At 65.6% G+C, this 56732-nt stretch carries 53 protein-coding genes and 1 tRNA gene (1 of these 54 cut by a window edge); 35 read left to right on the top strand and 19 right to left on the bottom strand.

Features of this window, described 5'->3' with window-relative positions:
- Positions 1 to 38 precede the first annotated feature (38 nt).
- Positions 39 to 365: a thioredoxin TrxA gene (gene trxA, locus F579_RS0109790; protein WP_012983830.1), complete on the top strand. Its 327-nt coding sequence runs from the start codon at positions 39 to 41 to the stop codon at positions 363 to 365.
- A gap of 210 nt (positions 366 to 575) precedes the next feature.
- On the top strand, positions 576 to 1835 hold the full coding sequence (gene rho / locus F579_RS0109785) for a transcription termination factor Rho (RefSeq protein ID WP_017926534.1): 1260 nt from the start codon (positions 576 to 578) through the stop codon (positions 1833 to 1835).
- Between the two features lie 40 nt (positions 1836 to 1875).
- Here the strand turns inward: rho and F579_RS0109780 are convergent, their stop codons facing one another.
- The 5 genes from F579_RS0109780 to rph form a co-directional block, all read right to left on the bottom strand.
- Positions 1876 to 2124: a transcriptional antiterminator, Rof gene (locus F579_RS0109780; RefSeq protein ID WP_018174972.1), complete on the bottom strand. Its 249-nt coding sequence runs from the start codon at positions 2122 to 2124 to the stop codon at positions 1876 to 1878.
- Complete coding sequence (locus F579_RS0109775) at positions 2121 to 2315, bottom strand: CPXCG motif-containing cysteine-rich protein (RefSeq protein ID WP_012983833.1); 195 nt, start codon at positions 2313 to 2315, stop codon at positions 2121 to 2123. Before F579_RS0109775 ends, F579_RS0109780 begins: the two co-directional genes overlap by 4 nt.
- A complete protein-coding gene (hemW, locus tag F579_RS0109770) occupies positions 2315 to 3517 on the bottom strand; it encodes a radical SAM family heme chaperone HemW (protein WP_019023379.1) in 1203 nt (400 codons plus the stop codon). The genes F579_RS0109775 and hemW overlap by 1 nt, the downstream gene beginning before the upstream one ends.
- 21 nt (positions 3518 to 3538) lie before the next feature.
- Positions 3539 to 4150, bottom strand: a complete 612-nt coding sequence (gene rdgB, locus F579_RS0109765) for an RdgB/HAM1 family non-canonical purine NTP pyrophosphatase (protein ID WP_019023380.1) — start codon at positions 4148 to 4150, stop codon at positions 3539 to 3541.
- Between the two features lie 278 nt (positions 4151 to 4428).
- Entirely contained in the window at positions 4429 to 5157 is a 729-nt protein-coding gene (rph, locus tag F579_RS0109760; protein WP_019023381.1) for a ribonuclease PH, read from the bottom strand.
- 164 nt (positions 5158 to 5321) lie between these two features.
- Between rph and F579_RS0109755 the strand changes: the two genes are divergently transcribed.
- The 5 genes from F579_RS0109755 (at position 5322) to F579_RS0109735 (ending at position 9502) form a co-directional block, all read left to right on the top strand.
- Positions 5322 to 6185 (top strand): YicC/YloC family endoribonuclease, encoded by an 864-nt coding sequence (locus tag F579_RS0109755; RefSeq protein ID WP_019023382.1) that lies wholly within the window; start codon positions 5322 to 5324, stop codon positions 6183 to 6185.
- 9 nt (positions 6186 to 6194) lie between these two features.
- The gene (locus F579_RS0109750) at positions 6195 to 6422 is read left to right on the top strand and encodes a DUF2835 family protein (RefSeq protein ID WP_019023383.1); all 228 of its coding nucleotides are present in this window, start codon (positions 6195 to 6197) and stop codon (positions 6420 to 6422) included.
- Positions 6423 to 6523: 101 nt separating this feature from the next.
- Positions 6524 to 6955, top strand: a complete 432-nt coding sequence (locus F579_RS0109745; RefSeq protein ID WP_019023384.1) for an Hsp20/alpha crystallin family protein — start codon at positions 6524 to 6526, stop codon at positions 6953 to 6955.
- Positions 6956 to 7197: 242 nt separating this feature from the next.
- On the top strand, positions 7198 to 8112 hold the full coding sequence (locus F579_RS0109740) for a DnaJ C-terminal domain-containing protein (RefSeq protein WP_019023385.1): 915 nt from the start codon (positions 7198 to 7200) through the stop codon (positions 8110 to 8112).
- A 37-nt stretch (positions 8113 to 8149) separates the two neighbouring features.
- Positions 8150 to 9502: a DegQ family serine endoprotease gene (locus F579_RS0109735; protein ID WP_019023386.1), complete on the top strand. Its 1353-nt coding sequence runs from the start codon at positions 8150 to 8152 to the stop codon at positions 9500 to 9502.
- Positions 9503 to 9592: 90 nt separating this feature from the next.
- Here the strand turns inward: F579_RS0109735 and F579_RS0109730 are convergent, their stop codons facing one another.
- The gene (locus tag F579_RS0109730) at positions 9593 to 10030 is read right to left on the bottom strand and encodes a molybdenum cofactor biosynthesis protein MoaE (protein ID WP_019023387.1); all 438 of its coding nucleotides are present in this window, start codon (positions 10028 to 10030) and stop codon (positions 9593 to 9595) included.
- Position 10031: 1 nt separating this feature from the next.
- Positions 10032 to 10265 carry a molybdopterin converting factor subunit 1 gene (gene moaD / locus F579_RS0109725; RefSeq protein ID WP_019023388.1) on the bottom strand — a complete coding sequence of 78 codons (234 nt, stop codon included), beginning with the start codon at positions 10263 to 10265 and terminating at the stop codon, positions 10032 to 10034.
- A 45-nt stretch (positions 10266 to 10310) separates the two neighbouring features.
- On the opposite strand from moaD, the gene moaC reads away from it, so the two are divergent.
- The 5 genes from moaC (at position 10311) to F579_RS0109700 (ending at position 14580) form a co-directional block, all read left to right on the top strand.
- Complete coding sequence (gene moaC, locus F579_RS0109720; RefSeq protein WP_018139471.1) at positions 10311 to 10802, top strand: cyclic pyranopterin monophosphate synthase MoaC; 492 nt, start codon at positions 10311 to 10313, stop codon at positions 10800 to 10802.
- The gene (locus F579_RS0109715) at positions 10799 to 13027 is read left to right on the top strand and encodes an AsmA family protein (RefSeq protein WP_019023389.1); all 2229 of its coding nucleotides are present in this window, start codon (positions 10799 to 10801) and stop codon (positions 13025 to 13027) included. The genes moaC and F579_RS0109715 overlap by 4 nt, the downstream gene beginning before the upstream one ends.
- Positions 13028 to 13097: 70 nt before the next feature.
- The gene (gene mutY / locus F579_RS0109710) at positions 13098 to 14153 is read left to right on the top strand and encodes an A/G-specific adenine glycosylase (RefSeq protein WP_019023390.1); all 1056 of its coding nucleotides are present in this window, start codon (positions 13098 to 13100) and stop codon (positions 14151 to 14153) included.
- Positions 14137 to 14412, top strand: coding sequence for an oxidative damage protection protein (locus tag F579_RS0109705; RefSeq protein WP_019023391.1), 276 nt, complete (start codon positions 14137 to 14139; stop codon positions 14410 to 14412). Before mutY ends, F579_RS0109705 begins: the two co-directional genes overlap by 17 nt.
- A 92-nt stretch (positions 14413 to 14504) precedes the next feature.
- Positions 14505 to 14580 (top strand) — tRNA-Phe (locus F579_RS0109700).
- Positions 14581 to 14707: 127 nt separating this feature from the next.
- Here F579_RS0109700 and F579_RS14665 read toward each other — a convergent pair.
- Positions 14708 to 14968: a helix-turn-helix domain-containing protein gene (locus tag F579_RS14665; RefSeq protein ID WP_019025616.1), complete on the bottom strand. Its 261-nt coding sequence runs from the start codon at positions 14966 to 14968 to the stop codon at positions 14708 to 14710.
- Between the two features lie 163 nt (positions 14969 to 15131).
- On the opposite strand from F579_RS14665, the gene def reads away from it, so the two are divergent.
- Positions 15132 to 15668, top strand: coding sequence for a peptide deformylase (def, locus tag F579_RS0109690; protein WP_019023393.1), 537 nt, complete (start codon positions 15132 to 15134; stop codon positions 15666 to 15668).
- Between the two features lie 3 nt (positions 15669 to 15671).
- On the opposite strand, the gene F579_RS0109685 is transcribed toward def, so the two are convergent.
- From F579_RS0109685 to F579_RS15130, 3 genes are all read right to left on the bottom strand, one after another.
- On the bottom strand, positions 15672 to 16091 hold the full coding sequence (locus tag F579_RS0109685; protein ID WP_018874185.1) for an SRPBCC family protein: 420 nt from the start codon (positions 16089 to 16091) through the stop codon (positions 15672 to 15674).
- Between the two features lie 57 nt (positions 16092 to 16148).
- Positions 16149 to 16469: a hypothetical protein gene (locus F579_RS0109680; protein WP_018874184.1), complete on the bottom strand. Its 321-nt coding sequence runs from the start codon at positions 16467 to 16469 to the stop codon at positions 16149 to 16151.
- 243 nt (positions 16470 to 16712) lie between these two features.
- On the bottom strand, positions 16713 to 18620 hold the full coding sequence (locus F579_RS15130) for an ATP-dependent endonuclease (protein ID WP_081616919.1): 1908 nt from the start codon (positions 18618 to 18620) through the stop codon (positions 16713 to 16715).
- A gap of 470 nt (positions 18621 to 19090) precedes the next feature.
- Between F579_RS15130 and F579_RS0109670 the strand changes: the two genes are divergently transcribed.
- Complete coding sequence (locus F579_RS0109670) at positions 19091 to 19504, top strand: (deoxy)nucleoside triphosphate pyrophosphohydrolase (protein ID WP_019023395.1); 414 nt, start codon at positions 19091 to 19093, stop codon at positions 19502 to 19504.
- Complete coding sequence (locus F579_RS0109665; RefSeq protein WP_026300972.1) at positions 19501 to 22701, top strand: DEAD/DEAH box helicase; 3201 nt, start codon at positions 19501 to 19503, stop codon at positions 22699 to 22701. Before F579_RS0109670 ends, F579_RS0109665 begins: the two co-directional genes overlap by 4 nt.
- 43 nt (positions 22702 to 22744) lie before the next feature.
- Here the strand turns inward: F579_RS0109665 and galE are convergent, their stop codons facing one another.
- Entirely contained in the window at positions 22745 to 23797 is a 1053-nt protein-coding gene (gene galE, locus F579_RS0109660; protein WP_019023397.1) for a UDP-glucose 4-epimerase GalE, read from the bottom strand.
- A gap of 59 nt (positions 23798 to 23856) precedes the next feature.
- A complete protein-coding gene (locus F579_RS0109655; RefSeq protein ID WP_196800378.1) occupies positions 23857 to 24393 on the bottom strand; it encodes a YdcF family protein in 537 nt (178 codons plus the stop codon).
- A 562-nt stretch (positions 24394 to 24955) separates the two neighbouring features.
- On the opposite strand from F579_RS0109655, the gene F579_RS0109650 reads away from it, so the two are divergent.
- From F579_RS0109650 to prsT, 5 genes are all read left to right on the top strand, one after another.
- On the top strand, positions 24956 to 25594 hold the full coding sequence (locus F579_RS0109650) for an XrtA/PEP-CTERM system exopolysaccharide export protein (protein WP_019023399.1): 639 nt from the start codon (positions 24956 to 24958) through the stop codon (positions 25592 to 25594).
- A 133-nt stretch (positions 25595 to 25727) separates the two neighbouring features.
- Positions 25728 to 27122: a TIGR03013 family XrtA/PEP-CTERM system glycosyltransferase gene (locus tag F579_RS0109645; RefSeq protein ID WP_019023400.1), complete on the top strand. Its 1395-nt coding sequence runs from the start codon at positions 25728 to 25730 to the stop codon at positions 27120 to 27122.
- 3 nt (positions 27123 to 27125) lie between these two features.
- Positions 27126 to 29192: an XrtA/PEP-CTERM system histidine kinase PrsK gene (prsK, locus tag F579_RS0109640; RefSeq protein ID WP_019023401.1), complete on the top strand. Its 2067-nt coding sequence runs from the start codon at positions 27126 to 27128 to the stop codon at positions 29190 to 29192.
- Positions 29193 to 29218: 26 nt separating this feature from the next.
- Entirely contained in the window at positions 29219 to 30556 is a 1338-nt protein-coding gene (gene prsR / locus F579_RS0109635) for a PEP-CTERM-box response regulator transcription factor (RefSeq protein ID WP_019023402.1), read from the top strand.
- A 34-nt stretch (positions 30557 to 30590) separates the two neighbouring features.
- A complete protein-coding gene (gene prsT / locus F579_RS0109630) occupies positions 30591 to 33371 on the top strand; it encodes an XrtA/PEP-CTERM system TPR-repeat protein PrsT (protein WP_026300974.1) in 2781 nt (926 codons plus the stop codon).
- A 74-nt stretch (positions 33372 to 33445) separates the two neighbouring features.
- Here prsT and F579_RS0109625 read toward each other — a convergent pair whose 3' ends face one another.
- A complete protein-coding gene (locus tag F579_RS0109625) occupies positions 33446 to 34111 on the bottom strand; it encodes a class I SAM-dependent methyltransferase (protein WP_018139492.1) in 666 nt (221 codons plus the stop codon).
- A 237-nt stretch (positions 34112 to 34348) separates the two neighbouring features.
- Here F579_RS0109625 and pepA point away from each other — a divergent pair, with 237 nt between their 5' ends.
- Complete coding sequence (gene pepA, locus F579_RS0109620) at positions 34349 to 35185, top strand: flocculation-associated PEP-CTERM protein PepA (protein ID WP_019025614.1); 837 nt, start codon at positions 34349 to 34351, stop codon at positions 35183 to 35185.
- A 114-nt stretch (positions 35186 to 35299) separates the two neighbouring features.
- On the opposite strand, the gene F579_RS0109615 is transcribed toward pepA, so the two are convergent.
- From F579_RS0109615 to F579_RS0109600, 4 genes are read right to left on the bottom strand one after another with little or no spacing between them, the layout of a single operon-like run.
- Entirely contained in the window at positions 35300 to 36178 is an 879-nt protein-coding gene (locus tag F579_RS0109615; protein WP_019023405.1) for a ThiF family adenylyltransferase, read from the bottom strand.
- Positions 36178 to 36954: a PEP-CTERM/exosortase system-associated acyltransferase gene (locus F579_RS0109610; RefSeq protein ID WP_019023406.1), complete on the bottom strand. Its 777-nt coding sequence runs from the start codon at positions 36952 to 36954 to the stop codon at positions 36178 to 36180. Before F579_RS0109610 ends, F579_RS0109615 begins: the two co-directional genes overlap by 1 nt.
- On the bottom strand, positions 36944 to 37762 hold the full coding sequence (locus F579_RS0109605) for an acyl-homoserine-lactone synthase (protein ID WP_019023407.1): 819 nt from the start codon (positions 37760 to 37762) through the stop codon (positions 36944 to 36946). The genes F579_RS0109610 and F579_RS0109605 overlap by 11 nt, the downstream gene beginning before the upstream one ends.
- Before the next feature lie 43 nt (positions 37763 to 37805).
- Complete coding sequence (locus F579_RS0109600; RefSeq protein ID WP_019023408.1) at positions 37806 to 38399, bottom strand: PilZ domain-containing protein; 594 nt, start codon at positions 38397 to 38399, stop codon at positions 37806 to 37808.
- 354 nt (positions 38400 to 38753) lie between these two features.
- Between F579_RS0109600 and F579_RS0109595 the strand changes: the two genes are divergently transcribed.
- The 14 genes from F579_RS0109595 (at position 38754) to F579_RS0109530 (ending at position 56698) form a co-directional block, all read left to right on the top strand.
- Positions 38754 to 40310: an XrtA system polysaccharide chain length determinant gene (locus tag F579_RS0109595; RefSeq protein WP_019023409.1), complete on the top strand. Its 1557-nt coding sequence runs from the start codon at positions 38754 to 38756 to the stop codon at positions 40308 to 40310.
- 117 nt (positions 40311 to 40427) lie between these two features.
- The gene (locus F579_RS0109590) at positions 40428 to 41321 is read left to right on the top strand and encodes an XrtA-associated tyrosine autokinase (RefSeq protein WP_019023410.1); all 894 of its coding nucleotides are present in this window, start codon (positions 40428 to 40430) and stop codon (positions 41319 to 41321) included.
- Positions 41311 to 42879, top strand: a complete 1569-nt coding sequence (locus F579_RS0109585) for a TIGR03016 family PEP-CTERM system-associated outer membrane protein (protein WP_019025613.1) — start codon at positions 41311 to 41313, stop codon at positions 42877 to 42879. The genes F579_RS0109590 and F579_RS0109585 overlap by 11 nt, the downstream gene beginning before the upstream one ends.
- Before the next feature lie 2 nt (positions 42880 to 42881).
- The gene (locus F579_RS0109580) at positions 42882 to 43943 is read left to right on the top strand and encodes an XrtA/PEP-CTERM system-associated ATPase (RefSeq protein ID WP_019023412.1); all 1062 of its coding nucleotides are present in this window, start codon (positions 42882 to 42884) and stop codon (positions 43941 to 43943) included.
- Between the two features lie 16 nt (positions 43944 to 43959).
- On the top strand, positions 43960 to 44868 hold the full coding sequence (locus tag F579_RS0109575) for an XrtA system polysaccharide deacetylase (RefSeq protein ID WP_019023413.1): 909 nt from the start codon (positions 43960 to 43962) through the stop codon (positions 44866 to 44868).
- Positions 44852 to 45922, top strand: a complete 1071-nt coding sequence (locus F579_RS0109570; protein WP_019023414.1) for a FemAB family XrtA/PEP-CTERM system-associated protein — start codon at positions 44852 to 44854, stop codon at positions 45920 to 45922. The genes F579_RS0109575 and F579_RS0109570 overlap by 17 nt, the downstream gene beginning before the upstream one ends.
- Before the next feature lie 90 nt (positions 45923 to 46012).
- Positions 46013 to 47254 (top strand): TIGR03087 family PEP-CTERM/XrtA system glycosyltransferase, encoded by a 1242-nt coding sequence (locus tag F579_RS0109565; RefSeq protein WP_019023415.1) that lies wholly within the window; start codon positions 46013 to 46015, stop codon positions 47252 to 47254.
- Positions 47251 to 48795: an exosortase A gene (gene xrtA / locus F579_RS0109560; protein ID WP_019023416.1), complete on the top strand. Its 1545-nt coding sequence runs from the start codon at positions 47251 to 47253 to the stop codon at positions 48793 to 48795. Before F579_RS0109565 ends, xrtA begins: the two co-directional genes overlap by 4 nt.
- Positions 48792 to 50027: a TIGR03088 family PEP-CTERM/XrtA system glycosyltransferase gene (locus tag F579_RS0109555; protein WP_019023417.1), complete on the top strand. Its 1236-nt coding sequence runs from the start codon at positions 48792 to 48794 to the stop codon at positions 50025 to 50027. The genes xrtA and F579_RS0109555 overlap by 4 nt, the downstream gene beginning before the upstream one ends.
- A gap of 1 nt (position 50028) precedes the next feature.
- On the top strand, positions 50029 to 51960 hold the full coding sequence (locus F579_RS0109550; protein ID WP_019023418.1) for an XrtA/PEP-CTERM system amidotransferase: 1932 nt from the start codon (positions 50029 to 50031) through the stop codon (positions 51958 to 51960).
- A 2-nt stretch (positions 51961 to 51962) separates the two neighbouring features.
- Positions 51963 to 52910 (top strand): methyltransferase domain-containing protein, encoded by a 948-nt coding sequence (locus tag F579_RS0109545; RefSeq protein ID WP_019023419.1) that lies wholly within the window; start codon positions 51963 to 51965, stop codon positions 52908 to 52910.
- The gene (locus tag F579_RS0109540) at positions 52907 to 54124 is read left to right on the top strand and encodes a TIGR04063 family PEP-CTERM/XrtA system glycosyltransferase (RefSeq protein ID WP_019023420.1); all 1218 of its coding nucleotides are present in this window, start codon (positions 52907 to 52909) and stop codon (positions 54122 to 54124) included. The genes F579_RS0109545 and F579_RS0109540 overlap by 4 nt, the downstream gene beginning before the upstream one ends.
- Positions 54114 to 55349, top strand: a complete 1236-nt coding sequence (locus F579_RS0109535; RefSeq protein ID WP_019023421.1) for a glycosyltransferase — start codon at positions 54114 to 54116, stop codon at positions 55347 to 55349. Before F579_RS0109540 ends, F579_RS0109535 begins: the two co-directional genes overlap by 11 nt.
- 2 nt (positions 55350 to 55351) lie before the next feature.
- Positions 55352 to 56698 carry a phenylacetate--CoA ligase family protein gene (locus F579_RS0109530; protein WP_019023422.1) on the top strand — a complete coding sequence of 449 codons (1347 nt, stop codon included), beginning with the start codon at positions 55352 to 55354 and terminating at the stop codon, positions 56696 to 56698.
- Here F579_RS0109530 and F579_RS0109525 read toward each other — a convergent pair.
- Positions 56692 to 56732: the end of an asparagine synthetase B gene (locus F579_RS0109525; RefSeq protein WP_019023423.1), read on the bottom strand. Its footprint extends 1672 nt past the window's final position; 41 of the gene's 1713 nt are visible here — the last part of the coding sequence; its start codon lies off the right edge, out of view; the stop codon is at positions 56692 to 56694. The two genes, F579_RS0109530 and F579_RS0109525, sit on opposite strands and share 7 nt — an antisense overlap.

Below are 56732 nucleotides of genomic sequence, written 5' to 3'. Positions count from 1 at the left end.
GCGGGCTGTTCCCCCAACCCAAGTGATGAGGGCTCGGAGTGAGCGACAAAATTGTGTACACGTCGGACGCCGGTTTCGACGAAGACGTCCTGAAGGCGGATCAGCCAGTCCTGGTGGACTACTGGGCCGAGTGGTGCGGGCCCTGCAAGATGATCGCCCCCATTCTGGATGAAATCGCCGAAGAATACGCCGGCAAGGTCAAAGTCGCCAAGCTGAACATCGACGAGAACCCGTCCACGCCGCCGAAGTACGGCATTCGCGGGATCCCGACGCTGATGCTGTTCAAGAATGGCGATGTCGAAGCCACCAAGGTCGGCGCGCTGTCCAAGTCGCAGCTGACCGCCTTCCTGGACCAGCACCTCTGATCCGGCATACCCCGGGGCCGCGTGCGGCCCCGGGGTAGCAGTACCAAAAAAACGACGCCACCAGGCCTTGCCCCAAGCGGGCGCGTCGCTTACCATCGGTTTAGTTCAGGCGGTCGCCAGACCGCTACCTGCCCCCGATACTCAATCCAAGGCAAGCCGAGCGGCCATCCCCGGTCGCCGATCATCCACGTTGAACACAGCACCCCACGAATGAACCTGACCGAACTGAAGCGGATGTCCGCTGCCGATCTCGTCGCCTTTGCAGAAGAAAAAGGCATCGAGAACATGTCCCGTGCCCGCAAGCAGGACATCATCTTTGCCCTGCTCAAGGCCCACGCCAAAAGCGGTGAAGCCATCTACGGTGACGGAGTCCTGGAGATCCTCTCCGACGGCTTCGGATTCCTGCGCAGCGCCGACAGCTCCTACCAGGCCGGGCCGGACGACGTGTACGTCTCCCCCAGCCAGATCCGGCGCTTCGGGCTGCGTACCGGCGACACCATCGCCGGCAAGATCCGCCCACCCAAGGACAACGAACGCTACTTCGCGCTGCTGAAGGTCGCGGAGATCAACTTCGAACCGCCGGAGAACGCCCGGCACAAGGTGCTGTTCGAGAACCTCACGCCGCTGCACCCCTCCGAGCGCATGCGCATGGAGCGCGGCAACGGCTCCACCGAGGACATCACCGCCCGCGTGATCGACATCGTGGCGCCGTTCGGCAAGGGCCAGCGTGGCCTGATCGTCTCCCCGCCCAAGGCGGGCAAGACGCTGATGCTACAGAACATCGCCCAGAGCATCGCGACCAACTATCCGGAGTGCTATCTGATCGTGCTGCTGATCGACGAGCGCCCGGAAGAAGTGACCGAGATGGACCGCATGGTCCAGGGCGAGGTGGTCTCGTCGACCTTCGACGAACCGGCCCAGCGCCACGTGCAGGTCGCCGAGATGGTGATCGAGAAGGCCAAGCGCCTGGTCGAGCACAAGCGCGACGTGGTGATCCTGCTGGACTCCATTACCCGCCTGGCGCGCGCCTACAACACTGTCGCCCCCAGCTCCGGCAAGGTGCTGACCGGCGGCGTGGACGCCAACGCCCTGCACCGTCCGAAGCGCTTCTTCGGTGCCGCGCGCAACGTGGAAGAGGGCGGCAGCCTGACCATCCTCGCCACCGCGCTGGTCGAGACCGGCTCGAAGATGGACGAGGTGATCTACGAGGAGTTCAAGGGCACCGGCAACATGGAAGTGCACCTGGAGCGCCGCATCGCCGAGAAGCGCATCTACCCGGCGATCAACGTGAACCGCTCCGGCACCCGCCGCGAAGAACTGCTGACCGCCCCGGACGAGCTGCAAAAGCTCTGGATCCTGCGCAAGTTCCTGCACGGCATGGACGACATCGAGGCGATGGAATTCCTGCTCGGCCGCATGCAGTCCTCGAAGACCAACTCCGAGTTCTTCGACCAGATGAAGCGCAGCTGACGCGAAGCGGGCCAGGCGGTCGCCGTGCAAGGACGGCGTATCAGCCGGGCACCGGCTCGAAGCTGACCAGGCGGTCCAGCCGCCACCACTGGCGCCGACCCTCGGCGTCGCGCAGGATCAGGTACTCGGCCCCGCGCCGGGTGCGCAAATCCAGGGGCCGCACCACCGCAATCCGATCCATTTCGCCCCGGCGCCAGTGGGTGCGCAGGTGCTGCCCGCGCAGAATCGCCAACTCCAGCTCAGAGTAGCGCTCGCAGGCGATCGGCGTATACGGCGGGGTCACACTCATCCGCCCTCCCGAATGGCCTCCACCTGCGGGATCTCGGCATCCGGGGCCTCGACGCGCCGAAACACGATGGGCGCGCAGCACACGGCACAGTCCTCGATCCATTCCCGGTCCGCGCTGACCATATCCACCGTCGTCTCGCCCGGTTCGCCACACCAGGGGCAGGTAAAGCCGACAAACTCCACCGGTCGCATCACCGCACCTCCTCCGGACCCACAATGACCTGGGTCCCGGCTGTCACACCCGCCGCATCCGACAAAAAACGCTCCAGAATGTCATTGAGAAAGGCCAGGCCGCGTTCGGTCGGCTGCAGGCGCTGCGGATCGGGCACCAGCAGACCCTCTGCCCGCAGCGTGTCCAGGGCCGGCTCCAGCGCAGCCAGGTCCAGACCGCAGCGCTCCTCGAAGCAATGCGCGGGCACTCCCTCGACCAGCCGCAACGCGTTGAGCATGAACTCGAACGGGAGTTCGGCCTCGGGGACTGCCTGGTCGCGGTGCTGCTCGGGCGTCTCCAGGTAGGCTGCGGGCTGACGCGGCTTGGTCCGCCGCAGCACCCTCCCCTGGGACGGCAACGTCAGCTTGCCGTGGGCCCCGGCCCCGATGCCGAGGTAGTCGCCGAACGTCCAGTAGTTGCGGTTGTGCCGGCATTCCCGCCCCCTCGTGGCGTACGCGGAAACCTCGTATCGAGTATAGCCAGCCGCAGCCAGCACACATTGTCCTTGTGTGAACAATTCCTCGATCGTGGAATCCGGCGGCAATACCGGGGGCCGGGCTGCGAAATAGGTATTGGGCTCCAGGGTCAGCTGATACCAGGAGATGTGCTCGGGTTCCTGTTCGATCGCGGCCCGGAGATCCGCCAGCCCTGCCTCGACGGACTGCTGCGGCAGGCCGAACATCAGATCCAGGTTGATATTGTCGAACCCGGCACCGCGGGCATGCTCGACCGCGGCATGGGCCTCGGCCCCGCCATGGATACGCCCCAGTCGCTCGAGCATGGCGTCGTCGAAGCTCTGGATACCCAGCGACAGTCGGTTGACCCCGGCCTCGCGGTAGCCACGGAAGTACGCGCGATCCGCGGTGCCGGGGTTGGCCTCCAGCGTGATCTCGGCATCCGGGCGCAGGGGCAGCCGCGCACGCAGACCGGAGAGCAGGTCCGCCAGCGCCTCGGGCGGGAACAGGCTGGGTGTGCCGCCGCCGATGAACACGCTGTCCACGCGCCGCCCCCAGACATCCGGCAGCTGCGACTCGAGGTCGCGCATCAGCGCCTCGACATACGCGTCGAACGGGGCCTCGCCCCGCGGCTCGTGGGAGTTGAAGTCGCAGTACGGGCACTTGCGCACGCACCAGGGCAGGTGCACGTACAGGGCTAGGGGCAGCGGGGTCGGGAATGCGCTCATGCCGCGAGCATAGGCGCCGGCTCAGTGATCGGCACGTTCCCGCAGTTGTGCCACCAGTTTGGCCAGGGCCTGGCCGCGATGGCTCAGGCGATTCTTGGCCTCCGGACTCAGCTCGGCCGAGGTGCAGCCCTCCTCGGGCACAAAGAACAGCGGGTCGTAGCCGAATCCGTTGGCACCGCTGGGCTGCTCGACGATACGACCCGGCCAGACCCCTTCGGCGATCAGCGGCGAAGGATCCTCGGCATGCTCCAGAAACACGACGACTGCGCGAAACCGCGCGGCTCGCTGGGCCTCGGGAACACCCGCCAGGGCCTCCAGCAGCCTGGCGTTGTTCGCGGCATCGTCCGCCTCCGGCCCCGCATAACGCGCGGAGTAGATGCCCGGCTGGCCGCGCAGGGCATCGACCTCCAGGCCGGAGTCATCGGCGATTGCGGGCAGGCCGGTATGCTGCGCGGCGTTGCGCGCCTTGAGGATCGCGTTTTCGACGAAGGTCAGCCCGGTCTCGTCGGCCTCGGGCACCGCGTGTTCCGACTGCGGCTCGATCGCCAGCCCCAGCGGTTCCAGCAGGGCCCGGATCTCGCGCAGCTTGCCGGGGTTGCCGGTGGCGAGGACGACGCGACGGGACGGGTCCATGACTCAGCCCCAGGGAGACACTGACTGATGGACACGTTCGCGCTCGAGTCGATTTTGCGTGCTGACAAGGCGTGGTGAGCGACGTGTAGCCGAGCTACATAAGCGAGCCGCAACGCAGTCAGCGGGCAAAATCGGCCGAGCCCCGTCCGTCAAGAATTTGTGGGGTTGGCACCCCATGTTCCCCGATCCTGCGTTGCGCCGCTTGCCGGTAGCACCACTACCGACTGCGCGCCGCGCCTGGTCTCGGGAAACATGGGGCGCCAACGCGAACGTGTCCATCAATCAGTGTCTCCCTCGGCCAGCGCCGCCCGCTGGGCCTCGACGATCTGCTGGATGCCCTTCTCGCCGAGATCCAGCATCTGGTTCAGCTCGTCGCGGCGGAAGGCATGGCCCTCGGCCGTCCCCTGGATCTCGATCACGCCGCCGGCCTCGTTCATCACCAGGTTCAGGTCGGTCTCGGCCTGGGAGTCCTCGTCGTAATCCAGGTCGAGTACCGGCGTGCCGTTGAAGATGCCCACGGAGATCGCCGCCAGGTGCCCGTGCAGCGGGTCCTTGCGGATCATGCCCTGTTCGCGCGCCTTGCGGATCGCATCGCGCAGGGCGACATAGGCGCCGCTGATCGAGGCGGTACGGGTCCCGCCGTCGGCCTGAATCACGTCGCAGTCGACGATGATCTGGCGCTCGCCCAGGGCCTCCAGGTCAACCACGGCGCGCAGGGAGCGGCCGATCAGGCGCTGGATCTCCATGGTGCGCCCGCCCAGCTTGCCGCGAGCGGCCTCGCGCGCCATGCGGTCATGCGTGGAGCGCGGCAGCATGCTGTACTCCGCCGTCACCCAGCCGCGACCCTTGTTCTTCAGCCACGGCGGCACGCGCGACTCGATAGTCGCGTTGCACAGCACCCGGGTGTCGCCGAACTCCACCAGCACGGAACCCTCCGCGTGCCGGGTGAAATGGCGGGTAAAACGCACCGGGCGCATCTCGTCGGCTTGTCGGCCACTGGGTCGCATGCTTGATCCTTGCTAGATTGGAGTGGCGCGCAGTATACGGGAGACGGGAGAGGCTCTCACATGAGCGCGCCCGCGGCGGATCTGAGGCAAAGGCGGCCGAAGACGCCAGCAAATCACACGCGCACAGAGCTGTAACACGCGCAGGGCTATCAACAGGGGACCTTATGATCGCGAGCATGACCGGCTTTGCCCGGCAGCCGATGACGCTGGACCAGGGCGTTTACGACTGGGAACTGAAGAGCGTCAACCATCGCTATCTCGAGTTGCGCATCCACCTGCCGGAGGCCCTGCGTGCGCTGGAGCCCGAGGTGCGCAATCGCCTCAAGAAGCGGCTGAGTCGGGGCAAGATCGATGTGGTGCTGCGTGATCGCGGCCAGTCGGGCGGCTCGCCCACCGCATTCGATGTGGACCGCGTGCAGTCGCTGATCGAGGCGACCGAGTCCGTCGCCGACATGATGAAACACGATGCCAGCGTCTCGCCGCTGGATATCCTTGCCTGGCCCGGGGTGCTGGAGGGGGCGAAAATCGACGCCGACCGCCTTGCGGCCCCCGTTCTTGCCGAGCTCGACGCCGCGATCGACGCCCTGGTGGCAATGCGCGAGGCCGAGGGCCAGGAACTGGTCAACGGCCTGCGCGATCGCCTGGAGGCCCTGGCCGAGCATGTCATGTTCATCCGCGAGCGGCGCGAGCCGATGCTGGTCGAACAGCGCGAACGCACCCTGAGCCGCATCAACGAGCTGGATCTGAGCCTGGACCCGAAGCGGCTGGAGCAGGAGGTGGCGCTGCTGGCACAACGCCTGGATATCGCCGAGGAGCTGGATCGCATCGACGGCCACGTGAAGGCGGTGCGCGAGATCCTGGACAAGGACGGACCCAGCGGGCGGCGCCTGGATTTCCTGATGCAGGAGTTCAACCGCGAGACGAATACCCTCGCCTCCAAGTCACATGACCTGGAGATCACCCGCGCGACCGTCGAGATGAAGGTCCTGATCGAGCAGATGCGCGAGCAGGTCCAGAACCTGGAATAGACCGGGTCGATGCATCGCTACCGCGTGCACCTGGCCATCTCGCGCCACGAGATGGAGGACTACTACACCGGGCGCGCGGCGGTCGTCTACGCCGAATCGGAGGGCGGGGTCAGCGTGCAGTTTCCCGCCCGGCTGCTGCGCCAGCACCTCGATCAGCGCGGTGTCTATGGCGTATTCGAGCTGGTCACCGACGACCAGCATCGCCTGCTGGACTTCCGCCGCCTTCCACGGCCGTGACAGCGCGCCAGCGCCCCCTTCTAATCCCCTTGAAATTTTTCGCGCGGCCCCTATCTCCATGGGTGAGTCAGAGTTGACACCCGGAAGAGGAGGGTAAAGCCATGACAATGATGCGTTACGAACCGTGGAGCCTGCTGGGTCAGCTGTCGCGCGAACTCGGCCGTATGCCGGATGTGCCCGGCTCGGACGACTCCGCCGCGACGTCCGACTGGGCACCGGCCGTCGATATCCGCGAGGAAACCGATGCCTACGTGCTGCACGCCGACATCCCCGGCGTGGACCCGAAGGACATCGAACTCCACATGGAGAATGGCGTGCTGACCCTGCGCGGCGAGCGCAAGCACGAAAGCGAAGAGGAAAAGAACGGCTACAAGCGGATCGAGCGGGTGCGCGGCACCTTCTTCCGCCGCTTCTCGCTGCCGGACACCGCGGATGCGGAAAACATCTCGGCGCGCTCCGAGAACGGGGTGCTGGAGGTTCGCATCCCGAAACAGGCCCGTGTGCAGCCGCGGCGGATCGAGATCGCCAGCTGATCCGGCACCAAACCCGTCCGCAACCGCTGGGGCTGCGGACGATTCGGGCGCTGCCGGCGCGAGCGGGCGGCGCCCGGTTTTTTGGAAGTCAGCAAAGGATGCATGCGAGGCGACTCACAAGACCGATACACGGGTGACAGCCGGATCCCGGCTATGATGGGGAGAGACGGTTACGAACCGACAACCCGCGGAGGGATCCGGGTGTTCCCCGGGGTTCGAACAGAGGCAACTCTGGGAGTGCAATGGAATACAAGGACTACTACAAGATCCTCGGCGTCAGCCGCGACGCCAGCCAGGACGCCATCAAGAAGGCGTACCGCAAGCTGGCGCGCAAGTATCATCCGGACGTCAGCAAGGACCCAGATGCCGAGACGCGCATCAAGGAGGTCAACGAGGCCTACGAGGCCCTCGGCGACCCGGAAAAGCGCAAGGCCTACGACCAGCTCGGCTCCAACTGGCGCCAGGGGCAGGACTTTCGTCCGCCGCCCGGATGGGACGGCTGGACCCAGCACCGTGGCGCCGGTGCCGGAGGCGGGGCCGATTTCGGCGGCTTTTCCGATTTCTTCGAGTCCATTTTCGGCGGTGCCGGGATGGGCGGCGCGGGCCGTCGCCGCGGTGCGGGCGGCTTCAACATGCGTGGGGCCGACCGCGAGGGCCGGGTCGAGATCACGCTCGATCAGGCACTGAAAGGCACCGAGATCTCCGTCAACGACGCCGACGGGCGCGTGCAGCGCGTGCGCATCCCGGCGGGAGCCAAGGACGGCTCGCGCCTGCGCGTACGCGGCCAGGGCGATCCGGGCGTGGGCACCGGCGGGGCCGGCGACCTGCTGCTGGAGATCCGCATCAAGCCCGACAGCCGCTACCGCGTCGAGGGCCGCAACCTTTACCGCGACATCCCGATCACTCCCTGGGAGGCCGCACTGGGCGCCACCATCGAGGTCCCCACGCCGCACGGCTGGGTCAACCTGAAAATCCCGGCGGGTTCGCAGTCCGGCAAGCAGATGCGCCTGAAGGGCAAGGGTCTGCCCGGCAAACCACCCGGCGACCTGTACCTGAAGCTGATGATCCAGACCCCGCCCGAGGACGAGGCCGGCGACTGGTACCGCAAGATGGCGGAACAGTCCTCGTTTGCGCCGCGCGCGGGGCTGACACCGTAGTTCACGGATACGTAGTGCACGGACACAAGGAGCGCGCATGCGTCGGCTGGTCTCTTTCCTGATTCTGCTGTCGACCCTGGCCTGGGCCGGCCCGACGCTGGGACAGCTCCCCGCCGAGGTCGACGGCCAGCCCCTGCCCTCGCTGGCCCCGATGCTGGAACGCACCATCCCCGGGGTCGTCAATATCGCCACCCGCGCCCGCGTGGTGGAATCCGTCAGCCCGCTGTTCGACGACCCGTTCTTCCGCCGTTTCTTCGACATGCCCGAGCGCCAGCGCGAACGCGAGCGCCAGGGGCTCGGCTCGGGCGTAATCGTGGATGCGGCCGAGGGCACCATCCTGACCAACAGCCATGTGATCGCGCGCGCGGACGAAATCCTCGTCACCCTGTATGACGGCCGCCAGTACGAGGCCGAGGTGGTCGGCACCGACCCGGCAACCGACGTGGCCGTGATCCGCATCGACGCCGAGAACCTGCGCGCGATCCCGCTGGCGGACTCCGATGCCCTGCGCGTTGGCGACTTCGTCGTCGCGATCGGCAACCCGTTCGGGCTCGGCCAGACAGTGACCAGCGGCATCGTCTCCGCGCTGGGACGCAGCGGCCTGGGCGGCTCCGGGTTCGAGGACTTCATCCAGACCGATGCCTCCATCAACCCGGGCAACTCGGGCGGTGCGCTGGTGAACCTGCGCGGGGAACTGGTCGGCATCAACACCGCCATCCTGGCGCGCGGCGGCGGCAACATCGGCATCGGCTTCGCAATCCCGACCAACATGGCGCGCCAGATCCAGGACCTGCTGGTGGCCGAGGGCCGCGTCGAGCGCGGCGCGCTGGGCGTCGGCATCCAGGACCTGACACCGGCGCTGGCGCAGGCCTTCGATCTCGACATTACCCAGGGCGCGGTCATTACCGACGTACAACCGGACTCCGCCGCGAGCCGCGCCGGAATCGAGGCCGGCGACGTGGTGCTGACCGTCGACGGACAGTCCGTGCGCAATGCGGCGGACCTGCGCAATCGCCTGGGTCTGCTGCGGGTGGGAAGCGAGGTGGAGATGCTGGTCCTGCGCGACGGACGCGAGCGCACCCTGACCGCGCGCCTGGAACGCCCCGAGATCCGTCAGGCCGAGGGTGCGGCGATTCATCCACGGCTGGAGGGCGTGCGCCTGGCGGAGCACACCCCGCCCGGCGCCAGCCGCAGCCGTGTCGTCATCATCGACGTGGAGGCGGGCACCCCGGGCGCCCGCGCGGGGCTACGCCCCGGCGACGTGCTGCTGGCGGTCAACCGCCAGCGCGTGGAGCACCTGGCCGACCTGCCGCGCCAGCTATCGCCGCACCAGGCGCTGGAGCTGCAGTTGCGCCGCGGCAATCAGACGCTCTATCTGACGCTGCGCTAATGCCGGACTGCCTCCCCCCTCCGGCTTTGGCAGGGGCTTCGCCTGCAAGCAGGCGCCCACAAGGGTTCTGCCACCGCATGTGGTGACGGATCAGGAGCCGGGGGTGTTTTTCTCGACCCAGCGGTCGCTGCCGTCGGCGAGGCGTTCGCGCTTCCAGAACGGGGCCTCGTGCTTGAGGCGCTCCAGGATGGAGGAGCAGGCGTCGCGCGCGGCGATCCGGTGCGCGGACCAGGTGGCCACCAGCACCAAGGCATCCCCCGGCCGCACGTCCCCTACGCGATGCGCAACGAGGCAGCCCAGCAGCGGCCAGCGCGACTCGGCCTCGGCGACGATGCGCTCGAGTTCGCGCTCGGTCATGCCGGGATAGTGTTCCAGGAACAGCCCGGTCACGGTGTCGTCTTCGTTGAAGTCGCGCATGCGCCCGACGAACACGCTGGCGGCCCCGCGCGCCTCGGCCGGGATGTCCCGCTCGGCACGGGCCACCAGTGCCCAGGGGTCGAAGTCGTCGCTGTAGAGCTCGACCGCCACCTCAGCCCCCGGTCACCGGCGGGAAATAGGCAACCTCGTCGCCGTCCCGCACCAGCGTATCCAGCGCGGCCTGCTCCTGGTTAACCGCCACCATCAGGCGTTCCGGCGGCGCATCGCCATGCAGATGCCGCCAGAGATCGCCCACGGAGATCGATTCGGTGGGCAGGTCAGCCTGCTCGTCGGCGCGCCCCATTTCCTCGCGCAGGCGTGCAAAGTAGTGAACAGTTACGGTCATGCGGGCCCCTGTCATCACGGGTTCAAGTCAAGCATTATAGCGACGATGAACGATTTCACTCACTTCGATGCCGAAGGCCATGCACACATGGTCGATGTCGGCGACAAGTCGATCACCCACCGGGTGGCGATTGCCGAAGGCCGCATCCACATGCAGCCGGAGACCCTGCAGCGTATCCGCGAAGGCCGCCATGCCAAGGGGGACGTTCTGGGGATCGCCCGTGTCGCGGGTATCATGGGAGCCAAGCGTACCGGTGACCTGATCCCGCTGTGCCACCCGATTGGTCTGACGCGGGTGGCCCTGGAACTGGATATCGAGAGTACCGCCGTCCGTGTGCAGGCGACCTGCGAGGTCCACGCCAGGACGGGCGTGGAGATGGAGGCCCTGACCGCGGTCTCCACCGCACTGCTGACGGTGTATGACATGTGCAAGGCCGTGGACCGCGGCATGGTGATCGATGGCGTGCGCCTGCTGGAGAAGCGTGGCGGCCGCAGCGGCACCTGGCGGGCGGACACGACGCAAGGAGAACCCCGATGAAATGGATCAAGCGCCTGCTGGCCCTGATCGCGATCCTGTTGCTTTTGGCCGTGATTGTCGCCGTTTACCTGGTCGCGACCTTCGACGCCAACGACTACAAGGAGCGCATCGAGGCCGAAGTTCGCGACGCCACCGGCCGCGAACTGACCCTGGAAGGCCCGATCGGCCTGACCTTCTTCCCCAACCTCGGTCTGCGCCTGGAAGAGGTTCGCTTCGGCAACGCCGAGGGCTTTGGCGACGACCCCTTCGCCGAACTGGATGTCGTCGACGTCTCCGTTGCGGTGATGCCGCTGCTGCGCCGCGAGCTGGACGTGCGACACATCGAGGGTGATGGCGTACGCCTGAACCTGGCGCGCGACGAAGACGGGCGCACCAACTGGGACGACCTGACCGAGCGTGCCGAGGAGGCTCGCGATGACGCCGTCACCGGCGACAACGGCGAGGAACGCACCGCGACCGAATCGCGCCTGGCCATGGAACGTATCGGTATCGCCGGTGTAACCCTGACCAACACCCGGGTGCACTGGGACGACCGCATGACCGGGCTGCAGGCCACACTGGACCCCTTCCGCCTGGAGGTCGGGCGCTTCCGCCCCGGCGTGGAGACGCCGCTTGAGATGGAGGCCGTGATCCGCGCCGAGGGCGGTGACCTGGACGAACCGGTGGAGTTCGCGATGGACCTGGAGGGCCTGATGAATGTGGACCTCCTGGGCAATCGCTATTCCATCCGCCGCCTGAACGCGAACTTTGGCGTAGAAGGCGCCGGCCTGCCGCGCCCGGTCGGCGTCTCGCTGGAAACCGACGTCGCGCTGGAAATTGCTGACGAGACCAAGATGCGCTTTGAACGCGTAACCGTTGGCCTGGGTGATGCGCGTCTGACGGGCTTGACCGAGCTGACCGGGCTGGGCGCCGGCGAGGAGCTGGCTGTGCGCAGCGAACTGCGCAGCAATACCTTCTCGGTGCCGGAACTGATGGAAGGCATCGGTCTCGAACCGCCCAAAACCAACGACCCGGACGCCTTCAAGCGCGTGGCGCTGGACCTGTCGGCCCGCGGCAGCCTGACGTCGCTGGAGCTAAGCCCGTTCCTGGTGACCATTGACGACACGCGACTGACGGGCAATGCCCGGTGGGACACCAGTGGCGAACGACCGATGTTCGACTTCAACCTGAGCGGCAACGAGCTGAACCTCGATCGCTACCTGCCGCCCGAAGTGGAGGAGGCCCGCACCGAGGGCGGTCCCTCCAATGGCGAACGCGACGACGATGACGACATCGCCATCGAGCTTCCGGTGGAGCTGCTGCGCGGGATCGACGTACGCGGCGAGATGGCACTGGAGCGCCTGGATGCCCTGGGCATGGTGATGCGCAACATCCAGCTGGAGATCCGCGCCAACGAAGGCGACTGGCGCATCGATCCGCTGGAAGCGCAGGCCTACGAAGGCCAGCTGACCAGCCGTGTGCGCGTCGACGTACGCGATGACACGCCGCGCTACGAACTGGCGGCCGACCTGGCCGAGCTGGACATCGGCGCTCTGCTGGAAGACATGCAGGGCGATGACGCACGGCTGATGGGCATCGGCGATCTGGAACTCGATATCGCCACCCGTGGCAATACGGTCAACGCGCTGCGCAGCGCGTTGAACGGCTCCGGCTCCATGCAGTTCTCCGACGGTGCCGTTCGCGGCATCAACGTCGCCCAGGTGATCCGCCGAGCGGAGGCACGCCTGCGCGGCGAACAGCTGGAAGAGGACGAACCCAACCAGACCGACTTCAGCGACCTGACTGGCACCTTCGACATTCGCGACGGTGTCGTGCACAACGACGACCTGGTGGCCAACTCTCCGCTCCTGCGCGTGCGTGGCGAGGGCAGCGCCGACCTGACGGACGACACCCTCGACTACCTCCTGAACACCACCATCGTGGGCACCCTCGAAGGCCAGGGAGGACGGCCTCTGGAAGACCTGAGCGGCATCCGCCTGCCGATCCGTATCTCGGGTACCTTTGGCGACCCCAGCTTTCGGCTCGATCTGGAAGACATCCTGCGCGAGCGCTTCGAGGGCGATATCCGCGAACGCCTGGGCGAAGAAGAAGACCGCCTGCGCGACCGCCTGATGCAGCGCCTCGACGGCGATCGCAGCGACGACGCCGAAGGCGAGCCCGAAGAATCCGGCGAACGCGACCTGCGGCGCGAGCTGGAGCGCGGCCTGCGCGAGCGCCTGCGGTAATCGTGCCGGCGAACTCGGCAGTCAAGCGGCCGGCCTTCAAGGTCGGCCGCTTCGTTTCGACGTCCCCGCGATGACACCCTTTGCCGAACGCCTGCTCGTCTGGTTCGACCGGCACGGGCGCAGCGACCTCCCCTGGCAGCACCCGCGCACGCCCTATCGCGTCTGGGTCTCCGAGATCATGCTGCAGCAAACACGCGTGGAGACGGTGACCCCGTACTTCCTGCGCTTCATGGAACACTTCCCCGACGTCGAAGCACTCGCAGCCGCCGAGCAGGACACGGTGCTGCATCTGTGGTCCGGCCTCGGCTACTACGCCCGCGCCCGCAACCTGCACCACGCCGCACAGCACATCGTGAGCGAGCATGGCGGGGTCTTTCCGGACACGCGCGATGCCCTGGAACAGCTCCCGGGCATCGGCCGCTCCACGGCCGCCGCCATCATCGCCCAGGCCCACGACCGCCCGGAACCCATCCTGGACGGCAATGCCAAGCGCGTGCTCGCCCGCCACGCGGCCATCGAAGGCTGGCCCGGCAGCCCGGCCGTGCAGCGGGAACTGTGGGCCGAGGCGGAGGCACGCACCCCGACCACCCGCTGCGCCGACTACACCCAAGCCATCATGGACCTCGGTGCCCTGCTGTGTACGCGCACGCGCCCGGACTGCCCGCAGTGCCCCGTAGCCGGCGACTGCCAGGCACTGGCGCAAGACCGGACCGGAGAGCTGCCCGCGCCGCGCCCGCGCAAGGGCCTGCCGACGCGCATCCGCCACGCCGCCCACCTGCAGACCGCGCAGGGCAGCCTGCTGGTACAACGCGCGGCACAGGGCATCTGGGGCGGGCTGTACAGCCTTCCCGAGGCAGCTGAGGCGCCCGAACTCGACGAGTGGGTGCGCAGCCAGTGGCCGCAGGCCGAGGCACACGACACCACCGGGTTGCGCCACACCTTCAGTCACTACCACCTGGACCTGCGCATCCACTGCTACCGGCTCCCGCCGAACGCGTGTGGGATCATGGAAGGCGACAGGGCGATTTGGTATAAACCCGGCACATCACGGGCGGTCGGCATCCCGGCTCCCATCCAGCGTTATCTGCACGAATACAAGGATTCCGGCAATGGCACGAACCGTTAACTGCGTAAAACTCGGGCAAGAGGCCGAAGGCCTGGACTTCCCGCCCTATCCCGGCGAGATGGGCAAGAAGATCTACCTGAACGTGTCCAAGGAGGCCTGGCAGGCCTGGCTGAGCCACCAGACCATGCTGATCAACGAATACCGCCTGACCCCGGTCGACCCCAAGGCGCGCAAGTTCCTGGAAGAGGAAATGGAAAAGTTCCTGTTCGGAGATGGCTCGGAAAAGCCGGAAGGCTTCGTCGACCCGAACCAGTCCTGAATCCAGGCAGTTCGGCGGCGATCGCTTGACGTAGCCGCCCCGGACCGCTTTAATACCGCCCTTCGCCCGAAGGGCGAATCCCTCCGAGAAATGGCCGGGTAGCTCAGTCGGTAGAGCAGGGGATTGAAAATCCCCGTGTCGGCGGTTCGATTCCGTCCCCGGCCACCATTATCTCTCCTGTGGCACCATCCTTCCCATGAGCGTTCGCCGTATCCTGCGCGTGGACCCCCGACGTGCGTCGTGCCTTCGGCCTGGTACCTGATCCGACTTTGAGCGTCCCCGAATGGCTTGATGGCTATGCGGCCGACTCATGCTCGACATCCCAGCCCGGGAATACGAGTACGGCGGGGTGGCAGCGCAATGCCCTTGCCAGGACCTTGGCACGATCAACACCGAGTCGTACGCGGCCATTCTCAATGGCCGAAATGGTCGACTGGGGGATCCCGGAGGCATTCGCCAGATCGTTCTGGCTCATTTCCTGAAGCTCACGCAGGATCCGGACCGATTCGCCAACCGAAACTTCGACCCTCTTGTTTGCCTTGCGATAATCACTCATGTCACTCACGCCCTCCCGTAATCGTGGGGAGTTACTACCTTCTCGACCTGTACAAGGACCTTTGGATACGACCCCGGCAAGGTGGCAGCCGGCCAGGTCATTTCCTCTTCAAACGCGCCGGGCAGCGAACGTTCTTCGTCGCTGTGGCACTATTGATGATGCCATGAGCGTTCGCCGTATTCTGCGTATAGGGCACCCCGACCTGCGTCGCGTCTGCGACCCGGTACCCGACTCGGACTTTGACAGCCCCGGGCTCTACGCCCTGGTGGACGACCTCGTCGATACCATGCACGCCAGCGAAGGCCTCGGCCTGGCTGCTGCCCAGATCGGCGTTCCGCTACGCGTAGCCGTGATCGAGATCCAGCCGGGCAATACCCGTTACCCCGGAGCCGTGCCGACCGGCCGCCTGGTCCTCGTCAACCCGACCGTGACCGTGCTGGACCCAACCCCGCAACGCTACTGGGAAGGCTGCCTGTCCGTACCCGGGCTGCGCGGGGAGGTTGCCCGGCCGCGCCACATCGCCGTGGACTACTACGAGCCCGACGGCACGCCCCGCCACCTGGAACCCGAAGGCTTCCTCGCCACCGTGTTCCAGCACGAGATCGACCACCTCGACGGCACCCTGTTCATCGACCGGGTCACCGACACCACCCGCCTCGCTTTCCTCGACGAATACCGCGAGTTCCACGCGCAGGCGTAGGGATCACGCCCCGTGGAGCCGCGGCCAGGCGTTGCGCACTACCTCCGCCCCCAGCGCATCCAGCAGCGGGTGGGCCGCCAGGCCGAGCAGGCCATCGGTCAGGGGATTTTCGTCGCCGCAGCGCACGGCCAGTTCCAGATGCGTACCGCGCGCGCTCGGCGTCAGCCGATAGCAGCCCTCGCAGGACAACCCGGCCAGCGCGCGCCAGCCGAGCAGGCGCGGCGGGACCGCGACCAGCACCTCCACTTCGAACGTCAGCGGCACCCCGGCCACCCGCACACGCCAGCGGTAGCGCTCGGGCCCGACGCAGGTGATGGACTCGATGGCCTCGCTGTAGGCGGCGAACGCCTCCACCCGGGCCATCAGCTCGAACACCGCCTCCGGAGTGGCGTCGATCTCCATCTCGTGGTGGATCACCGCCATCGCCCACCGCTCCAGGCTGCAGGGTCGCCGCCGGTCGGGCCGGCGGCGCAGGCCCGATCAGTCGTGCACGATGATGCGGGAGCCCGAGGCGTCGATATCCACGCGGGAGCTGGAGTAGGCGCAGGCCTTCGCGATATCTTCCAGTCCCGGCATGTCATTGAGCTCCGCCAGACGATGCAGCAGGCTGCCGCCTTCGCAGTCACGCGGCATCCCACTGTCGTCCAGTGTGCAGCCGAATTCGCCCTCGTTCACCGACCAGTCCATGTCGGCCGGCATCTTCAGCACCACCGGCTCCTCGTGCATCACCTGGAACTTCGCCCGCATGGCGTTCTTGCCGTCCTGCCAGTCGAGCACCGGCATGTTGTCTACGCTGCGCATGATGTGCCTCCTTCGCGATTCCGCGAGGTTGCAACGGATTCCGTCGGGCCGTTATCTGCCCCTGTCCTTTGACGCTAGACCCCATTCCCGAGGCGGTCAAAGGTGGCCCTGGAAGTGATGGGGAAGGGGCTTTGCCGTATTTCATCAACGGCATGGTGGATTGCTTCGGGGAGGGACAGCGCAGGGCAAAAGGCAAGGTCTGACCCCGTGGCCTCCTGCTGATCCCCTTGTTAGCTTCCTTAGCTAGGTCGATAGCATCTCATTTACGAGATCCTGCAGTGCTTCCGACCTAAGGCCAGACTCCCAAGCGCTCTCTAAAGCCCGTGATACTGCGAGAGGGTTTTTATTCAAGCCGCCAGCATTGCCGTAATATGCAGACGCTTGATCCATATGCTGCGTCCATTGCTCACCGAACTCCGGGCCGACCGTCTTTGTGATATTCGTCTGCCACATCCTGAGATTGTTCTTTTCAACATGGTGATCCGGCCAGTTTTCGCCTTTATCGTGCCCCAATAAGTGCAAAATGGCCGCATTGTCTTTCTTGTGCTTTCCAACTTCTGAATCTTTAGTCTTGTCCGTGTCGGCATCGCAAACTACAAAAACATCAATATCGAGTAGCTTGGCAATGGCTAAAGGCTTTATCAGTTCACTTTTCCCGCCTACCGGAATAATGTTGTACCCAGAGCTCCTAAAATCGTCATATCTCTCCATCAACTGTATATACGATGTTATATAGGCCACATCTTCCACACCCTCAACTAACACAAGCCTTTTGCTGAAAAACATCTCACTGATTTCTGGGCGTAGAGTTGGATAAAGCTTCGCAACCATACCGCTTTCTTTTACGGGATTTTCGCCGGCCCTCTCCAGTTCTGACGCGAGCTCACCATATTTCAGGGAGGAAACGGCGGAGCAAGCGGGGATGCCAGACTCCCTAACAAGTCTCACTTTATGAAAATCATCGCCCGGTATAAAATGAGGACTGTGAGAGCATAGGATGATCTGCGACTGGTCTCTTGATAGCTCCTGTAAAACCTCTGAGAGATAACGAGCTTGGGGTGGATGCTGATAAAGCTCTGGCTCCTCGATGGCCATTATTAGAGCTGGGGAGTTTTCATCGTCCAGATCTGCAAGTTCTTGTAATAGAGTTAGAAGATAAGATCTCTGCATACCGTGACCAAATCTTGCGAGCTCACTTTCAAAACCCTTCTCGCCAATCTCAATACGGGCAAAGGGCTCTTCAATTTTAATTGATTTTTCAGCGTCACTTTTCCAGAGAACTTTTGCTGTGGCGCTGGGGTTTGCCCATAGTTTCAATTTTCTTTCAAGCGAATCAGATACGCTCGAAAGAACCCCCTGCTCCTCGTCCAACATTTCTTGATAGTTTTGCCGCAGATCATCTTTTAGCTCATTCACCTTTTGTGTGAAATTTACCTTGGCCCTGATTGCTCTAGACAGGAGCTGACCAAGCGCTGAGTTTTTGCTTTCTTCCGCCTCCTCGGAAAAATCTTTCGACGCGGAGACAAAGACCCACTGCAAATGAGGTGCAAGCCGATTGGCTCCTTTGGAAACTCCGTAGAATTGATCTTCACTTGGAATCAAGCTACAGCTATCGGGATTGGATGCTTCAAATTCAATTAGTGCCGCTGCCATATCAGCTTTCGAGCTAGCCGCTGGAATGCCAGGCCATTTTTTCCTTAGCTGTCCATAAATCTCTTTCAATTCTTTGGCGGGGGTCTTCGATTTATCCGCTTCAAACCAAATCTTGAACTCAGTCATGCCAAGTCGGTTTCCGTATTGCTTCACCTCAGCTCGCTCAGTCCCTTCATCGTAGTCAGCTTGTGCAGTTACAACGAGCTTTTCTTGCCTTACGTAATCAGCCAAATCCTTCTTTGCTTCATCTGATAGGTCTCTGAATGTGACGGTTATCAAAATTGGATCAGAAGTATTCTTATGATGGAAGTCATCAGCAGATAGCTTGCTCAAGTCCGTTTTAGAATCTTTATGTTGTCGGAAGAATACGTTCAGCGCATTAATGACGGTTGACTTACCGGCACCATTTGGCCCCACAAAACAGTTGTAATTATCAAATTCTATCGTTTCGTCTTTAAATGCGCGAAAGTTCTGTATTCGTACCGATTCCAATTTCATTTTCAATCCTTGATTTCGACGCTAACAGTAGATTAGCCAGAATCTGTCATATTGGTGGTATACAGATTCTGCATGTCATCTCGGTGTTTTTCTCTCGATGGCACACCACCACAGATAAACCATTCTTTTATCATGGTATTAGGCGTCGCGTCGAGCGGCAGAACGGCGCACCCGCTTGGACGAACAACATTCGGTTTGTTCTCCACGACTTACATCGGTCGGCCGGTCCAACGCAGGTGGGAAGAAATGGCTGATATTGCGTGCCTCCGGGTGGACTGAGTCGGATCGAGACGAGGAGATTGGCGGCAGGGGCGTGACAGAGCACGGTGTTTTACAGAATCCGTATATCACCGTTATCGCAGTGTCGCGTGACGGAACTAGGCACCACGCGTGCCCGAGAAACGAGCGTCCGGCGGGAGCCGTGGCCGCGTTCCCTGGTACGATCGGACCAGGCGAAATGGAGAGCCGTGTTGGAAACGCTCATAGAAGCGAATCAGGCGGTGGTGGTCTGCGGCGTTCTGGAGGATGCACAGGGGCGGATCTTTCTGGCGCGTCGCGGGGCCGATCAAGCGCTGGCGGGGTATTGGGAATTTCCCGGTGGGAAGGCGGAACCGGGGGAAGACCTGGAGGCTGCGTTGTGCCGCGAATTTCGGGAAGAGCTGTCGATGGGGCTCCGGGTGGGGGAAGAGATCGGGCGCACGCCGATTCCGGGTAATGGAGGCCTTGAGTTGGTGGCGCTGCGCGCGTGGACGGATGACGAAAGCCCGGTGCTGACCGTGCACGATCGGTGGTGCTGGGTGTCGCCGCAGGAGGGGCGCGGGCTCGAGCTGGCGCCGGCGGACATCCCATTGCTCGAAACCTTTATCGCTGCACGTTCGGAATGAGCCGAGATAGTGCCGTCAAATCCCTGTCCGGCGCCCAATGGGTCGGCTTGCATGAACGATTAGATACGCCGCGGTTACGGCAGGCGCTGGAGGCCTTGGGGTTGGAGGACCACGCCCGCTGGAGCCAGAGCCTAGAGGGCGACGATCTGGGGATGAGCCTCGTCGCCGAGCTGTCTCAGCGGCTCGCGGAGCGCGCGGGTGAGCTGCGGGAAAAGGGACACGACGACTGGACGCGGGCCGTGCAGGGGCTGGCGGATGCGTTGGCGGCGGCGGGGCATCCGCTTTCGGGGATCGAGGAGGACCTTCCGCAGCCGCCGTTTCGGCAGTTGCTGGAGGTGCGTTCCCCGTCGGCTGATCAGGTTGGGCAGCAGGAGACGCCACGGCCGGATGTTCCGCTGGCTCTGTCCAGCCTGCTGACTGGATCCGATCGTACACCCAGCCTGATCACGCAGATCGAGAAGGAGCTGGCCAGTGCGGAGCGGGCCGACTGGCTGGTGTCCTTCATCAAGTGGAGTGGCATTCGCGCCCTGCGCGAGACGCTGAAGCGCTTTACGGAGACCCCGACGGCCGATGGCTCGCCCAGGCTGCGGATCGCGACGACCTCGTACCTCGGGGCTACGGATCTCAAGGCGATCGAGTTTCTGCTAAGCCTGCCGAACACCGAGATTCGGGTCTCGTACGACACGCACCGCACGCGCCTGCATGCGAAGGCTTACCTGTTCCATCGCAACACAGGCTTCGGTAGCGCCTACATCGGCTCGGCGAATGTCTCGCGGGTGGCGATGGATGAGGGGCTGGAGTGGACGGCCAAGGTCAGCGAATACGAGCTGCCGCATATGTGGCGCCAGATCCAGACCTCGTTCGAGGCGCATTGGGCAGACCCGGCGGAGTTCGAACCGCTCACCACGGACGACTTACCCCGCCTGCAACAGGCACTGGAGTCGGAATCCAGCTCGGGACCAGCAGCGCCGAAAGACGCCACCGCGTTCTTCGACCTGCGACCGTATGCCTTTCAGCAGGAGATCCTGGAGGACATCCAGCGCGAACGCCGTTCGGGGATCGCCCGCCATCTGGTGATCGCGGCCACCGGGACCGGCAAGACCATGATCGCCGCGTTCGACTATCGCCGCTTTGCGCGCGAGCAGGCGGATAAGGGGCGCCCCTCGCTGCTGTTCATCGCCCACCGCGAGGAGATCCTGCGTCAGGCGATGGCCAGCTTTCGGCAAGTGCTGCAAGACCACGAGTTTGGCGATGTGCTGGTGGGCGGGGCGCGCCCGAGTCAGGACCGCCACCTGTTCTGTACGGTGCAGAGCTGGAACGCCCGAGACCTCGATCGGCTGGCCCCGGAGCATTTCGATTACGTGGTGCTGGATGAGGCGCACCACAGTACCGCCGGCAGCTACCAGCGCATCCTCGATCATGTGCAGCCCAAGTGCCTGCTGGGCCTGACGGCGACGCCGGAGCGCACGAATGCCGATGACATCCGCAAATACTTCGGGCAGCGCTACACGCACGAGATCCGCCTGCCGGATGCGATCGAGCGGCGCCTGCTGGTGCCGTTCCATTACTTCGGTGTGGCCGACCATGAGTCCGTGGATCTGCGCCGGGTGAGCTGGCGGCGCGGGGGCTATGACGCCGAAGAACTAGAAGGGGTGTTCACCGGCAACCGGGCACGCGCCGAATGGGTTCGGCAGCAGGCCCATGAGCACGCCACGGACCCCGGCTCGGTCCGAGGCCTGGGTTTTTGCATCAGTCGCGCCCATGCCCGATTCATGGCCGAACATTTCTCGGCCAAGCAGGTGCCCAGCGCGGTGCTGACCGGCGACAGCTCGGATCACGAGCGTCAGTCGGTACAGCGCGACCTGCGCGAGGGGCGCATCCGCTTCATCTTCACGGTGGACCTCTACAACGAAGGCGTGGACCTGCCGGAGGTAGACACCGTTTTGCTGCTGCGCCCGACCGAGAGCCTGACGGTCTACCTGCAGCAGATGGGCCGCGGTTTGCGCTTGCACGAGGGCAAGCCGCACCTGACCGTGCTGGATTTCGTCGCGCCACAGGATCGGCGTTTTCGTTATGCCACTCGGTTCCGGGCCCTGAGCGCGCGGCCGGAGAAGCGGGTGGATCACCAAATCCAGGAAGGCTTCCCTTGGTTACCCAGCGGCTGCCTGATCCACCTCGACCGCCTGGCCACCCAGCACGTCCTCGACAACATCCGTGCGCAGATCAACCGCCAGCGACCGCAGCTCGTCCGCGAGCTGAAGGACTGTTTCCGGGAGGACATCGACTCCGCCAGCCTGCCCAAGATGCTGGACTGCCTGCATATGGATGAAGCGGAAGACCTGCTGCGCAAGGACCTGCCCTCCCGGCTGCGCGCGGACTGCGGAGGCGAGTCGACCGAAGCGCTGGGCCCCTATGCCAGCGGCCTCAAACGCGGGCTGCAGCGCTTGGCGCGGTGTGACGATCACCAGTTGCTGGAAACCCTTCAGACCCATCTGGCGCAGCCGGCCGCGAACGTGGAGCAGCTTGCCGAAGAAGATCGGCTCCGGCTGACCCTCGTCCACAGCACCCTATGGGGCAAGACGCGGCCGGGGAACGGGGACCTAACCGCCGTGGATGCCTTCGTCCGCGAACAGCGCCCTCTGTACCGGGATCTCCAGGAAGTCGCCGCCTGGCGACATGAGCGTATCGTCCCCGCCAGCGGCATCACCTTCCCGGAGCAGACGGGGCCGCTGGAACTGCACGCGTCCTACACCCGCGAGCAGATCCTGCTGGCGCTGGGACTTGGCAGCCTGGAGAAGCCGATCACCCAGCAGGAGGGTGTGCGGCACGTACCGGAGCGACGGGTCGATGCGTTGTTCGTGACCCTGGAGAAATCCGAACAGGAGTTCTCGCCCACCACCATGTACGAGGACTACGCCCTCAACGAGCGGCGGTTCCACTGGCAGTCACAGTCCGGCACCTCCCCCACCTCGGAGACCGGGCAGCGTTACATCCACCACGAGGCGCGTGGCTACACCCCCATGCTGTTCATTCGCCGGGCTAAGCGTGATGCGACGGGCCTCAGTGAGCCATTCACCTTCTGCGGCCCGGTGCGCTACCAGCACCACAAGGGCAGCAAGCCGATGAGCATTGTCTGGGAGCTGGATTACGAACTGCCCGCCCGGCTCCTGCACCTCGCCCGCCGCACGGTCCTGTAACGGGAGAGGCTGCCCGCTTGAGGACGACCGCGTCGGCGGAGGATCAGGGGGCGCCGTAGGCGTGGGCGGTGGTTTCCGGCATGGGCAGGGGGTGGAGCCGGACGGCCAGGTGGGGTGCGGCGGCGGTGGTCATGCGGCGTTCCCAGGTGAGGGCGTGGCGGACGATGAGGTCCAGATCGTCGTATTCGGGTGACCAGGCCAGGAGCTCGCGGATTCGGGATGCGTCTGCGGTCAGGGCGGGCGGATCGCCGGCGCGGCGGGGGCCATGGATGACGGGGAATCGGTAACCGCTGATGCGCTGCACGGACTCGAGGACCTGCAGCACGCTGTAGCCGTGGCCATAGCCGCAGTTGAGGGCCTGCGAGGAGCCGCCCGCGACCAGGTAGTCCATCGCGCGAAGGTGGGCCGCGGCCAGATCCTCGACATGGATGTAGTCGCGGACGCAGGTGCCATCGGCGGTTGGGTAATCGGTCCCGAAGACGGTGATGCTTTCGCGCTCGCCCAGGGCGGCCTGGCAGGCCACCTTGATCAGGTGGGTCGCGTTGGGAGTGGCCTGGCCCAGCGTCCCGTCGGGGGCCGCACCGGCCACGTTGAAATAGCGCAGACAGACGTAACGGAGATCACTCGCCTGGCCGAAGTCGGCGATCATCCGCTCGGACATCACCTTGGAGGCGCCGTAGGGGTTGATGGGCAGCAGCGGACTGGTTTCGTCGACGGGGTTATTTTCCGGGATGCCGTATACCGCGGCGGTCGAGGAAAAGACGAGGAAGCGCACGCCCGTCGCCTGGCACCCCTCCAGGAGGTTCAGGGTATTGCGTGTGTTGCTGCCGTAGTACCCCAGCGGATCGGCCAGCGACTCCGGGACGACGATCCTGGCGGCGAAGTGCAGAACGCCGTCGAACGCGTAGTCCGCAAGGACACTGTGCAGGCGCTGGCGGTCAGCCATGTCGCCGACGATCAGCGCGGCATGCCCAATGGCCCAGCGGTGCCCCGTGCTGAGATTGTCGTACACGACGACGTCGTGACCATCGGCCAGCAACTGGCGCACGACATGTGAACCAATATAGCCCGCTCCACCGGTTACCAGGATTTTCATCGTCGAACCTTCGCCTCGTCGTTGATCGAACGGCTGTAATAAAAGAGTGTCGTGCCGGGCTATTCCGGCCCGTATTGCCAGCGATACCAGGTCATGCCCCAGTACTCGTGCAGTGCGAGCCAGCTGGCCCAGAGCGCACTGGCCTGTGGGCGAAAGCCCTCCAGGGACCAGCCGTTATCTCGCGGCACATAGGCGCCAGTCGGGGCCGGGATGACCTCCAGCCCCGCGCGCTCGAATGACCATGTGGCGCGCGGCATGTGGTGGGTATGGCTTACGAGTGCCACGCGCTCGATCCCCTCTGCGTGCAGCTGCTCGGCGGAATGCCGGGCATTGCCCCAGGTGTCGCGTGCATTGGGTTCCCGCAGGATCGGGTGGACGCCATATTCCTTCAGTACCTCTGCCATGTAGTCGGCTTCTGGAACTCGCCCCTCGGGGCCACCCCCCGAAACCATCACGGGCAGCCCGGTGCGGTGGTGCAGGTACGCCGCGTAACGCAGGCGCACCAGTGCAAGGTCGTGGACGGTCTCGCCCGAGAACTCCTCGGCTCCACTGCGATACCCCGCCCCCAGCACCACAATCGCTTGTACGTCCGCCAGCTGGTTGTCGTCCGGCGGCGCAAAACCCTCCTGTAAAGGCTTTATGAGGGCGTAACTAAATACAGGAGTAGACAAGGAATAGCTCAACAGAAGGCCGATTACCAACAGCACTTTTCCAACATTTGTTCGGTAAATAGCCCACCCGATAATGGCAAGTATGAGAGGACCGGAAGGAGGTAGCAGAAGCCAATTGGCTAGCAGACGCAGAGGGATGGGGTCCAACGTTTTTCCCCGGTAGTAGACGCAAAATGAAGGACCCTATTTTGAGCCCACCAACGGGATTTTAAAGGACCAAATAAACCGAACGGAAAACACCCCATCGTCAGTCTAAAGACTGATGGTCTGAGCCGAGGGTCACGTCTAACATCGATTATCCAGGGGAATAGCCAATACTAATAAGTGCTTGCTATTGCCCGCACCGTTCCGAGGCTAAACGGAGACTGGTCCGGGCACGATCAGGGCCGGGTCCGGGTTTCGCCGGACAATGAAGTCGGCGGTGTCAAATTGGACTGACTCAAGGAAGCGGAAGCGTTTCCTTACACGCCCAAAGGGGAGACAAGCGATGACCGTCAAGACCAGCCCACAAAGCGCTTTTATTGTTCTTATTTTGTCCCTGGCATTCGTGCTGGTGACGACCAGCGCCTGCACCACCACGCCCTATCCGGATGCCCCCTCGACCGTGGAAAAAACGGTGGTGGACCAGTACATCATCGGTCCCGGAGACACGCTGAATATCGCGGTCCGCAACAACCCGGACCTGTCCACCGCAGTGGCGGTGCGACCGGATGGCCAGATCACCACGCCGCTGGTGGAGGACGTGCAGGCCAGCGGCCGGACGCCCAGCCAGCTGGCGCGGGACATGGAGGACAAGCTATCCGACTTCCTCCGGGATCCGATCGTGACGGTGATGGTGACCAGCTTTGCCGGCCCCTATGACCGCCAGGTGCGCGTGATCGGTCAGGCGGCCGAGCCGCAGGCGCTGCAGTACCGCGAAGAGATGACGGTGATGGACGTGATGATCGCGGTCGGCGGGATTACCGATTTCGCGGCCGGCAACCGCGCCGTGCTGGTACGCAACGAAAACGGCGAGCGCCAGCAGTACCGCGTCCGCCTGAACGACCTGATCTACGGGGGCGACATCTCGGCCAACGTGGACATGTTGCCGGGCGACATCCTGATCATCCCGGAACGCCGCTTCTGACCGGCGCGGGCGCGGCAAGGCCTCTTGTCGCGCCCGCGGGTTACAAGCCAAGCGGACGACCCGGTTTCGGGAAAGAAACAGGCATCGATCGTCTCCCCGGCTCTGGGGGAGGTGACCGGGGGGCATCTTGAGCATGCGCATACTTGGACATTACGTATCGCGGCGAGTCCTGGCGCTGGTGGGGCTGGAGCTGGTTGCGATCTACATTGCGCTCTACCTGTCACTTGCCCTGTTCGTGCTGTCGCAGGGTCCGGTCGATCCCTGGATGCCGGAACTCCTGATCGCCGTGGCGGTGGTGTTGTTCGCGGTGATGCTGGTGGGGCTTTACGAGCAGGAGTGCCTGGCAACATTCAACCTGCGATCCGCTGTGGTGCGCCTGGGCGGGGCCCTGATCCTGGCCGGTGGCGCGCTGGCGATCTACGGGTTGTTCACGGCCAGCAACATACTGACCCCAGCGATCGTGGGAAGTGGCGGGATCATCCTGCTGGCAAGCCTGACGGCGGAGCGCAGCCTCTTTCGCGGGCTGTCGGAGACCGACGCCTTCAAGCGGCGCGTCCTGGTCCTGGGCACGGGCAGCCGTGCGCGCTCACTGGAGATGCGCCATGCCAGAGCCGACGGGGGCGATACCACCTATCAGGTCGTCGGCTATGTGGCGACCGAACGCGAGACCGACCGGCTGGTGGACCAGCAGCGACTCTGGGTGCTGGACGACAAGACCAACCTGCTGGATGTGGCGCGCTCGCTGCGGGTGGAGGAGATCGTGGTGGGGATGCGCGAGCGCCGCGAGAACCTGCCGATCAACCAGCTGCTGGAATGCAAGCTCAACGGCATTCGCATCACGGACCTGTCGACCTTCTTTGAACGAGAGGACCGCCAACTCCAGCTGGACGGAATCAACACCAGCTGGCTGGTGTTTGGCGAGGGCTTCCGGCAGTACTGGCCACGCACAGTGGTCAAGCGCAGCTTCGATCTGGTCGCGAGCACGGCCCTGCTGGTGGCGACCCTGCCGGTGATGCTGCTGACCGCGATCGCCATCAAGCTCGACAGCCCGGGGCCGGTGCTCTACTGGCAGACCCGGGTCGGCCAGGGCAACACGCCGTTCGAGATCTGCAAGTTCCGCAGCATGCGCAGTGATGCCGAAGGGGACGGCGTGGCCCGCTGGGCCAGCGGCGACGACGACCGCATCACGCGCGTGGGCCGGGTGATCCGCAAGCTGCGCATCGACGAGCTGCCGCAGATCATCAACGTATTTCAGGGGCGCATGTCGTTCGTGGGGCCGCGCCCGGAGCGCCCGGTGTTCGTGGAACAGCTCAGCAAAGAGATCCCGTATTTTCTCGCCCGCCACAGCATCCGCCCCGGCATCACCGGCTGGGCCCAGGTGCGCTACGCCTACGGCGCGTCGGTCGAGGATGCACGGCAAAAGCTCCAGTACGACCTGTACTACGTAAAGAACCACAGCCTGTTCATGGATCTGATGATCCTGTTCGAGACGGTCCGCGTCGTCCTGTTTGGCCGCGGGGCCCGCTGAGCCATGAATCTCGCCGCGCCCAGCTATCTCCTGGCCGCCCTCGCCTTTCTCGTCCTGGTGGTGCTGGCCCTGTGGACCTGGCGGCAGCGCCCGGGGAGCCTGTGGGTCGCCGGTGCGGCGCTGCTGTCCGTGATCTGGGCGCTGCACATGGCGCTGGTAGCGCGCGAGATCGGCGAGGCCCCGGTCTCGGGCGGGGCCTTCGAGGTGCTGCGCAACGCCGGGTGGTTTGCGGTCCTGTTCGCGCTGCTCGCGCGCCGCGGCGAATCTGCCGCGCGACCGCCCGCACCCTTGCGGACCGCGATGATCGTCACCGCTGCCCTGATGTCCGGGCTGTTCGTGGCCCTCGCCCTGCCGCTCCCGCTGACCTATGGCGCCTGGGTGGGCACTGCGATGCTGGGCATGGCGGTGCTGGGTCTGGTCCTGGTCGAGCAGGTCTTTCGCAATACGCCCCTGCAACGGCGCTGGGAGATCAAGTTCCTGAGCCTGGGCCTCGGGGCGATGTTCGCCTTCGACCTGTTCCTGTTTGCCGATCTCGTGCTGTTCGGGGCGATCAACAGCCCCGTCTGGCAAGCCCGCGGCCTGGTGAATGCCCTGGTCGTGCCATTGATCGCGATTTCCCTGGCCCGCCGGCCGCTGCAGGCCCGCGAGGCCCCAGTGGTCTCGCGCCACCTGCTGTTCCATACCGCAGCACTGATCGGCGCCGGGCTTTATCTGTTCGCCATCGGGGCCGCCGGCTACTACCTGCGGCATGTCGGCGGCGACCTGGGCGCCTTCCTGCAGGCGGTCTTTCTGTTCGGTGCCGCATTGCTGCTGGCCGTCATCGTCGCCTCGGGCAGCCTGCGCTCGCGCCTGCGCGTCTTCCTGGCCAAGCACTTCTTTCGCTACTCGTTCGATTATCGCCAGGAGTGGCTGCGGTTTACCGGCACGCTCTCGGCCGAGGATGACGAGATCCCGTTCCGCCAGCGCGCCATCCAGGCGATCGGCGAGCTGGTGGACAGCCCCGGGGGCCTGCTGTGGGTGCGCGACCGCAACGGCACCTATGCCCTGGACGGGGTACTGAACCTGGGCGATCCGAGTTATCCCCCGGAGGAGCCCGACGGGGCGCTGGTGGAGTTCGTCGCGCGCACCGGCTGGGTCATCGACCTCAACGAATACCGCCGGGACCCCGAGCTGTATCAGGGCCTGCAACTGCCGGAGTGGCTGGCGCAGAACACGCGCCTGTGGGTGGTGGTGCCGCTGCTCAAGGGCGAGCGCCTGCAGGGGTTCGTCGTGCTCGCCCAGCCGCGCGCACCGCGCAAGATCGACTGGGAGGAACGCGATCTCCTGAAAACTGCCGGGCGCCAGCTCGCGGTGTATGTCGCGTTGGTGCAGACGGACGAGGCCCTGCTGGAGGCCCGCCAGTTCGAGGCCTTTCATCGACTGGCGGCGTTTCTGGTGCACGACCTCAAGAACGTCTCGGCCCAGCTCTCCCTGGTGTGCTCCAACGCGGAGCGTCACCTGTCCAATCCGGACTTTGTCCGCGATGCCCTGAACACGGTGGGCAATGCCCGCGACCGGCTGGAACGGACCCTGGCCCAGCTGCGCCACGCCCAGGCCACTCCCGACACACCGAGCCGCATCATCCCGCTGGACCGGCTGCTCGCCGAGGTCTCCGAGGCCAGCAGCCACCGCTCGCCCCTGCCCCGGCTCGACCTGCGTGAACCCGCGGCGGTCATCGGCGACCAGGAAGGTCTTAAAAATGTACTACTCAATCTTGTAAGAAATGCTCAAGAAGCTACGCCGGATGACGGCTCAATCAATCTCAATCTTTACACCGAAGGGGGTTGGGCTATTGTTCAAATTGAAGACACGGGGAGCGGTATGGAACCGGCCTTTCTCAAGAATCGGCTGTTCAAGCCCTTTCAAACCACCAAGGGAAACGCAGGGATGGGGATTGGTTTATATGAGGCGCGCGACCGGATTTTGCGCATGGGCGGACGCATCACCGTCGACAGCGAGGCCGGTGTCGGAACGATCTTTACCCTGAAGCTCCCCTTGCAGATGGCACCAGCCATGGCCGAACCGTCATGAAGACCGCTGGTGAGCAAGAGGGTTCTATGCTGAAGCTTCTCATCGTCGAAGACGACCAGGGTCTGCGCAACCAGCTGAGCTGGTGCTTCGAGGGCTACGAGATCCTGGAGGCCGAAGACCGCGAAAGTGCCATGTCCAGGATGCGCCGCCACCAGCCGGAGCTGGTGACACTGGACCTGGGCCTGCCGCCGGACCCGGCCAATGCCTCCGAGGGCCTGGCCCTGCTGCAGGACATCCTGGCGCTGGACCCGGAGACCAAGGTCATCGTCGTCACCGGCAATGACGATCGCGAGAACGCGCTCAAGGCCGTGGCCCTGGGCGCCTACGACTACTACATCAAACCGGTCGAATCCGACCTGCTGCGGATGATCGTCGATCGCGCCGCCCACCTGTACGAGCTCGAGGCGGAGAACCGCAAGCTGGCGCGCAAGCCCGGGGCCTCCCTGAGCGGGGTCATTACCGCCGACCCGGGGATGCTGGATGTCTGCCGGGTGGTCGAGCGTGTCGCGCCCTCGGATGCCACCGTGCTGCTGCTGGGCGAGAGTGGCACCGGGAAAGAGGTGCTGGCGCGTGCACTGCACGACCTGAGCGGGCGCGCCACCGAACGCTTCGTGGCGATCAACTGCGCGGCAATCCCGGAAAACCTGCTGGAAAGCGAACTGTTCGGGTACGAAAAGGGCGCCTTTACCGGGGCCACGCGCCAGACCATCGGCCGCATCGAACACGCCAACAACGGGACCCTGTTCCTGGACGAGATTGGCGACCTGCCGCACAGCCTGCAGGCCAAGCTGCTGCGCTTTTTGCAGGAGCGCAAGATCGAACGCCTGGGCGGTCGCAGCGAGATTCCGGTCAACGTGCGCATCATCGGCGCCACGAACCAGGACCTGAAGGCGCTGATCCAGCAGGGCGAGTTCCGCGAGGACCTGTATTACCGGATCAGCGAGATCTCGGTCTCGATTCCGCCCCTGCGCGAGCGCAAGGGCGATGCAACGCTGCTTGCGCACTACCTGCTCGACCGGTTCACCCAGGATCAGCGGCGGCCGCGCCGCGGCTTCACCCAGGATGCCACCCACGCGATCGAGGCCTACGACTGGCCGGGCAATGTGCGCGAGATGGAAAACCTGATCCGCCGCGCCGTGATCATGGCAGACAGCCAGTTGATTACCGCGAAGGACCTGGGCCTGGAGCCCCCCGAGGGCGAGGCCCCGGCAGTCCGACTACGCGACATCCGCGACAGCGCGGAACACGAGGCCATCCTGAAAGCGATGGCTCGCAGCAAGAACAACATTGCCCAGGCCGCCGACCAGCTCGGAATCACACGGCCGACGCTCTACAGCCTGCTCGACAAATTTGGCCTGAGGTAAACCCGCCATGAAGACTCCCCGTTCTGTATCCCGTGTGGTGGGCATGCCCCGCCGTACCCTCCCGCGCCTGGCTCCGTTGCTGATGGCGCTGACTCTGGTCGGTTGCGATGCCCTGGGCACCCCGACCGAGGCCGAGCACCGCGAACGTGCCGAGCGCCACATGGAGGCGGGCGAATATGCCGCGGCCACCATCGAATATCGCAACGCGCTGCAGCACACCCCGGACCCCGAGGTGCGCGGCCGCCTGGGCCTCGCCTATCTGCGCGACCAGCAGCCGGAACCGGCCGTGCGCCACCTGCAACGAGCCCTGGAGACCGGCGCGGACCCGAACGAGTACGCCCTGCCCCTGGCGCGACTGCTGTTCATGCTGGGCGGCAGTGGCGCGATCGCCGAGATCCCCGAGGCCGATGGCCTGGAAGGCGAGGATGCCGCGCGTCTATTGGCCTACCGGTCGCTGGCGGCCTATCAGGCGGGAGATGCCAACGCCGGATCGGATTATCTTGAGGCCGCCCGGGAGGTGCAGGACGACCTGGTCGAGATTCACCTGGCGCGCGCCTACCAGGCAATGTCCGATGGCGACGCCGAGCAGGCCATGAAGATGACCGATGCGGCCCTGGAAACGGACTCCGAATTTTCCCCTGCCTGGTCCCTCAAGGGCGATCTGGAACGGGTGCAGGGCGACCCCGAGGCTGCGCTAAAGGCCTTTAGTCGCGCCGTCGAGCTGCGCCCGGATGCGATCGCCGAACGCCTGAAGCGCGGGCTGATGCACGTCGAACTGGAGCAGTTCGACGAGGCCCGGGCCGATGGCAAGTTCCTGAAGGATGGCGCACCCAATCACCCCGGCGGCCACTTCCTGCTGGGGCTGATCGAGTTCGAGACGGGTGAACCCCTGCAGGCCCGCCCCCATCTGGAAGAGGCGCTGGCGGCCTCGGCCAACTACCGTCTCGCGATGCCCTATCTGGCGGCGATCCAGCTGGAAGAAGGCAACTGGTCCCAGGCGGAGCGCCTGCTGGAGCGCCATCATGCGCTGGGCCCGGCCAATGCGATGAGCTACCGGCTGCTGGCCCAGCTGCGCATCGAACAGGGCCGCACGCAGGAAGCGCGGCGGATTCTGGCCGAGGCACTGAGCGAACGGCCCGATCTGATCGAGGCCCTGGGCGATCAACTGGCCGCGCTCTACATCGGCGAGGGCGACACCGAAAGCGGGATCGAGGTCCTGCGCGAGGCCCTGGCCAACCGCGCGGACCGCCCGGAGCTGCAGGAGATGCTGGGAATCGCCCTGGTGCGGCACGGCGACCACGAGCAGGGCATGGCGCTGCTGCACCGGGTCGCCAGCGAAAGCGCGGATGTACGCCTGGCCGACTATTCGGTGGCGCTGGCACATATCCGTGACGAGCAGTACGAACAGGCCCTGGAGGCTACTCAGCGCCTGCGCGACAAAGACCCGGAAAACCCGCAGGGCTTCAACCTGATGGGCGCCGCCCTGCTGGGGCTGGGCGAAATCCACGAGGCCCGCCTGATCTACCAGGAAGGGCTGTCGCTCCACCCGGACAACAGCACCCTGGCCCTGAACCTGAGCTCGCTCGAAGTCCGTCAGGGCAACCTGGAGACGGCCCGCGAGATCCTCGAGGACCTCCAGGAACGCGACCCCGGGCATCCCACCTCGGCGATTCGGCTGGCAACACTGCACTTTCAGCAGGGCGAGATGGAGGCCGGCAAGCGCTGGCTGCAGGACGCAATCAAGGCACACCCGGATCGGATCGACCCCTACCTGATGCTGGCACGCGCCCAGAACCAGCAGGAGGATCACGCCGCCGCCCGATCCACCCTGGAAAAAGCACGTGAACATCACCCCAACGACACCCGAGTGCTGGGCCTGCTGGTCGACCTGCAGGAGCGCGAGGGGGACTTCGCGGGCGCGGCACAGACGCTTGGGCACCTGGCCGTACTGCGTCCGGATGCCGCGGAGCTGCGCTTCCGGCAGGCGCGCAATCTCGCCGCTCTGGGCGAGACCGAGCAGGCGGTCACGGCCCTGCGCCAGACGCTGTCGATCGACTCCAGCCATATGAGCGCACGCATGGTGCTGACCCGCCACCTGAGTCTGGCCGGCGAGGTCGATGAGGCGCGTCAGGTCTTCGAGCCCGTCGTGGAGCGCGCCCCGGAGGCAGCGCAGGTGATCGCGCAGCAGGCCTGGTTCGACGCGCAAGCCGGCGAGCTCGAAAAAGCGATCGAAGGCTACGAGCGTGCACTCGAGCGCGAGTCCCGACGCGACTGGCTGGTGGAAAAATACCAGGCTCAGCAGCGCGCCGGCCATTCCGAGGCGGCCCTGGAGACGCTGAAGGGCTGGCTGCAGGAGCACCCCGAAGATGCGGCCTCGCGCCACCTGCTCGGCTCGGCGCAGATCAACGCCGGCCACGAGGCCGAGGCTCTGGAAACCTACGAAACCGTGCTGGAACAGCGGCCCAACGATGTCATTGCACTGAACAATGCGGCATGGCTGGCCCGCGAGATCGACAACCCGCGCGCCCGCGAGTACGCCCAGCGAGCCGTCGAACTGGCCCCGGATCAGCCCGCGATCCTCGACACCCTGGGCGTGGTACTGCTGGAGGGCGGCGACACCGAGAGCGCCCTGGAGACTCTGCAGCGGGCCTACCGGATGAGTCCGCAGGCACCGGATATCGGGTTCCATCTGGCGCAGGCCTATCAGGCCAGCGGCGAAACCGAACAGGCGCGCGCCCTGCTGACGGAGCTACTGGAGGCCCACGAGGACTTCCCGGAGCGCGAACGGGCACAGTCGTTGCGCGAGTCGTTATAGGCCCGAAAAGCGAGAAAGATGCAATGGCTGCTGAAGCCCACGCGAACGTGGGCTTCAGCGTTTCTCCAGGACGATTACGGTCGCTTCAACAGCAGGTTGTAGCAGTTGCCCGAGATCGAGGAGTCGACCACCTGAAATCCGGCGCTGGTGAAGCGGCTCAGGATATCGCGGGCCTCGTACGGGGTATGCAGGATGCCCTTGCGCATGCCCCAGCGGTTGATACGTTCGGCAATCGCCTTCAGTGGCTGCGGCGTACGCGGGTACAGCAGGACGTTTGCGGCCAGGGTGCCCCCCGGCTTGAGCACCCGAAAGGCCTCGTGGATGGCGCCGTCCACATCCGGAAAGCAGTGCACCGAGTTGGCGATGTTGGCCGTATCGAACTCGCCATCGGCAAACGGCAGCTCCGCGGCGTCGGCGTGTTTGACAGTCACGTGCTCGTCCTTTGCGAAGCGGTGGCGCGCGCCCGCCAGCATGGATTCGGCGTAATCCACGCCGACAACTTCGCTCTCCGGCAGTTTGCGCCGGCGCCGCCACTTGATTGCCATCTCCAGCAGTGTCCCCGTGCCACAGCCGATTTCCAGATGCCGGGCCCCCATGTTGCCGCCAAAAAACCGGATCTGGGCGCCCAGGGTGCTGTTGTAGGCAAAGGTCAGGATGAAAAACCCCCGCGCGTCGTACCACCACGGTGGTGACTTGTAGGCTTCGGCAATCTCGTCGCGGGTCTTGGCACGCTTGGACATGTGGCATCTCCTTCACGGAAAGAACGGCCGAGCCCCCAATCCCTGCCGTCCGTTTTTTTTACATGGCCCTTTTCCATGGCCAAGGAAAACAAACGAAAAACTATTTCAAATCCGATAGTTATCGCGCTTGGCACGCAGCCTGCTTTACTTCACTCGCAAGACAGGACGACTAGCAAATTGAAGTAGAAGTAAGCGTTAACTCAAACACATTGATTCTAACTGGTGGAGGATTACAACATGGAAAGGTTCAAGCAAACAGCGCTGGGGGCGGTACTGGCAGTGGCCAGTCTGGGGCTTGCGGGCACCGCACATGCCGGCGTCTTTACGATTGATGATTCGCAGCTCGATCTCTCGACGATCGCCGTGGGTGAACGTGAAGTCGACCGCATTACCGGTGGGTATGAGGAACTGCTGACCCTCGATGCCGACGGTTCCTTCGACGCGGCGGCCTACTGGAACGTGGGTCAGTACTTCCTCGGCGGCACATCGGTCAGCAACCGACTGGGATCCACCGGGGACGATGGCGACCTGTTCTACGGTCTGTATGCCGTGTTCGAGTCCTCCGGGAACTTCGATGCGGATACGGGCGAGTTCACCGGCACCACCGGCTCGATCGCGCTCTATCTGGACCCGAATCTGGATACCACCTTTGGATTCAACTCGAACGATGCGGCCGATGGTGTGGCCCTGGGCGGCACGGGTGACGACATCCTCGTCGGCTGGTCCGACATCTTCGAGCGGGGCGCAGGTTCCTTCGACCCCGATTCGGACGACATCGGCAGCTTTGCCCTGATCTTCAACGAGTGGATGCTCTCGGACGAAGGCCGGCAGTTCTTTACCAGTCCGGATCCGTTCTACATGAATGTCCGTGTAACGGGTCAGTTCGACTTCATCGAGGGTTTCGAGGAAGTCGACCAGCGCACTACCTTTGAGGTGGTCGGCTCGGCCGACGCCCGCTGGTCCGGACAGGAAGTGCCCGAACCGGCCATGCTGCTTCTGCTGGGAACCGGGCTGGTACTGCTCGGCTTCGTCGCCACGCGACGCCGCCGCCGCGACACCGGCCTGGCTGCCTAGCAGCCCTTGTGGTTGGGCCTTCTGCTCCCCCCTGGGTGGAAAGCCTCTCCCGGCCCCTCGTCCTCGGACGAGGGGTTTTTTTATGCCTGAGTGGGCACCTCGTCTGAAGCGTTATTACTGCCCGCTCGCCCGGAGACGCGCGAGCCGTCGGCGGCCGATGGCCAGTAGCAAACGCTGCAGGGGGTTGCGATTGCCACCGGGGCGCCAGGTGCGGGCAAGGCGCTGGCGGTAGGCATCGAAGTGAACACCGTGCGGGGCCCAGACGACGCGACCCCGCCCCAGCAGGATCTTCAGGGCCTCGGTACCCATGACCCCGGCGCACAGCTCGCAGGCCATCACGGTGGACGGGCCATGCTGGGCCTTCAGGTCGACGGCGGCAGGATCGGCCAGGTAGCCCATCTGCATCATCGACGGGGCCAGGCCCATCATGAAACGCAGCGCCAGCTCCTCGTCGGGCAAGCCGTCGCGCAGGTCGAAGTAGTCATCGAACGACACGCCACCCGGGCGGAAGTTAAGCAACGCCGCCCCCATGCCGAGCGGGGCCACGGTGATCGCCGGGATCCCGCGCTCTGCACACGCGGCGAAGACCTCGCGACGGGCCTGAAACACGAAGAAGTCGAGCCCGTCGACGTAGAGATCCACACCCTGGAGGAAGGCCTCCAGATTGTGCTGGTGCACACCCTCCGGGAACGTCGTGATCTCGAGCTCCGGATTGATGTCCAGCGCCATCTCGCGCAGGACCTCAACCTTGGGCCGGCCCAGACGCGACATCCCCGCCCCAGCCTGGCGATTCATGTTGTGCAGCTCGAAGCAGTCGAAATCCGCGATATGAAAGCGCCCCACCCCCAGGCGGGCGAGCGTCAGCAGATGGCTCCCGCCGACACCGCCAAGACCGGCGATGGCCACTCGCGCACCACGCAGGCGTTCCAGCTCTGGCCAGGTCACCCAGCCATGGGTGCGCCGGAACGCCGCGTGATAGTCGAACTCAGGCATCAGGCCGCGCTGGCAATCGCGTCCCAGAGAGAATCGGAGGGGTGGGGGTCGGAAAGGTTGGCATAGGAGTGTGCATACAGCTGGCTCAGCGACGGTGAACGGTGAATCCCGGCCAGGGCTGTAAGCAGACTAATATGAAACGGCGCGCGGCGGCCATGGTAGTTCTGAAGCGTGCCGATCTGCTTCACCTGCAGGCCATGGCGACGCAGGATGCGCGCCAGCGACGGCTCCATCATGGCGAAGGCATGCGAGCGGCCCTGGATCTCCATCATGGCGACCGCGCTCATGAACAGGCTCAACGCCAGCAGCGGGAAGGTACGCGCCTGTTCCAGAGGCACATTCAGCAGGTGAAGGTCGCCAACCGGCGTGACCGACTCCCCCAGACGTCGCCGAAACAGGCCATTGACGGCCAGCCGGGAGACTTCACAGATCGCGTCCCGCTCCAGGCGGTCCGGGCGGTACTCGGTCTCGTAAAAGCAGTTCTCGCAGTGACGCTCCATCGGGAGTTCGTGGATCTTCTGACGCGCGTCGACATGAACGACCCGGACGCAGCCGGCGTGGGTGCCGCTCACCACATGCTCCAGCAGGCAATGCGAGGACTGGGCGTCATATTCGTCGATTTCGCGCTCGCCCGGGCAGTTCTCCGGAGACTCGTAACGGAACTCTCGGCAGTAGACCTCGTAGCGCAGTCGGTACACCGCCTCCAGCTGCTCCTTGTCCGGCTTCACCAGAGAAAAATAGCGGCAGAACGCCGTGATGAGCGGGTCATCCTGCACAGGGCACTTCCATAGCCCTTGGGGCGTGATACGCACGCGGGCGCCAGCAACGCTTGTACCCCGGTGCCGCTCGGTACGGGAACGGTGGGTGCCCGGCCAGTTGCGCGTAGTGAGGGCGCTCCGGTGTGTCGCCCAGCCCCAGCCGGCGGCGCCAGGCCGACAGCGCCAGGCCGGACTCGGCAGTCGGGGCCCGGAACGGCAGCCGCAGCCCCCGATGGTCGCAGGCCTCGCCACACAACTCGATGGGGATGTGGTGGCGCTGGAGCAGACGGGCCAGGGCTGGGCGAATCATGAACAGCAGAAAGTCATACCCGTGATCCTCGGCATAGGCCTGGGCGGCCTGGCAAAGGTGATACAGCAAACGCGGCGATCCGCGTTCCGGGGAACCACGGGCAATCAGGCGGGAAACCTCGAGCACCCGCGGGGACTCGACCCTGGGCGTAGCAAAGGCATCCGGAAACAGATGCCCGGCGGCCATGGTCGGGAGGGGACCCGCCTCCGGCCGAATCAGGCGCATGGCGCCAACCCAGCGCCCGCCGTCGTACAGTCCGCCCATCCGCACCAGAAAATGAGCGGCGTGCTCATCGTGGACGTCGCGCTCGAACCCCTCCGGGTAACGCTCGGCCGCTTCAAAACCGGTCTCCAGGCAGTACACCGCGTAGCGCATCCGATAGTGAATGCGCCGCGCCCGGGCGCCTGTGGCGAGATACACCTGATAGGACGGGGAATGCCCATCCGGCAGGCAACGATCTGAGGTGGGGCGTCCCGGTTCGACGCCAGCATGGGTATACAAACGTTCTTCCTCCATTGCGCAGTTCAGTACGGATCTCCCCGGCCAGAGACACATGCTTTCAGGCCGTCGTATCGATGCGTTGACCCGGGCCATTGCGCCTTAGAAAACGCAGGCCCAGACCTACCCGGCGATCGGATACCACGACGGCATCGAAGGTCCCGGCGGTCGGGAGCATTAGCTGCAAGGCGGTATCGGGCGGCAAATACGGGTACTGCCCGACCAGCGCAATCCGCGCGCCACCCCGCGAAAGATCCATCAGGCGGCACTTGCGCCACTCCTTTCGGATACCGATCTCGGTCAGCAGGTCGACCGCATACCGCGGCCAGCAGCGCTGCTCGGGCCGGCCAGATGTCTTGCGTCCGTAGCGCCAGGCGAATGCGGACGACCAGTGCCTCGGGTTCGGCGAGCAGGCGTAGAGATCGGCCTGAGATGGATCCGTGATCGGGGGTTCCCCGAGCCGGTCGATTACGGCCTCCACCAGCTGTCCGGCCCAGGACTCGTACTCCTCGTCACTGGTGCTGAATCGATGGAGCTGTCGGTAGATGTCGTTCATCAGCGCGAGGCGCTCGCTCCAGTTCCGCTTGAGCATGGCGGGATGCCAGAACTCCGCCAGGTTCTGCGCGAGGCTTCTCTGGCCCAGATCGTCGTGCATTTGAGAATCCCTCCCAACCGCCAGGCCACCCCCCTGCCGCAGCCGTTTCGAGCCTAATCGAACAAAGCCCAGCAAACTGCGTACCAGTTAACGTAAACCCCTGATCCGTTATAAAACCGCGAAAATTTATTAGAAAACTCAGCTTCAAAATTTTTTCTGGTGTAAACATTCTCGACATGTGTAGACAAGGGAAAACAAACGATCTTCAATAGCCCTAGACGTCTCCCGGCTAGGGGCCCAGGCAAGGTGAAAAAGGGCTTTGCGGGGAACCCTTTTACCGGAGAACTGTTACTCCGTTCGAAGACCCACAAGGCGTCATTGAACGTCAAAGGGTTTAACAGGGGGCAGCAAGAAATGGAAAAGATTGTTCAGGATTTTATTCAGCGGGCACGCGCCACCTGGCGCCGACGCTGGTGGATTCTGCCGATTGCCTGGATTGTGTGTCTGGGCGGATGGGCTTACATCCAGAGCCTACCGGATACCTATCAGGCTAATGCGCAGGTATTCGTCAACACTCAGTCCGTGCTGAATCCGCTGCTGCGCGGGATGACGGTGCGCCCGGATACAGAAGAGCGGCTGCGGATGGTGACGCGCACCCTGCTCAGCCGCGACAACCTGGAGACCATCGCCCGGCAAAGCGACCTGGACGTCTACATGGGTAGCGCCGACCTCGACGCACAGGTCAACCTGCTGCGCGGCAGGCTGACCCTGGACGGCGAACGGCGCGAAAACATCTTCACCGTGCGTTTTCGCCACAGCAATCCTGATGTCGCCGAGCGCGTGGTCCGCGAGACGGTGAATCTGTTCATGGAGCGCGGTCTTGGCGACTCGCGCCTGGATCTGAGCACCTCGCAGCGGTTCATTGAGCGTCAGCTCGAGATCTACGAGCGCCAGCTGCAGGCCAGGGAAGCCGAGATCGAAGACTTCAAGCGGCAGAATGCGCGCTTTATCAGCGGCGACGGCAACTTCTACTCGCGCCTGGAGCGCGGCCGCGAACAGGTGGCTCAGGCAGAGCTGCAATTGCGCGAGGCCCACAGCCGCCTGGCCGCGTTACAGCGCCGTGCCGAGGAAAGCCGGTCGGGTGGCGGCACGGTGAGGGCGCAGTACCGCAACCCGGAGCTGGACCGCCGGATCAATGACCTGCAGGAAAACATCGATGCCATGCGGCATCGCTACACCGACGACCACCCCGACATCGTCGCCGCAAGGCGCATCCTCTCGGAACTGGAAGAGCGCCGCTCGCGCGAAGCCGCCGACTACGCACGCAACCCGGCGGTAGTGCCCATTGGGGGTAGCGGGGGTAGCGACACGTTGCAGGCCGCGATTACCGACGCCGAGAGCGATATCGCGATGCTGGAGACCCGCATCGAGGAATTCCAGGCACGGGTCGCGCGGCTGGAACAGGACGTCGACCGCGCCCCGGCCGTGGAGTCGGAGCTGACCGCGCTGACGCGTAACTACGACGTACTGCGCGACTCCTACCGTCAGCTCCAGAGCCGACGCGAGCAGGCAATCATGTCGGGCGCGGTTGAATCGGAGACCGACTCGGTCGATTTCCGCGTCCTTGAACCGCCGCGGCGACCGACGGCCCCTTCGGCGCCCGATCGCCCGCTGATGGCCACCGGCATCCTGCTGGCCGGCCTGGGCGCGGGGACAGGCTTCGCCTTCCTGCTTTCACAGCTGCGGCGGACGGTCAGCAATCGACGGCAGCTCGCGGAGATCGCCGGCCGCCCGGTGCTGGGCACCATCTCGGCCGTACGCACACCCCAGATACGGCGCCGCCGCAGGCTGGAACTGTCGGCCTTCTCGATCGCCCTGGCCACCCTGCTTCTGGTGTACGCGGTGGTGATGGGTCTTTATCTCACCGGATCGGCCGGTGTTCTCGACGAACTGCTGAGCCTGTTGCGATGAACAGCCGCGGCCATCGGCCCGGCGGATCGCACGCGAGGCATCAGGGACCGGGATGCATTTGTTCCATGGAGGCGCGGGCCCTGCAGGCCAGCGCACGGCAAGGGGAGCCAGACGCTCATGAGCATCATTGAAAAAGCCCTCGACAAGAGCCGGTCGGCTCCCATACACCCCCTGCCCGCCGACGCAGCATCCGGACACACGGACCGGGAGGCGGGGAGCCCGGAGACCCCGGCATCCGAGCACGGCGCGCACCCGGCGGCGGCCCGCATCGACTTCGGGCACCTGCGGCGGCAAGGGCTGATCGTGCCCGGCGACCAGCGCTCCACCCTGGCCGAAGAGATCCGCATGATGAAGCGGCCGCTTTTGAACAACGCGTTCGGGCGCCACTCGGCCATGCGGATACCCCGCGGGCGGCTGATCATGGTGACCAGCTCGCTGCCGCGCGAGGGCAAGACCTTTCTGGCCACCAACCTGGCGATCAGCATGGCGATGGAGGTCGACCGCACGGTGTTGCTGGTCGACGCCGACGTGGCCCAGCCGACGATCCCGAAGGTCCTCGGCTTCAAGGCCGAGCGCGGGCTGATGGACGTCCTCACGGAGCCGGACCTCGGCATTCCCGATGTGCTGATGCGGACCAACATCGAGAACCTCTCGGTGCTGCCCGCCGGGCGCCCGCACGGGCGATCCACCGAGATCCTGGCCAGTGACGGGATGCGGGCCCTGCTGGACGAACTCCACGATCGCTACCAGGACCGCATCATCCTGTTCGATTCCCCCCCGCTACTGGCCACCAGCGAGCCGGGCGTGCTGGCCGCCGGGATGGGGCAGGTCGTGATGGTAGTCGATGCCGAGCGCACCCCGGCCGCCTCGGTGGAGAACGCGATGCAGCAGCTCGCCGGCTGCGACGTGGTCCTGACCGCACTCAACCGTGCGCCCTCCACACCGGGACTAGGCTACGGCACGGGCTACTATCACGAGCGCCCGTACGGGGAGGTGAGCCATGAGCACTAACCAGGGACGGGTGCGGGCCGCATACCGCAGGGAGGCCCCGGCACGCAACGGCCGGGCGATCTGCCTGGTCGCCGTACTGGGCGGCGGCACGCTGGCGCTGCCCGCCTCGGGCCTGGCCACCGAATGGGACTTCACGCCGCGCGTCACGGTAGGGGTGGAGGCGACCGACAACGTCCGCCTGGCCCCCCGCGGGCAGGAAGATGCGGATCTGATCGGGCATGCGCGCCCCGGCTTCACCCTGCGCCGGGACGGCGTGCGCAATGACACCCGCGTGGACTACCAGCTGAACCATCGCACCCACCTGTCCGAGTCGAGCGAAGACCGCACGACCCACATGCTGCGCGCCCGCAACCAGACCGAGGTCATCGAGGACACGTTCTTTGTCGACGTGACTGCCTCGCGCCGGGAGCAGGCCACCTCGCTGCTGGACCCGGTCGGCATTGGCGGCAGCACGCCACGCAGCAATATCGAGGAGACCTCGTATTACAGCGTGTCGCCCAACCTGCAGAACGAGTTCGGCACCTTTGCCCGCCAGGACATTCGCTACACCTACGACGAGCGGCACTACCACCGCAGCAACCGGGCCAGCAGCACCGGCAACCGCGCGGAATACACCCTGGACAGCGGCCCGACCTTTGATCGCGTGTTCTGGCAGCTGGCGGGATTCTACGACCGGCTGAAGTACGAAGACGGGCTGGAGGGCGAGTTCAGCGAGATCAGCGCAACCCTCGGGTACAACATCGGCCGCACCCTGCGCGTGTTCGGCGTCGTGGGCGAAGAGTTCAACGACTACGAAACCCTGCGCGACGAAAACGACGGCAGCTTCTGGGAGGTCGGTGTCGGCTGGACCCCGACACCGGTGACCTCCGTCGAGGCGCGTTACGGCGAGCGCTTCTTCGGCACAACACGAGCCCTCAGCGCGACGCACCGCAGCCGCCGCGCCAGCTACAGCGTGAGCTACACCGAGGGGATCACCTCCACGCGTGATCGTCGCGAGTTCCAGGCCATCAACATGGCTGACCTAGCGACAGGGATAGCCGGGTTGGCGGAGCGGGCTGAACTGGAAGGTATGACCTTCGATGAGTGGATTGACCAAAACCCGGAAGCGGCTTTCGGCGTGATCGATAGTGCGGTGGTCTCTCAAGAAGCATTAGTCGAGGGCTTCTACCTGACCCGCAGCGTGCGCGCGAACTGGCGCTACGACACCGGCCTCAGTGTATTTGGGGTCACCGCCTACCAGACCCGACGCGAGGCGGAGTTCGACACCGGTGTGGGCCTGTTCGAGGACGACAATCGCCGCACCGGCGTAATCGCCTTCTGGGAGCTGACGCTGGGGCCGCGCACCACCACGGAGCTGAGCTCCGGGGTCTCGCGCACGGAGTTTCTGGGCAGCGACCGTGAAGACGACTTCTTCTACTTCCGCGCCAGCCTGAACCGCCAGTTCGCCCCGGACCTGCGGGGCAGCCTGTCCTATCGCTATCAGCAGCGGGATTCGAACAGCCGGGTCAACGAATACCGGGAAAACTCGATCATCGCGCTGATCACCAAGGAGTTCTGAGCATGTACGAGAACTTCTATGGGCTGCAGGGCAAGCCCTTCGCCCTCAGCCCGGACCCGAAATTCTTCTACGCCAGCAAGGGCCACCGGCGGGCCATGGCCTACCTCGAATACGGCGTGCAACAGCAGGAGGGTTTCATCGTCATCACCGGCGAGGTCGGGGCCGGCAAGACGACCCTGGTGCGCAGCCTGTTCGAGACACTCGGCACCAAGCGGGTGCTCGCGGCACAACTGGTCAGCACCCAGCTGGATGCCGAGAACCTGCTGCGCTCGGTGTGCCTGGCCTTCGGCCTGGAAGGAACCGGCGATGACAAGGCCAGCCAGCTGCGCCACATGGAGCGCTTCCTGCTGAACACGCGTTCGCGCGGGCAGCGCGCGCTGCTGGTCGTGGACGAGGCGCAGAACCTGAGCATGGATGCGGTGGAAGAGCTGCGCATGCTGTCCAATTTTCAGGGCGTTGACGGGCCGCTGCTGCAGAGCTTCCTGCTGGGCCAGCCCGAATTTCGCGACATCCTGCGCAGCGAAAACATGCAGCAGCTGCGCCAGCGGGTGATCGCCACCTATCACCTGGGTCCGATGGACGAGGGTGACACCCGGGCCTACGTCGAGCACCGCCTGTCGCGCGTGGGCTGGGAGGGAACGCCCCACTTCGCCACCGATATCTGGCCCGTGATCCATGAGTTCACCGGTGGTATCCCGCGCAAGGTGAACACCCTGTGCGACCGCCTGCTGCTGATGGGATACCTCGAGGAGCGCTATGACCTCGACGCCGACGAGGCTCGCCGGGTGATCGACGAGATCGAGGAGGACTTTGGCGCGCAGCAGGAGACGGCCACAGCGGAACCCGGCAACGCCGTCAATGGAGTGATCGACAGCGAACGCGCCGTTGCCAACGAGCTGACCCTGATCCGTCTGGAGGACAGCTACGAGGCGATGGAAAAACGCCTGGACAGGATCGAACACGCCCTGGCAATCAACTACCGGCAGTCGCAGCGCATCCTCGACGCCCTGGACTCGCTGAACAGGTTCTCGGACCTCAATCACAAGGAGGTCGCCCGGCACTAGTGCCGGGGAAACCGCCATGTCGTCCGCACCACCCCCCGTATCCAATGCCCTGACCGTCGATGTCGAGGACTACTTTCAGGTGTCGGCCCTGGCGCCGCATTTCCCGAGCCATTGCTGGGACAGCCAGGAGTGTCGCGTGGAATACAACCTCGAGCGGATCCTGGCGCTGTTCGATCATCACCGGGTACGCGCGACCTTCTTTACCCTTGGCTGGATCGCCGAGCGCTACCCCCAGGCGGTGCACCGGATTGTCGACGCCGGACACGAGCTGGCCAGCCACGGTTACGGGCACCAGCGGGTGACCGAACTGGAACCTCGGGCATTTCGCGCGGACATCGTCCGCGCCAAGGCCACTCTGGAAGACATCGCCGGCGTCGAGGTGCGCGGCTATCGCGCCCCCAGCTTCTCGATCGGCGAAGGCAACCTGTGGGCGCTCGACCTGCTGGCCGAGACGGGGCACACCTACAGCTCGAGCATCTATCCGGTACAGCACGATCACTACGGCACACCGACCGCGCCGCGTCACCCCTATCGCCCGCGGGGTCCTCAGGGCGTGCTGGAACTGCCCCCGGCCACCCTGCGCGTGGCTGGCCGCAATCTGCCGGCGGCCGGCGGCGGCTACTTTCGGCTGCTGCCCTATGCCGTCTCCCGCCAGGCGTTACGGAGGATCAATAACAAAGACGGCCTGTCCGGGGTGTTCTATTTCCACCCCTGGGAAATCGACCCCGGACAACCCCGTGTCTCCGGCGTGAGTGCCAGGACGCGTTTTCGCCACTACCTCAACCTCGGGCGTACGGAACGGCGGCTGCAGCGGCTGCTGCAGGACTTCCGCTGGGACCGCATGGACCAGGTCTTTGCCCACCTCCTCGCCACTCCGGCGCCGCCAACCCCGACGACAGCGAACAGCCATGCTCAAGTCCACTGACCAGCGACCCACGACCACGCGCGCGACCGCGCTGCAGGTCCAGGAACTCACGCCGGCCGATGTGGCCCGGTGGGATGCCTTTGTCGAGACCTGCCCGGTGGCGACGTTCTTCCATCGCGCGGGCTGGCAGACGGTTATCGAACAGGCCTTCGGACACTCGACCCATTTCCTGTTTGCCGAAGGCCCGAACGGGATCGAGGGCGTCCTGCCCCTGGCGCGCGTGCGCAGCGTGCTGTTCGGTCATTCCCTGGTGTCCCTGCCGTTCTGTGTGTACGGCGGCATCGCCGCGCGCACCGAAGAGGCCTTCGTGGCCCTGGACAACCGGGCCCGGGAGCTCGCACGGCAATACAAGGTGGATTATCTCGAGTACCGCCATATGGCGCCCTACCACCCGGACCGGCCGACCAAGCACCTGTATGTGACCTTTCGCAAGGAGATGGCGAAAGAGGTCGAAGAGAACCTGGAGGCGATCCCGCGCAAACAGCGGCGCATGGTGCGCAAGGGCATCAAGGCCGGCCTGGTCAGCGAGATCGACCAGGACATCGATCGCTTCTTCCCGATCTATGCGGCCAACGTGCATCGCATGGGGACGCCCGTGTTCAGCCGGCGCTACTTCCGCATCCTGCGCACCGTGTTCGGCGACGACTGCCGGATCCTGACCGTCACCGACGCGGGGACCCCTGTGGCCAGCGTGCTCAACTTCTACTTCCGCGATCAGGTCCTGCCCTACTACGGCGGCGGTACACCGCGCGCCCGCGAGGTGGCCGGGTATGACTTCATGTACTGGGAGGTGATGCGGCGGGCCTGCGAGTCGGGGCTGCGCATCTTCGATTTTGGTCGCAGCAAGCGCGATACCGGGTCGTTCAGCTTCAAGAAGAACTGGGGCTTCGAACCACAGCCCCTGTACTACGAATACGACCTGGTGCGTGCCCGGGCCATGCCCGACGTGAACCCGCTCAACCCGAAGTATCGCTACTTCATCCAGGCGTGGCAGCGACTGCCGTTGGGCGTGGCCAACCGCGTGGGGCCCTGGCTGTCCCGCAATCTCGGGTAGTGCTCGTGATCGTTATTCAACACCCCAGCACACCCGGGGACGGGTCGCACTGGGGCTTCCGTTTCGACCGCAGCAGCGGGTGAGTTTGTAATGGATGCCGTACTTTATCTGACCCATCGAATCCCCTGGCCGCCGAACAAGGGCGACAAGATTCGCTCGTACCATATCCTGCGCGATCTGACGCGGCGCTATCGGGTCTACCTGGGCACCTTCATCGACGACCCGGCCGATGCGGCCTACGTCAAAGAGCTGGAGCACTGCTGCGCGGGCGTCTGTGTACGCCCGCTCTCGCCGGGACGCGCAAAATGGCGCGCCCTGCGCGGCCTGCTGACACAGGAGCCGCTGACCCTCCCCTGGTATCGCGATGCGGCGCTGCAACGCTGGGTCGACCGGGTACTGGAGCAGCAGGAGATCACCCGCGCGCTGGTGTTCTCCTCGGCCATGGCGCAGTACCTCCCGTCCCTGTCCCGCCTGACCCGGGTGGTGGACTTCGTCGATGTCGACTCCGACAAGTGGACCCAGTACGCCGCCAGCAAGCCCTGGCCGATGAGCGCGATCTACCGCCGCGAGGGCCGCCAGCTGTTGCGCTATGAACGGCAGGTCGCGGCGCGCAGCGAGGCCAGCCTGTTCGTGTCACCGGACGAGGCCGCGGCATTCCGGGCCCTGGCGCCGGAAAGCGCCGAGCGGGTGCATGCCCTGAACAATGGCGTGGATGCGGCGTACTTCGATCCGCAGCACCTCCCGAAGAAAGGTCCCTACCCGGACCCGGTCCGGCCGATCGTGTTCAGCGGGGCCATGGATTACTGGCCGAACGTGGAGGCGGTGGTCTGGTTCGCCGAATCCGTCCTGCCACGCATTCGCCAGGTTTATCCGGATGTGCGTTTTTACATTGTCGGCAGTCGGCCCGCGCCGGAGGTCCGCGAACTGGAACGCCAGCCGGGCGTCGAGGTCGTGGGCCCGGTGGAGGACATGCGCCCCTGGGTCGGTGGTGCCGCGGTTTCGGTGGCACCCCTGCGGATCGCGCGCGGGGTCCAGAACAAGGTGCTCGAGGCCATGGCGCTGGCGCGGCCGGTCGTGGCCTCCCCGCAGGCGCTCGAGGGGATCACCGCCGTACGTAACGACGAGGTGATCGAGGCCGAGACCAACCCCGAGGTGTTTGCCCGCGCGGTCCTGCAGTGTCTGGAACAGCCCGATCCCGGGATGGCCGCCCGCGCCCGCCGACGCATCACCACGGACTATGACTGGGGCCGCAATCTCGCGTGCCTGCACGACTTTCTTGAGAGCGCGCCGGCGCACGCGGGCGAACCCATCGCCTCCCGGGGGGATGCATGAGCACGCCGGCCACCGTGATGTCCCAACCACTGGTACAGCGGTGGTGGGCTCCCGTACTGGCGCTGGCCGCCCTGATTGCGACCACGCTGATCGTGTTCGCGCCCACCTTCGTCTCGATGGTGGATACCTGGGCGCGTTCGGATACCTTCGCGCATGGATTCCTGGTCGTACCGATCGTCCTGTTTCTGGTCTATCTCAAGCGTGACGAGCTGGCAGCCGTAGCGCCCCGCCCCTTTCCCCTGGCGCTGATACCGATCGTGCTGCTGGGGCTTGCCTGGGTCATGGGCGAGTTGGTGGATGTCATCTCGGTGCGCCAGTTTGCCGCAACCCTGATGATCCCCTTCCTGGTGTGGCTGGTCATGGGCACCGCGGTCGTGCGTGTCCTGCAGTTCCCGCTGGCCTATCTGCTGTTCGCCGTCCCGTTTGGCGAATTCCTGGTGCCGCCGCTGATGGACTTCACCGCAGAGTTCACCGTCGCGGCGGTGCAGCTGTCCGGGATACCGATCTACCGCGACGGCCTGCACTTTGAACTGCCGACCGGACGCTGGTCGGTGGTCGAGGCCTGCAGCGGCGTGCGCTATCTGATTGCGTCGGTCGCGCTGGGGACGCTGTACGCCTACCTGATGTACCGGAGCCTCTGGCGGCGGCTGGCCTTTGTCGGTGTCGCGATCATCGTCCCGATCATCGCCAATGGCCTGCGCGCCTACATGATCGTGATGATCGGACACCTGAGCGACATGGAGTATGCCGCAGGTGCCGACCACCTGATCTACGGGTGGGTCTTCTTCGGTGTCGTGATCTTTCTGATGTTCTGGATCGGGGCCTTCTGGCGCGAGGATGGCGCGACCGGGGAACCCGCCCGCCGAGGTCCGGCACATGCCCCGCAGACCGGGGCCATGGGCTTTGCTCATATGGCCGTGATCGCCGCGCTGGTGGTCACGCTGGGGCCCGTCTATGCCTACTGGATGGACACCCGGGACCTCGGCCCGGTACAGGGGCTGGGTACCGGGCCGGTCGTGCCTTCCGGCTGGACCGCCGTGCCCGCTGAGGAGCGGCCCGGCTGGCAGCCCGGCTACCAGTTCATGCGGGCCGAGCGCGGGGGCTGGGTCGTGAACGATTCACAGGCCGCAGTCGGGATGCACGTAGGCTTCTACCGCGAACAGGCGCGCCACGGAAACATGCTCGGCTGGCACAACACGCTGGCGGGCCGGGAGCGGGCCGAGTGGAGCCAGGCCCGCCGTGGCCAGGCGGAGGTCGCGGGCTATCCCGATCCACAGCGGGTCCTGCTGCGCGGGCGCCAGCAGCAGATGGTGGCCTGGCAGTGGTACTGGGCGAACGGGCATCTCACCACCCGCCCCTTCGAGGTCAAGGCCCGCGAGGCCACGAGCCGGCTGCTGGGCGGGCGCGACGATGCCGCGCTGATCGTGGTCTACGCCGAGTACCGAGATGACTTGCAGCCGGCCGAGGACGCAATGCGCGCTTATGTGGAGGCCGCGATGCCGCAGGTGCTGGAACAGCTGCAGGACGTCAGCCAGCGATGAATACCCGGACACCCCAGGACAGCGCCGCCGACCCGCGCCCATGCGTGGCTCATGTCATCCATCGGCTGGATGTCGGCGGCATGGAGAACGGGCTGGTCAACCTGCTCAACCACATGCCCGCCGAACGCTACCGGCACGCGATCATCTGCATGACCGACTACACGCGGTTCAGCGAGCGCCTGCAGCGGGACGACATCAGCCTGCATGCCCTGCACAAGCGCGAGGGCAAGGACTTCGGGGTTCATCGGCGCCTGTGGCGGCTGCTGCGCGAACTGCGCCCCGCGATCGTCCACACCCGCAATCTGGCCACGCTGGAGGGGCAGGTCACCGCCGCCCTGGCCGGCGTGCGCGCCCGGGTACATGGCGAGCATGGCTGGGATATTGCCGACCTCAATGGCTCCCGCGACAAGCATCGTTACATGCGACGGCTGGTGCGCCCCCTGGTCGGCCGGTACATCGCCCTGTCGCGCCATCAGATGGACTACCTGCAGCAACGGGTGGGCATCGGAAGCGAGCGGCTGACGCACATCTGTAACGGGGTGGATACCGGGCGCTTCCACCCGCGCGAGGGCACCCGCACAGGCCCCTGGCCCCCGGGCTTTGCCGGCCCGGAGGACATCGTGATCGGGAGCGTGATGCGGATGCAGGCAGTGAAGGCCCCGCTGGACCTGGTAGAGGCATTCATTGCCCTGCGCGAAAACACCCCGGTGCCCTTCGACCGTCTTCGCCTGGTGATCGTGGGAGACGGCCCGCTGAGGGAACAGGCCCGCCAGCGCCTGGAGGCCGCCGGGGTCGCGCAACAGGCATGGCTGCCGGGTGCCCGCGAGGACATCCCGCAGTGCCTGCGGGCGATGGACCTCTTTGTCCTCCCCTCGCTGGCCGAGGGGATCTGCAACACCATTCTCGAGGCCATGGCCTCCGGGCTGCCGGTGATCGCGACCGACGTCGGCGGCAACCCTGACCTGGTGACCCCTGGAAAGACAGGGGCCCTGGTCCCCGCAGGGGCGCCGGCCGCCCTCGCCGAGGCCATCCGTGATGCGCTCGCCAGTCCGGATACCCGCAAGCGCATGGGACAGGCGGCCCGCATTCGCGCCGAGGCCGCGTTCAGCCTGGACGCCATGGTCGCCGGCTACCTCGGGGTCTACGACAGCCTGCTGGACAGGGCCAACGCCCGAACCCCCTCGGTTCGGGCGGGGGGCCGCCGGCGACAACACGAAACGATGGGACGCTGACATGTGCGGTATCGCCGGTATCTTCGATCTGAACGGGCGGCGCCCAATCGATCGCGCCTGCCTGGAGGGCATGAATGCCACCCAGTTCCACCGGGGCCCGGACGAAGGCGGAATTCACCTGGAGCCGGGGGTCGGGCTGGCGCATCGTCGCCTGTCCATCATCGACCTCAAGGGTGGCCAGCAGCCGCTGTTCAACGAGGACGGCAGCGTCGTCGTCACCTACAACGGCGAGATCTACAACTTCCCGGAGCTGACCCACGAGCTCCAGCGGGCAGGCCATCGCTTTCGTACCCACTGCGATACGGAAGTCATCGTGCACGCCTGGGAGGAATGGGGCGAGGACTGCGTCCAGCGCTTTCGCGGGATGTTCGCCTTCGCCCTCTGGGATCGCCATACCCAGACGCTGTTTATGGCGCGCGATCGCCTGGGCATCAAGCCGCTTTACTTCAGCGAGCTGCCCGATGGCCAGCTGATCTTTGGCTCCGAGCTCAAGGTACTGCTGGCCCATCCCGGGCAGACGCGCGAGCTCGACCCCTGCGCGGTGGAGGAATACTTCGCCTTTGGCTATGTGCCCGAGCCGCGCAGCATTCTGGCCGGCGTCCACAAGCTGCCACCGGGGCATACGCTGACCGTACGGCGCAACCAGCGCTCCGCCGCCAGCCCGCGCGCGTACTGGGATGTCCCCTTTGCGACAGCCGCCCCCATCGGCATGTCGGAGGCGGCGGAGGAGTTGACCGAACGTCTGCGCGAGGCCGTGCGCATCCGCATGGTCGCCGAGGTACCGCTGGGGGCCTTCCTGTCGGGGGGCGTGGATTCCAGCGCCGTGGTGGCGATGATGGCCGGGCTATCCTCGGATCCCGTGCGCACCTGCTCCATCGGTTTTGCCGACCCCGCCTTTGACGAGTCGCGCTATGCCCGGGAGGTTGCCGAGCGTTACGCGACGGAGCATCACAACCGCGAGGTCGACCCCGATGACTTTGCCCTGCTGGGACGCCTGGGCGATCTCTACGATGAACCCTTTGCCGACAGCTCGGCCCTGCCGACCTACCGCGTCTGCGAGCAGGCGCGCCGACAGGTCGTGGTCGCGCTGTCCGGCGACGGGGGCGACGAAAACCTGGCGGGCTATCGCCGATATCGGCACCACCTGGCCGAGGAACGCCTGCGCAATCCGCTGCCCCTGGGCCTGCGACGCGTGCTGTTCGGCGGCCTGGCCCAGGTCTACCCCAAGGCGGACTGGGCCCCGCGCCCGCTGCGCGCCCGGGCGACCTTCCAGGCACTGGCGCGGGATGCGGTCGAGGGATACTTCCAGGGCGTGTCGGTGCTGCGCGACGAGCAGCGCAGCACGCTGTTCTCGCCGGCGTTCCGGCGCGAGTTGCAGGGCTACGGGGCGGTCGAGGTGCTGCGCGCCCATGCCGGGCGGGCCCCGACCGATGACCCGCTCTCGCTGGTGCAGTACCTGGACCTCAAGACCTACCTCCCGGGCGACATCCTGACCAAGGTCGACCGCGCCAGCATGGCGCACTCGCTGGAGGTCCGCGTGCCGCTGCTGGATCACCCGCTGGTGGAGTGGGCCTCCACCCTCGCGCCGGAACTGAAGCTGCGCGACGGCGAAGGCAAGGCGGTCCTGAAAAAGGCGATGGAGCCCTACCTGCCCCACTCGATTCTCTATCGACGCAAGCGGGGCTTCGCCGTACCCCTGGCCAACTGGTTCCGGGGGCCATTGCGCGAGGCGATGCACGAGCGGGTGCTGGGCGAGCAGATGCGTGATTCCGGGCTGTTCGACGAACGCACCCTCGGGCGTCTGGTCGACGAGCATGGCCGGGGCGCGCGCGATCACAGCGCGGCGCTGTGGTCACTGATGATGTTCCAGACCTTTCTGGAAAAGGTGCAACCGACCAGCCCGCGCAGCGGCTGTGTCCTGCCTGGAGCCTAGCCATGTATGGACGCCACCCGGTTGCCGATGCCTCGCGTGCCACCCGCGCGATCCTCAGCAACCTCCTGGCCCGGGGCGCCCCCGGACTCTATGTTCGCCTGACCAACGAGACGGGCCGTGGTCGGGGCGTGGAGACGGCGGAATCCGTGGCGCAGTACTTCACCACCTGCTTCTTTGACTACTTCGATCAGCTGGCGGTCCCGCCCGAGGCCATCGAGGACGCACTTCGCGACAAGCACCTGCTGGAGTACGGGCCCGGCGACGTGCCCGGCGTGGCCCTGCTGATGCTCGCCCATGGCGCGGCCCGGGTAACCTGCGTCGACCGCTTTGCGCTGTCGCAGCGCAGTCCCTTTCAGCTGGAGGTCTTGCAGTGCCTGCTGGACGGTCTGGACCCCGAGGCGCGCGAACGGGCGGCGGCCTGCTTCGAGCGCCCCGGCGATCCGGCCTCCGGGTTTCGCAGCGAGCGGCTGGAATACCGTGTGACCCGGGATGGGCTGTCGGGCCTGAACGCCGAGGTCGACCTGATCTATTCGCGCGCGGTGCTGGAGCACGTCAACGACCTGGACGCGACCTTTCGCGACATGGCGACGGCCCTGAAACCAGGGGCGCTGGCGGTCCACCAGGTGGACCTCAAGAGCCACGGCCTGCACCGCGAAAACCCGCTCGACTTTCTCACCTGGCCGGTCGGCCTGTGGCACTGGATGTATGCCGGCAAGGGTGTCCCGAACCGCTGGCGTCTGGACCGCTACCGCCAGGCGATCAAACGCGCGGGACTCGTGGTTCGGCATCTCGAGTCCACGGCCGAGGCACTGGACGAGGATGTGGCCGCAGTGGCCCCTTATCTGGCCGCGCCGTTTCGCGGGCTCGACCAGGCCACGCTGCGCTGCCTGGGATTCTGGCTCGTGGTGACCCGACCGGCGCCGGGCGACGAAGCGAGGGCGGCGGCATGAAGATCCTCCACGTCCTCGACCACTCCATCCCGCTGCACAGCGGGTACACCTTTCGCACCGCGGCCATCCTGCGCGAACAGCGCCGCAGGGGCTGGCAGACCTGTCACCTGACCAGCCCCAAGCATACCGGCGCCCAGACCGACGAGGAGACGATCGACGGCCTGCATTTCTACCGCACGACCTACAACCCGAGCGCGATCCCGGGGGTCGAACAATGGGGGTTGATGCAGGCGCTGACCCAGCGGCTAACCCGCGTCGCCTGCCAGGTCGCACCTGACATCATCCATGCGCACTCGCCCGCGCTGAATGCCCTGCCGGCCCTGCGTGCCGGTCGCCGGCTGGGCATTCCGGTGGTCTACGAGGTGCGGGCATTCTGGGAGGACGCCGCGGTCGACCATGGCACCGCCCGCGAATATGGCCTGCGCTACCGCCTGACGCGGGAGCTGGAGACCTATGCCCTGAAGCGCGTGGGACATGTCACCACCATCTGCGAGGGGCTGCGCCGCGACATCATCGCGCGCGGCATCCCGGCCGAGCGGGTCACCGTGATCCCCAATGCGGTGGACGCGGATGACTTCCACCTGGGCGGTCAACCCGATCCCGCCCTGAAGGCCGAACTGGGTCTGGGTGACGCCCGTGTGCTCGGCTTTCTCGGGTCCTTTTATGCCTACGAAGGGCTGGACACCCTGCTCGAGGCCTGTCCGCTTATCCAGGCCCGGGCGCCCGACGTGCGCATCCTGCTGGTTGGGGGCGGCCCGCAAGCCGAGCGCCTGAAGGCCCAGGCCGAACGCCTCGGCATCCAGGACCGCGTCATCTTCACCGGGCGCGTCCCGCATCACCAGGTGCAGCGCTACTACGACCTGGTCGACCTGCTCGTGTATCCGCGCCATTCGATGCGCCTGACCGACCTGGTCACGCCGCTGAAACCACTGGAGGCGATGGCCCAGGGGCGCCTTCTGGTGGCATCGGACGTGGGCGGGCACCGGGAGCTGATTCGGGATGGCGAGACCGGCTGGCTGTTCCCGGCCGACAACCCCGAGGCCCTGGCCGCCCGGGTGCTGGAGACGCTCGCGCACCCGGAACACTGGCCACGGGTGCGGGAGAACGGACGGCGTTTCGTGGAACAGGAGCGCACCTGGGCGGCGAGTGTCGCGCGCTACCAGTCGGTCTACGACGGGCTGCGGGCCCGGCCGGAGGTGCTGCGTGCCGGATGACGGGCGCCCACGTCTGGTGGTCTACACGCGCGTGTACCCGAACGCGGCGCAACCCAATCTGGGACTGTTCGTGCGCGAACGCATGCGGCGTGTCGCCGAACATCTCGATCTGGTCGTCGTGGCCCCGGCGCCCTGGTTCCCGTTCCAGCACTGGCTGGGGCGCCTGCGTCCGCACGCCCGACCGCCGCTGCCGGCCTTCGAGAGGCAGGGGTCAATTCACGTATACCACCCTCGTTTCCTGTGTATCCCGGGCCTGTTCAAGTGGACCGACGGCTTCTTTCAGGCGCTCGGCAGCCTGCGCCTGATGCGCCGGCTGCAGCGCGAGTTCGGCTTCGACGTGATCGATGCCCATTTCATCTATCCCGACGGGGTCGCCGCGCGCTGGCTGTCGCGCTGGCTGAACCGCCCCTACACCATCACCCTGCGCGGCAGCCTGAACCGTTTCCGCGACCGGCCACTGCACCGGGTGCAGATTCGCCGGGCGCTGGAGGATGCAGCGCGGGTGTTCTCGGTGGCCGGCGCGCTGCGCGACGAGGCGCTGGGCTGGGGCATCGAGCCCGACCACGTGCAGGTCGTGGGAAACGGGGCCGATCTCGACCGCTTCAAGCCGGAGGACCCGGCCCTGGCCCGGCAGCGCCTGGGCCTGCCCGCCGAGGGGCGGTTCCTGATCTCTGTCGGCGGACTGTCCGAGCGCAAGGGCTTTCACCGCGTGATCGCCACCCTGCCGGAGCTGCTGCAGCAGCACCCGGACCTGCACCTGATGATTGCTGGAGGCGGCACCCCCGAGGGCAACAACGAGGCCGAGCTGCGCCAGCAGGTCCAGTCACTGGGGCTGCAGGACCGGGTATGGTTCCTCGGGCCCGTCGCGCCCGACGAGCTGCGGTTCGTGTACTCCGCGGGGGACTTGTTCGTGCTCGCCACGCGCTTTGAAGGCTGGGCGAATGTATTCCTGGAGGCCTCGGCCTGCGGGCTGCCCATCGTCACCACGGATGTGGGAGGCAACGCCGAGGTGGTCGCCTCGGAGCAGGTGGGGCTGATCGTCCCGTACGGGGATCATGACGCACTGCGCGCGGCGATCCACGAGGCCCTGGGTCGCGAGTGGGACCGCGCGGCGATCCTGTCCCATGCACGGGCGAATGACTGGCGGGTGCGGATTCCGGAACTGGTCGCGGCCTTCGAGACGATCGCCGGGTCCGTGGACCACCGCCTGCCAAGGCGCGCCTGAGCATGGAGCTGTATACATCGCTGGTCGCGCATGGCGCATTTCCCGTGCACGAACGGCTGAAGGGGCACCCGACGGTGCCCCTGCGCAAGGCGCTGGAGGCGACCCAGTGGTGGGCACCCGAGGCACTGGAGAACCTGCAGCTGACCCGCCTGCAGCTCCTGCTCGAACGCGTGGCCCAACAGATACCGTTCTACCGCCAGTGGTTCGCCGACCAGGGCTGGTCACCCCGCGCACTGACGAGCCTTGCGGATCTTGAACGCCTGCCGATCATCGACAAGGCCGTGCTGCGCCAGGCAGGCCATGAGTGGCGAGCGGACGGGGCACAACACCTGGTCGCGCAACGTACCAGCGGTTCGACCGGCGAACCGCTGGCCTTCTGGCTGGGGCGCGAGCGCATTGCGATGGACATCGCCGCCAAGTGGCGCGCGACCCGCTGGTGGGGCGTCGACATTGGCGATCGCGAGCTGGTCCTGTGGGGCGCACCGAACGAGACCGACGTACAGAATCGCCTGCGGTCCTGGCGCGACCGCGTGCTGCGGTCGCGCCTGGTCCCGGCCCGCGACCTCGACCGGGCACGGGTCGATGCCATCATTGACCAGACTCGCGAGTTCCGCCCGCGCATGATCTTCGGCTATCCCTCCGTACTGGCACGGGTCTGCGCACACGCGCGGGAACAGGGCCGGCGCCTGGATGATCTGGGCATTCGGGTGGCCTTTACCACGTCGGAGGTCCTGCGCCCGGAGTGGCGGGCGATCATCACCGACGTACTGGGCTGTGGGATCGCGAACGAGTATGGCGGCCGGGATGCCGGCCTGATCGCACGCGAGTGCCCGCATGGCGGGCTGCACCTGACGGCCGAGGCGCTGATCGTCGAGATCCTGGACGATGCCGGGCGACCGCTTCCGGCCGGCGAGACCGGGCAGATCGTGGTCACCAACCTGATGGGCCCGGAGTATCCCTTCATCCGCTACCGCACCGGTGATCGTGGCGCGCTGGACCCGGCGCCCTGCCCCTGCGGGCGCGGCCTGCCGCTGCTGCGGGAGATCGAGGGGCGGGCCAACGACGGCCTGATCGCGCTCGATGGCCGCTGGGTGCACGGCAGTCATTTCAATTATTGCCTGCGCGAGATCGCGGGCCTGCGCTCGTACAAGATCATCCAGCAGGCGCCGGACCGGATCGAGCTGTTGCTGGTCCTCGACGAACCACTGGCCGATGCCGTGGAGCAAGGCCTGCGGCGCGCCTTCGCGCAGGCCCTGGGGGAACCCCTGGCGGTGGAGATTCGTCAGGTCGAGGCCATCGCCCCGGAGGCCGGTGGCAAACACCGGCACGTGGTCTGCCGGGTTCAGTAACCGCCCGCCTGGGCGCGCGCTTCGGCCGGCATCT

It is taken from the genome of Thioalkalivibrio sp. ALJ21 (genome assembly GCF_000378605.1).
Taxonomy (GTDB): Bacteria; Pseudomonadota; Gammaproteobacteria; order Ectothiorhodospirales; family Ectothiorhodospiraceae; genus Thioalkalivibrio.
This window is presented reverse-complemented; position numbering and strand designations above follow the sequence as displayed.

Excerpts from the sequence above, each read along its gene's own strand:
- rho (WP_017926534.1), top strand. The coding sequence starts at position 576 with ATGAACCTGACCGAACTGAAGCGGATGTCCGCTGCCGATCTCGTCGCC.
- F579_RS0109780 (WP_018174972.1), bottom strand. The coding sequence starts at position 2,124 with ATGAGTGTGACCCCGCCGTATACGCCGATCGCCTGCGAGCGCTACTCT.
- F579_RS0109775 (WP_012983833.1), bottom strand. The coding sequence starts at position 2,315 with ATGCGACCGGTGGAGTTTGTCGGCTTTACCTGCCCCTGGTGTGGCGAA.
- hemW (WP_019023379.1), bottom strand. The coding sequence starts at position 3,517 with ATGAGCGCATTCCCGACCCCGCTGCCCCTAGCCCTGTACGTGCACCTG.
- rdgB (WP_019023380.1), bottom strand. The coding sequence starts at position 4,150 with ATGGACCCGTCCCGTCGCGTCGTCCTCGCCACCGGCAACCCCGGCAAG.
- rph (WP_019023381.1), bottom strand. The coding sequence starts at position 5,157 with ATGCGACCCAGTGGCCGACAAGCCGACGAGATGCGCCCGGTGCGTTTT.
- F579_RS0109755 (WP_019023382.1), top strand. The coding sequence starts at position 5,322 with ATGATCGCGAGCATGACCGGCTTTGCCCGGCAGCCGATGACGCTGGAC.
- F579_RS0109750 (WP_019023383.1), top strand. The coding sequence starts at position 6,195 with ATGCATCGCTACCGCGTGCACCTGGCCATCTCGCGCCACGAGATGGAG.
- F579_RS0109745 (WP_019023384.1), top strand. The coding sequence starts at position 6,524 with ATGACAATGATGCGTTACGAACCGTGGAGCCTGCTGGGTCAGCTGTCG.
- F579_RS0109740 (WP_019023385.1), top strand. The coding sequence starts at position 7,198 with ATGGAATACAAGGACTACTACAAGATCCTCGGCGTCAGCCGCGACGCC.
- F579_RS0109735 (WP_019023386.1), top strand. The coding sequence starts at position 8,150 with ATGCGTCGGCTGGTCTCTTTCCTGATTCTGCTGTCGACCCTGGCCTGG.
- moaD (WP_019023388.1), bottom strand. The coding sequence starts at position 10,265 with ATGACCGTAACTGTTCACTACTTTGCACGCCTGCGCGAGGAAATGGGG.
- moaC (WP_018139471.1), top strand. The coding sequence starts at position 10,311 with ATGAACGATTTCACTCACTTCGATGCCGAAGGCCATGCACACATGGTC.
- F579_RS0109715 (WP_019023389.1), top strand. The coding sequence starts at position 10,799 with ATGAAATGGATCAAGCGCCTGCTGGCCCTGATCGCGATCCTGTTGCTT.
- mutY (WP_019023390.1), top strand. The coding sequence starts at position 13,098 with ATGACACCCTTTGCCGAACGCCTGCTCGTCTGGTTCGACCGGCACGGG.
- F579_RS0109705 (WP_019023391.1), top strand. The coding sequence starts at position 14,137 with ATGGCACGAACCGTTAACTGCGTAAAACTCGGGCAAGAGGCCGAAGGC.
- F579_RS14665 (WP_019025616.1), bottom strand. The coding sequence starts at position 14,968 with ATGAGTGATTATCGCAAGGCAAACAAGAGGGTCGAAGTTTCGGTTGGC.
- def (WP_019023393.1), top strand. The coding sequence starts at position 15,132 with ATGAGCGTTCGCCGTATTCTGCGTATAGGGCACCCCGACCTGCGTCGC.
- F579_RS0109685 (WP_018874185.1), bottom strand. The coding sequence starts at position 16,091 with ATGGCGGTGATCCACCACGAGATGGAGATCGACGCCACTCCGGAGGCG.
- F579_RS0109680 (WP_018874184.1), bottom strand. The coding sequence starts at position 16,469 with ATGCGCAGCGTAGACAACATGCCGGTGCTCGACTGGCAGGACGGCAAG.
- F579_RS15130 (WP_081616919.1), bottom strand. The coding sequence starts at position 18,620 with ATGAAATTGGAATCGGTACGAATACAGAACTTTCGCGCATTTAAAGAC.
- F579_RS0109665 (WP_026300972.1), top strand. The coding sequence starts at position 19,501 with ATGAGCCGAGATAGTGCCGTCAAATCCCTGTCCGGCGCCCAATGGGTC.
- galE (WP_019023397.1), bottom strand. The coding sequence starts at position 23,797 with ATGAAAATCCTGGTAACCGGTGGAGCGGGCTATATTGGTTCACATGTC.
- F579_RS0109650 (WP_019023399.1), top strand. The coding sequence starts at position 24,956 with ATGACCGTCAAGACCAGCCCACAAAGCGCTTTTATTGTTCTTATTTTG.
- F579_RS0109645 (WP_019023400.1), top strand. The coding sequence starts at position 25,728 with ATGCGCATACTTGGACATTACGTATCGCGGCGAGTCCTGGCGCTGGTG.
- prsK (WP_019023401.1), top strand. The coding sequence starts at position 27,126 with ATGAATCTCGCCGCGCCCAGCTATCTCCTGGCCGCCCTCGCCTTTCTC.
- prsR (WP_019023402.1), top strand. The coding sequence starts at position 29,219 with ATGCTGAAGCTTCTCATCGTCGAAGACGACCAGGGTCTGCGCAACCAG.
- F579_RS0109625 (WP_018139492.1), bottom strand. The coding sequence starts at position 34,111 with ATGTCCAAGCGTGCCAAGACCCGCGACGAGATTGCCGAAGCCTACAAG.
- pepA (WP_019025614.1), top strand. The coding sequence starts at position 34,349 with ATGGAAAGGTTCAAGCAAACAGCGCTGGGGGCGGTACTGGCAGTGGCC.
- F579_RS0109615 (WP_019023405.1), bottom strand. The coding sequence starts at position 36,178 with ATGCCTGAGTTCGACTATCACGCGGCGTTCCGGCGCACCCATGGCTGG.
- F579_RS0109605 (WP_019023407.1), bottom strand. The coding sequence starts at position 37,762 with ATGGAGGAAGAACGTTTGTATACCCATGCTGGCGTCGAACCGGGACGC.
- F579_RS0109600 (WP_019023408.1), bottom strand. The coding sequence starts at position 38,399 with ATGCACGACGATCTGGGCCAGAGAAGCCTCGCGCAGAACCTGGCGGAG.
- F579_RS0109595 (WP_019023409.1), top strand. The coding sequence starts at position 38,754 with ATGGAAAAGATTGTTCAGGATTTTATTCAGCGGGCACGCGCCACCTGG.
- F579_RS0109590 (WP_019023410.1), top strand. The coding sequence starts at position 40,428 with ATGAGCATCATTGAAAAAGCCCTCGACAAGAGCCGGTCGGCTCCCATA.
- F579_RS0109585 (WP_019025613.1), top strand. The coding sequence starts at position 41,311 with ATGAGCACTAACCAGGGACGGGTGCGGGCCGCATACCGCAGGGAGGCC.
- F579_RS0109580 (WP_019023412.1), top strand. The coding sequence starts at position 42,882 with ATGTACGAGAACTTCTATGGGCTGCAGGGCAAGCCCTTCGCCCTCAGC.
- F579_RS0109575 (WP_019023413.1), top strand. The coding sequence starts at position 43,960 with ATGTCGTCCGCACCACCCCCCGTATCCAATGCCCTGACCGTCGATGTC.
- F579_RS0109570 (WP_019023414.1), top strand. The coding sequence starts at position 44,852 with ATGCTCAAGTCCACTGACCAGCGACCCACGACCACGCGCGCGACCGCG.
- F579_RS0109565 (WP_019023415.1), top strand. The coding sequence starts at position 46,013 with ATGGATGCCGTACTTTATCTGACCCATCGAATCCCCTGGCCGCCGAAC.
- xrtA (WP_019023416.1), top strand. The coding sequence starts at position 47,251 with ATGAGCACGCCGGCCACCGTGATGTCCCAACCACTGGTACAGCGGTGG.
- F579_RS0109555 (WP_019023417.1), top strand. The coding sequence starts at position 48,792 with ATGAATACCCGGACACCCCAGGACAGCGCCGCCGACCCGCGCCCATGC.
- F579_RS0109550 (WP_019023418.1), top strand. The coding sequence starts at position 50,029 with ATGTGCGGTATCGCCGGTATCTTCGATCTGAACGGGCGGCGCCCAATC.
- F579_RS0109545 (WP_019023419.1), top strand. The coding sequence starts at position 51,963 with ATGTATGGACGCCACCCGGTTGCCGATGCCTCGCGTGCCACCCGCGCG.
- F579_RS0109540 (WP_019023420.1), top strand. The coding sequence starts at position 52,907 with ATGAAGATCCTCCACGTCCTCGACCACTCCATCCCGCTGCACAGCGGG.
- F579_RS0109530 (WP_019023422.1), top strand. The coding sequence starts at position 55,352 with ATGGAGCTGTATACATCGCTGGTCGCGCATGGCGCATTTCCCGTGCAC.